The organism is Micromonospora sp. CNZ296, assembly GCF_007827635.1.
This window is the reverse complement of record NZ_VISW01000010.1, coordinates 1-56,772: the sequence shown is the minus strand read 5'-3', so window position 1 is coordinate 56,772 and position 56,772 is coordinate 1. Positions and strand designations below refer to the sequence as shown.

Here is a 56,772-nt window from a genome sequence, read left to right as displayed (position 1 = left end):
ACCGGCGGGACGCCCGGATCTTCGCCGCTCACGTCGGATTCCTCGGCCGCAAGCAGGCCAAGCTGGAATCCGAGCTGGCCCAGGTGCCGGCGAGCAGCACCGCGCTCTCCGGCGATCACGTGCCGTTCGTCGGTGACTTCGTCCGCGAGCACGGCGCGAGCCGCTGGACCGAGCGTGACTGGCTGCGCCGGCACAACGTGGACCGGATCGAGCGCTGGGAGCGGGACCGCGACGAGATCGCCGCCCGGATCACCGAGCCGGGCATCCTCGACGTGGTCGAACCGCTCGTCGACGGCCGCTTCTACTACGCCGAGGTGACCGACGTCACCGACGCCGGTGTGCAGCCGGTCTACAGCATCCGGGTGGACACCGAGGACCACTCGTTCGTCTCCGACGGTTTCGTCAGCCACAACACCGAGTGCAAGCTCGACCCGCTGGCGATGGAGATGCTGCGGGACATCGACGAGGACACCGTCGACCTCCAGGACAACTACGACGGCCGGGCCAAGGAGCCCACCATCCTGCCGTCGCGTATCCCGAACCTGCTGATCAACGGCTCCGAGGGCATCGCGGTCGGCATGGCCACCAAGATCCCGCCGCACAACCTGCGCGAGATCGGCGCGGCCGTGCAGTGGTGCCTGGAGCACCCGGAGGCCGACGAGGCCACCACGCTGGAAGCCCTCCTGGAGATCGTCAAGGGTCCGGACTTCCCGACCCACGGCCTGATCGTCGGTCAGGCGGGCATCCAGGACGCGTACCGGACCGGGCGCGGCTCGATCCGCATGCGCGCCGTGGTCGAGGTCGAGGAGGACAAGCGGGGCCGGCCGGCGCTCGTGGTCAGCGAGCTGCCGTACCAGGTCAACCCGGACAACCTCGCCGAGCGCATCGCCGAGCTGATCAAGGAGGGCAAGCTCGCCGGCATCGCCGACATCCGCGACGAGTCCTCCGGGCGTACCGGCATGCGGATCGTGCTCGTGCTCAAGCGCGACGCGGTCGCCAAGGTGGTGCTGAACAACCTCTACAAGCACACCCAGCTCCAGGAGACGTTCGGCGCCAACATGCTGGCGCTCGTCGACGGCGTGCCGCGCACGCTGAACCTGGCCCAGTTCATCCGCTACTACGTCGAGCACCAGATCGAGGTGATCCGGCGGCGGACCGCGTTCCGGCTGCGCAAGGCCGAGGAGCGGGCGCACATCCTGCGCGGCCTGTCCAAGGCGCTGGACGCGCTGGACGAGGTGATCGCCCTGATCCGGCGCTCGCCCACTGTGGAGGACGCACGGCAGGGCCTGATCCGGCTGCTGGACATCGACGAGGTCCAGGCGACCGCGATCCTGGACATGCAGCTGCGCCGGCTGGCCGCCCTGGAGCGGCAGCGGATCCTGGACGACCTGGCGAAGCTCGAAGTGGAGATCGCCGACCTCAAGGACATCCTGGCCAAGCCGGAGCGGCAGCGGCGGATCGTCTCGGAGGAACTGGGCGAGATCGTCGCGAAGTGGGGCGACGACCGGCGTACGAAGATCGTCCCGTTCGACGGCGAGGTCTCGATGGAGGACCTCATCGCCCGCGAGGACGTGGTGGTGACGATCACCCGCACCGGATACGCGAAGCGGACCAAGGTCGATCTCTACCGGTCGCAGCGGCGTGGCGGGAAGGGCGTCAGCGGGGCGACGCTCCGCCAGGACGACATCGTCAGCCACTTCTTCGTATGCTCTACCCACGACTGGATCCTGTTCTTCACGAACAAGGGTCGGGTCTACCGGGCGAAGGCGTACGAGCTTCCCGAGGCCAGTAGGGTGGCCAAGGGCCAGCACGTGGCCAACCTGCTCGCGTTCCAGCCCGACGAGCAGATCGCGCAGATCATTGAAATCCCGAACTACCAGGTGGCCCCCTACCTGGTACTGGCCACGAAGAACGGCCTGGTGAAGAAGACGCGGCTCGAGGAGTTCGACTCCAACCGTTCCGGCGGCATCATCGCGATCAACCTGCGCGATGAGGACGAGCTGGTCGGTGCGGTACTGGTCGCTCCGGAGGACGACCTGCTGCTCGTGTCGAAGAACGCCCAGGCGATCCGCTTCAACGCCACCGACGAGGCGCTGCGTCCGATGGGCCGGGCCACCTCCGGTGTGATCGGCATGCGCTTCAGCGGCGAGGACGAGTTGCTCGCCGTCGAGGTGGTGCGAGAGGGTCTGGACGTTCTGGTCGCGACGAACGGGGGTTACGCGAAACGTACCCCGATCGAGGAATACCCGGTCCAGGGCCGGGGAGGTAAGGGCGTGCTGACCGCGAAGATCACCGAGCGACGCGGTGGCCTGGTCGGCGCGGTCGTGATCGATCCGGAGGACGAGCTGTTCGCCATCACGAGCAACGGCGGCGTCATCCGGACTCCGGTGAAGCCTGTACGCCGTACGCGTGACCGGAACACAATGGGGGTCAAGCTGATGGACCTCCCGGACGGCGTGACTATCGTGGCGATTGCTCGCAATGCCGACGAGCCTGACGAACAGGACTAGTTGATGACGGAGACACAGGCGAAGTCGGGGAACAAGGGGACCTCGGCCACTCCGGTCGAGGAGGAGGCCGCGCAGGGCGGCACACCAGCGACCGGCCGCGCGGCTGTGGGCCGGGCCACGGTTCCCGCCGACGCGCCTGCCCCGAAGTTCACCCGGGCTCCCGGCATGGCCCCGCCTCCGGACAAGCCGGCCGAGGACTCCGGTTCCCGGGACTCGGCCGAGACCAAGGTCGACGCGCCGACATCGGCCGACGGTCTGGCCGCTCCGGCCGCCAAGCCCGCGAACGCCACGAGCACCCAGCCGATCAAGACCCCGTCGGCCGCCGGCCGGGCCTCCACCGGAACGACCGGCACGCAGCCGCGGATCGGTGCCGGCCTGGGCACCGCCCCGAAGACGTCGCCCGACGGCTCGCGCCCGAGCGGCGCCGCGAGCGCCCAGGCCCGGCCCGCCAACGGCGGCGGCCTGCCGCCGGGCATCAGCGGCGCGGCAGCCGTCGGCGCCGCGCGCGTGGGTGAGGCGGTACGCGCCGCGCGTACCTCGGTCAGCTCGGCCGCGTCGCGCGGACCGCGACGGGCCCGGCTGAACCTGAAGCGGATCGACCCGTGGTCGGTGATGAAGTTCGCCTTCGCGGTGTCGGTGGTGCTCTTCATCGTGGTCGTCGTGGCGACGTCGGTGCTCTACCTGGCGCTGGACGCCATGGGTGTGTTCAAGAGCGTCAACGACAGCCTCACCGACCTGGTGAACGCCGGCGGCGGCCAGGGTGGCGGCGGCTTCCGGATCACCGCCAAGGGCGTGATCCTGACGTCGGCGCTGATCGGCCTGGTGAACGTCGTGCTGTTCACCGCGCTGGCCACGCTCAGCGCGTTCGTCTACAACGTCTGCGCCGACCTGGTCGGCGGGATCGAGCTGACGCTCGCCGAGCGGGACTGATCGACCGGCGCCGGGGCACCGCGTAAAGCGGTCGCCCCGGCGTCGTGCGTCCGGGTAGGTTCGAGGTGGCGCGGGTGCTTCCCACCACAGACCCCCGATTTGGGCGCGGTGGAGGCGATGGGTTAACCTAGCTCGTCGCTACGCGGGGCTATAGCTCAGTCGGTTAGAGCGCAGAGCTGATAACTCTGAGGTCGCTGGTTCGATTCCAGCTAGCCCCACCGCACATCGTCCGACGACAGTCGAGCGCGAGGGGTCAAGCACATGTTCAAGAAGCTCCTGATCCTGGCCGGCATCGTCGGTGTGGCCGCCGTCGTGGCCAAGAAGGTCAAGGCCTCGAACGACGAGCGCGCCCTGTGGCACGAGGCGACCACGGCGCCCGACCTGCGCTGAACGCCGTCACGGGGCCCTAGCTCAACTGGCAGAGCACTGCCTTTGCAAGGCAGGGGTTAGGGGTTCGAGTCCCCTGGGCTCCACCACATCATTTCGCCGGATCATCAGCGGCTGTCGATGCTGCTGTGTTGCGTGCCGCCTCGGCAGTCGGCTTCCATCGATCAGCGAAAGCCTCGGCGAACCGTTCATGATCTGATCGGCGTTGCACCCGGCCGACCTTCCGGCTGCGGTGTTGGAGCACGTGATGCCCTAGCTCGTGCAGCAGTACGGCAAGTTCAAGTTCATGTCGTACCTGATGGACACCGACTCGGTGCGGCGCCAGCTCGCCGGCTGATCCGTCACCCCGGACGGCGCGTCGCCACACCGCCGCCGGCCCTCGCTCGTCGAGGCCGGCGGCGGTTCCGCATGTCGGCGTCACGGTCCCTGAGCGCCGCAGTCGACGACGGCGCCGGTCCGGGTTCGCCGAGCATCAGCGTGACCACCGCGGCGAGCAGCACGATCGACCCGAGAACGGCGGTCACTGTGAGCCGTTCGTCGAGCAGGAGCACCGCGATGAGCGCCGCCGTCACCGGCTCCACGAGCGCGATGACCGACGCGGTGGTCGCCCGGACCGAGGCCAGCCCGGCGAAGAACAGGGTGTACGCCACGGCGGTGGGCCCCACGGCGAGGAAGGCGAGCAGGCCCACTGTCTGACGGATGTCACCGGCTGTGGGCAGGATCCCTTCGAGCAGGGCCAGGGGAAGCAGGCAGATCATTCCGACGGCGAATCCGCCCAGTAGCGGAGTGTGCCCGCCGCCGTCTCGGCCGAGCTTCCGGTTGAGCAGGGTGACGGCTGCGTACCCGGCCGCGGACAGCAGCGCGCAGGCCAACCCCAGCAGCGGCGCCGGGGCGCTGCCGGCGCTACCACCGCCCAGCAGCAGGACCAGGCCGACGAGTGCTGTCACGACTGTGACTCCGCCGGATCGGCCGAGTCGCTCGCCGAGGGCCAGGCGTGAACCGAGGGCGATGAGGACCGGCCCGGCGCCCAGGGTGACCATGGTGGCGACGGCCAGACCGGCGTACCCCACTGCGGCGAAGTACGCCGTCTGGTAGACGGCGAGACCTACGCCTGTCGTCACGACCTGCCGCCACCTGTGGCGCGGCCGGGTGCCGACGACCCGGATACGCGAGGATGGTCGCCGACGTGTCAGGTGTCCGGCGGCGAGCAGCAGGACGCCGCCCGCGAAGCGCCAGAAGGAGACGGCGACGGGGCCCAACCCGCTGGTGTCGTAGAGGACGGCCGCCGCGGCGCCGCCGGTGCCCCAGGCGATCGCCGCCAGGAGGATGTACAGGGTTCCTCGCCCCACGGTCGGGGGCAGATTTCTGCGCACGGGATTCTCCGTTGTCGTCGCCGCCCGGGCACCGCGAACGCACCCGGGCTCTGGATCGAAAGCCGGGTTCGGTGAACGGCGTCGTTACCGGGTGACCGGTGGCGGCGAGACAACGCGGAACGTCATGTCCGCACCCTAGCGGCGCGCAGACGATCGACCGCCTGCTTTATCGCGGCCACCCGCGTCGCGAGCGGTCCCGCGGGCACCTCGACCAGGTCGAATCCCGCGTCGCGGTACGTCAGTTCGTGGACGCGCTCGAAGACGAGCGACTCCTCGAAGCTGATCCGGCGGGCGGCGGTCGCCTCGACGAAGCCCTGATTCCGTACGAAGAAGACGGTCCGCTCGTAGTGGCGGCGTTCCGTCGTCAGGCGCTCGACCTCGTCCAGCAGGGCGGACGGCGGCGTCGACCCCAGGTGGCGGCACAGCGCGAGCGTGCAGACAGGTGAGCGGTCGTGGAAGACGATCTCCCCGGCGCGCGCTTCGGCTCGGCGCCGACGCCTGCGCTGGAGAGCCAGCACCCGCTCGGCGAAGTCCGGCTCGCGCCACGGTTCGGGCCGGCCGAGCGCCTGGTGCAGCGCGATCACGTCGGTCGCCGCCTCCTCCACGACGGGGTGGCCGTCGACCTCCAGGTGGCGCAGGATCGCGGTCTTACCGGAGCCGGGAGCGCCGGTGAGGATGAATCCGGGCATGACGTCCTCCGTTGGCAGACAGCCTCTTGATAGGCAAGCTGACACTTGCATATGGTGGGTGACGTGGGCGATCTGTACCAGGCGCTGGCCGATCCCACCCGCCGCCTGATCCTCGACGAGCTGACCGAGCGCGACGGTCAGACCCTGTTCGAGATCTGCGGCCGGCTGGCCACCAAGCACCAGGTCGGCTCGTCCCGGCAGGCGATCTCCCAGCACCTCGACGTCCTGGAGGCCGCCGGCCTGATCGTCACGCGGCGGCAGGGTCGCTACAAGTTCCACCACCTCGACACCCGGCCGCTGCGGTCCATCACCGAGCGATGGCTCAGGTCCGACGCACCCACCCAGGAGAACCCATGAGAATCAACCTCACCAGCGTGTACGTCGACGACCAGGACAAGGCACTGCGCTTCTACACCGAGGTGCTGGGCTTCGTGAAGAAGACAGACGTGCCGACCGGGGAGTACCGGTGGCTGACTGTGGTCTCGCCGGACGCCCCGGACGGCGTGGAGCTGCTGCTGGAACCCGACGCGCACCCGGCCGCCAAGGCGTTCAAGGAGGCGCTCGCGGGCGACGGGATACCGCTGACGCAGTTCGCGGTGGACGACGTGGCCGCCGAGCACGACCGGCTGCGGGGCCTCGGCGTGCTGTTCACCCAGGAGCCGGTCGACATGGGCCCGGTGACCACGGCGGTGTTCGACGACACCTGTGGCAACCTGATCCAGATCGCACAGTACCGGTAGCGGGTCGACAGTGGCCGGACCGTGGCGTAGCCCGGCGCTGGCGGCCGCGGTGGCGCGCCTGGAGGACGAGATCCGGGACGCCTGGGCGCGGCTGCGCGGTGAGCTGGACGTGGCGCCGGGCTCGCCCGAGGAGAGCGAGCTGGCCTGGCTCGTCGTCGACGACCCCGGGGCGTACGACTGGCGGACCGTGGACGGCGCGGTGGACCGGCTGACCTGTCCCGACTGCGGGGCACGGCTGACCGCCGGACCGGCGACGTGTGAAATGTGCGAGTTCCGCCACCGGATGCGGTTCGGCGCCCGGGAGCGCGACCGCCCGCACGTGCCGCCCGGCAACGAGCACGCGCTGCGCGTGGCCACGGCGGTGACCCGCAGCCGCCACCGCTACTCACCCCGGGCGCGGGTCGGCTACGAGCTGGTCCTGCCGGACCTGCTGGCCGGCGCCCTGCCCACGACTCCCCAGGCCCAGGCCGCCAAGGCACTCATCAATACGTTGACCGACGGCGAGTGCGACCGGGTCGCGAGCCTCGCCGAGGTCGTGGAGTTGGCGAGAGGTCGTTGACTCCGCGCGGAACCGCTGGACACGATCGGTCACTCTGGCGGCATGACGGTGTGGCGGCGCCCGTACTCGCTGGACCTGACCACCTCCGGCTTCATGGTCGTGGCGGTGCTGGCGGTCGGCTTCTTCGTGCTCCTCGTGTTCGAGGTCAGGAGCGGCAGGATGCCGGGACGGGATGCGGTGTTCCTCGGCGTGTGGAACGCCGTCGGCCTCGCCGTCGCGGTCCGCCGCGCGATGCTCGGCGTCTGGGTGAGCCCTGTCGGCGTACGCTCGCGCTCGCTGCTCCGCACGACCACAGTGCCGTGGGCGTCGGTTGCGGAGATACACAGCGGTACGGGTTCGATCGTGGGCCTGGACGTGGGACGCGACGCGATCGTCATCGAGCGGATCGACGGCGAGCCGGTGCAGACGCCGATCCAGTCCGGCGCCGTCGTCCGGCCGTTCCGCCTGGAGCTGACCCGGCTGGTCACCTGGCCGGAGCACTACGACGAGATCCTCGCGAACCTGCGGGAGTGCCATCGCAACGCCCGGCCCCCGGAGCAGCGCGCGGCGGCGAGCCCGGCGCCGGATCCGGTCCGCACCGACCGTCCGGACCCGCCGGGGCAGATCCGGCGGCCCGCTCCGAGTGCCGCGCAGCGGCGCGACATCCACGCGTTGACCAGGCAGTACGAGCGTGGAGTGCTGACCGACGCCGAGTACGCGGCCGCGTTGGCGCGGCTGCGCGGTGACGAGTAGGCGTCAGCCGAGCCGGTCGAGCAGCTCGCGGCTGCGGCTCACCACCAGCGCTGTGGCCTCGGCGTCGTACGAGGGCAGCGAACTGTCGGTGAACAGGTGCCGGTCGCCGGGGTAGACGTACAGCTCGCCGCGCTCGGGACCGACGATCGACACCAGCTCGCGCGCGGCGTCGACGTCCCCTTCGAGCCCGAAGAACGGGTCGCGCTCCATGCCGTGCACCTGCACCGCCACCCCGTCGGGCCACGGGCCGATCGCCCACTCGCCGGTCACCGGCAGGCAGGCCTCGTAGAGCAGGGCGGCCCGGGCGCCGGCCCGGGTCTGGGCGAGCCGCTGGGCGATGGCGGCGCCCCAGGAGACGCCCGCGTAGACGAGGCCGGCGGGCAGGTCGGCGACGAGCGCGTCGGCGCGCCGGTCGAGGACGTCGCCGCCGATCCGCTTGATCAGCGCGGCGCCGTCGGAGATGGTGGCCGGCCGTTCGCCGTCGAAGAGGTCGGGGGCGTGGACTGTGTGGCCACCGGACCGGAGGGAGTCGGCGAGCGCGCGGACGCCGTCCGTGAGCCCTTGAATGTGGTGGAAGAGCACGATCTCGGCCATCACTACACTCCTGAGTTGTCAGACCAAAGTTGTCGAACGAACCAGAATCTTAGAACGGTCGAGAAATGTCGGTCAATGAGCGAATCCCGGACTACGACCTCGACGACCTGCTCGTGGTCACCGCTCCGGAGCAGTTGCGTGCGCTCGCCGACCCGCTGCGGAGCACGCTGCTCGAACTGCTCCTGGAGCGCGCCGCCACTGTCAACGAGATGGCCCGCGCCGTCGACCGGCCGAAGAGCAGCGTGGCGTACCACGTGAACCAACTGGTCGACGCCGGTCTGCTGCGCGTGGTGCGGACCCGCCGGGTACGCGCCATCGAGGAGCGGTTCTACGGGCGGGTGGCCCGCACCTACTACGTCGGCGCGCTCAGCCGGGCCGAGGACAAGCAGGTGGTGTCCCGGATCAACGGGCTCGCCGAGGCGGCAGCCGAAGCGGCGGCCGCGCACGCCGCCGACGAGTTGCGGTGCACGCTCGTGCACGCGCGCATCCCGATCGAGGACGTCCGCGAGTTCTGGGCGGAGGTGCAGGCGCTGGCCCGGCGGTTCGCGCAGATCCCCCGCGCCGGGGACCAGGTGTACGGCTTCGCCGCCGGCCTCTACCCCACCGACGCGCCCACGCTCCCCGACACGGAACCCGCCACCGACCCACGCGACTGACGGCCCCACCACGCGACGGCAGGGTCTTGCCGGGACGGCGAACCGGGCAGGCTAGCGTCGGAAGCGTGAGCACCGGATCCCCGCGCGTCCTGCCGGCCGAGCGCGGCATCGACGAGGCAGCCGCCGTCCTGCGTGCCGGCGGGCTGGTCGCCTTTCCCACCGAGACGGTCTACGGGCTGGGCGCCAACGCGCTCGACGCCCGGGCCGCCGCGCGGATCTTCGAGGCGAAGGCGCGGCCCAGCTTCGACCCGCTGATCAGCCACCTGGCCGACGCCGCCGACCTGGCCGCGCTGGTGGGCGAGGTGCCCGCGGCGGTGGCCGAGCTGGCGAAGCGGTTCTGGCCCGGCCCGCTCACCCTGATCGTGGACCGTCCGGAGATCATCCCGCCGATCGTCACCTCCGGTCTGGACACCATGGCGGTACGCGTACCGGACGAGCCGTCGGCGCGGGCGCTGATCGCCGCCGCCGGAGTGCCGGTGGCGGCGCCGAGCGCGAACCGGTTCGGCCAGCTCAGCCCCACCCGGGCCGAGCACGTGGTGGCCGGGCTGGGCGGCGCGGTGGACGTGGTGCTCGACGGCGGGCCCACCCGGTGCGGGATCGAGTCGACGATCGTGGACGCGCGCGGTGAGCGGCCGGTGGTGCTGCGGCTGGGCGCGCTGCCGGTCGAGGCGCTCGTCGAGGCGGTCGGCCCGGTCGAGGTGCGCCAGGGCAGCTCCGGCCAGCCGGTCGCGCCCGGGACGCTCGCCGCGCACTACGCCCCGCGTACCCCGTTGCGGTTGGGCGCGGCGGCCGAGCCCGGCGGCGGCCGGCGGGGCTTCCTGGCCTTCCGGGAGCCACCGGCGGACGGCGACTGGGCGGCGGTGGAGGTCCTGTCGCCCGACGGCGACGTGACGGCGGCGGCGGCGCGCCTGTTCGACGCGCTGCACCGGCTCGACGCGGCCGGGGTTACCGAGATCGTCGCCGAGCCGGTGCCGGAGACCGGCGTGGGCCGAGCGATAAACGACCGGCTGCGCCGGGCCGCCGCCACCTGGCGCTAGGACTGGTCGGCGTCGGGTCGCCGATGCGAACCCGGCTGCGGCAGGCGGTCGACCAGCTTGGTCAGCGCACCGTTGGCGAACGTCGCGCCGAGCGCCGACCCGGTGGCGATGGTCCAGCCCACCGGGCCGAGCGGGGTGCAGCCGAAGAACTGGCTGACGCCCGGCGTCTGCACCACAGCCACGAGCACGCCGACCGACGCGGCGGTGGCGGCGAGCACGCTGGGGCTGGTGCCGCCGGCCAGCACGGTCTGGCCGAGCTGGGTGCCGATCAGCGAGGCGAGCGCGACGGTGCTGGCACGCCGCTGGGTGCCGGTCCACCTGGCGATCGTCCAGCCGGCGGTCGCGCCCAGCGTGGTCGACGCCGCACGCAGCCCGATCTCCCGGGTCATGGTGACGCCGAGCGACGAGTCCGGCCCTTCCCGCAGCAGATGGTCGGCGCTGTCGTCGGCGGGCGGGCGGACCGCGATGGCGAGTGCGGGTGCCAGGTCGGTGAGCAGGTTGACCAGCAGGAGTTGCCGGCCGGTCAGCGCGGACCGGCCGGTCGCGGCGGCGGTCAGCACGCTGAACGCGATCTCGCCGAGGTTGCCGCCGACCAGGATGCTCAGCGCGTGCCGCACCGACGACCACATGGCCCGTCCCTCGACGAGCGTGGCGATGATCGTCTCCAGCCGGTCGTCGGTGACCACCAGGTCGGCCGCCGCGCGGGCGGCGGGAGTGCCGCGCTGGCCGAGCGCGATGCCGACGTCGGCGAGCCGGATCGCGGGCGCGTCGTTGGCGCCGTCACCGGTCATCGCGACAGTCCGGTCCTGGCGCTGCAACGCCTGGATGATCCGTACCTTGTGGGCGGGCGTGCAACGTGCCACCACGTCGGTGGCCATCAGGCGCTCGGCGAGCGCCGCGTCGTCCAGCCGGTCCAGGTCGGTGGCGGTGACCACGCGCTGCCCGCCGTCGTCCGGGCTGATCTTGGCGGCGATCGCCTCGGCCGTGGCCGGGTGGTCACCGGTGATCATGACGGTGTGCACGCCCGCCGCCCGGATCCGGGCCACCGCCGGCCGGGCGCTCTCCCGCACCCCGTCGGCGAGCGTCAGGAAACCCACGAAGACCAGCCCGTCGACCTGCTCGTCGCTCACCTGCTCGATGGAGACCTGGCACTCGGCCACGGCGAGGATGCGATGCCCGGCACCGGCCCGCCCGGCCAGCATGGCCTGCACCTCCTCGCGTCCGGCCGCATCAAGCGGCCGGTCACCCTCGGCGGTGCGCCGGGACGCGCAGCGCGGCAGCACCGACTCGGGGGCGCCCTTCACGCTCAGCAGCAGCCCGCCGGTGCCGCGGCCGACGGTGGCGCTGTAGCCCCGGGACGGCTCGAACGGCAGCCCGGCCGTGGCGGTCCACTCCGCCGCACCGGTCCGCTCGGTCACGCCGGCGGCGTCCGCGCCGTGGCGTACCGCCCGGTCGGTCTGCTGCGGCAACTCGTCCGGATCCGCCGCAGCAGGGGTGGCCCGCACCGCGGCGGCCAGCGTCGACCGGAGCGGCTCGTCGAGTTCGTCCAGCACGGCGTACCGGCCGTCACCGGTACCCACCCCCGCCAGCAGCAACTTCCCCTCGGTGAGCGTGCCGGTCTTGTCGAAGCAGAGCACGTCGACCCGGCCCAGCGCCTCGATGGTCCGGGGGTTGCGGACCAGGGCGCCGTGCTCGGCCAGCCGCCGCGCCGCCGCCAGCTGCGCGGCGCTGACCAGGAACGGCAACCCCTCCGGCACCGACGCCACGGCCAGGTTCGCGGCGGTCGCCGCCGTTTCGGCAAGGGGTACGCCCCGAAGCAGCCCTGCGCCTGCGACAGCGATCGCCGAGGCGGCCGCAAGGGGTACGGCGCTGCTGGTCAGCCTGCCGAGCCGCGCCTCCACGCCACTGGCGGGCGGGGCCTGCCGGGCCATGGCGAGGCTCCGCCCGGCCTCGGTCTCCGCACCGGTGGCCACCACCACTGCGGTGCCGTGCCCGGCGGCCACAGTGGTGCCCTCGAACAGCATCGAGTGCCGTTCGGCGATGGCCGCCGCCACCACCGGTTCCGGACTCTTCGCCACCGGCAGCGACTCGCCGGTCAGTGACGACTCGTCCGCCTCCAGCCCGTCGCTCGTCAGCACCCGGCAGTCGGCCGGTACGGCGTCCCCGGAGCTGACCGTGATCACGTCGCCGCGGACCAGTTCCTCGGCGGGCACCACCCGCTCGGCGCCGTCGCGCAGCACCCGGGCGGTGACCGCCGATCGGGACAGCAGCTCGGCGAGCGATCGTTCGGTGTTGCGCTGGTGCACCGCGCCGACCAGCGCGGACCCGCCCACCACACCGCCCACCAGGGCCGCGTCGACGAGTGAGCCGAACGCGGCGGAGAGCACCGCACCGGCGGCCAGCACCGGGGTGAGCGGGTTGGACAGCTCCTCCACGAACGCGCGGAGCAGCCCGGCCGGGCCGTGCTCGTCGCCGACCTCGACGCGCCGGCGACGGGCCGCCTCGTCCTCGGCAAGCCCGGACGGGTCGGTGGCGAGCTGGTCCAAGACGGTCTGCGCCGGCATCAGGTGCCAGGCGGTGAGCGCGGGCATCGGTGCGCCGGTCCGGTCCGGCAGCCGGTGTGCCCGGAACACGCCGTGCGCGAACGCGAGCGCCGCCGCGCCGTTCACCGCGGCGAGCGTCGGGCGGGGCAGCCGCCGCCGGTCGGCGGTGAACGCGGCGAGCGCGCCGAGCCCGCTGCCGGCCATCGAGATCCGGACGTTCTGCTCGGTCATCCGGCGGGCCACCCCGGCGGCGTCGACGAGCAGGGCCGGTACCCGCAGGTCGTCACCGACCAGCAGGTGCGCGCCCCACGGCGGCAGGTCGTCCGGGCCGTACACGCCGAGGCCGCAGTCCGAGGCGGCGAGCGCCGACCGCTCACCGGAGACCACCATCACCACGGCGCCCTCGCGTTGCAGGTCGTGCACCGCGTCGGCGAGCCGGGCACCACCGGGTACGAGCAGGTCCGCGAAGTCGTACCGGCCGTCGTCCGCGCCGCCGACCACGAGCCGCAGGCCCGCCTGCCGTGCGGCCGACGCCAGCGCGTCCACGCCCGGCGCGGGCTCCGGCTCGACCCGCAGTACGGCGGCGAGCCGGCCGTTCTCCGCCAGCCCGAGCAGCCGTCCACCGTCGGCGCGCAGCCGGGCGCTGTCCGGGGTGTCGCCGGGATCGTCGGCGCCGAGGCGGTCCAGCGGGCCGATCCGCCAGCCGCCGTCGGCGCGAACCGCGTCCGGCTCGGCCGGGTCGAACAACGCGAACGCGCGGGCGGCGACCTGCCCGGTGTCGGCGTCGGCCAGCGGCGCGAGATCGGCCAGGACGCCCCGGTCCGAACCGAGCACCGCCGCGTCGAGCACCACCGTGTCGATCCGGTCCAGCTCACGCAGCACACTGCGGTCCATCGCGATCACGCCCCGCCGGGCGAGCATCCGGCCGAGCTGGGCGCCGTACCCCTCGCGGCCGGAGCCGGGCGCCTTCGGCAGCGAGGACAGCGCCAGCGCGGCTGCGCGCTTCGGCCCCAGCACCGGCAGCGCCGCCGCCCCGGCGACCGCGCCGGCCGGAAGCACCCGCTTGGCGTACCGCTCGGGCTGCCCGTCCGGCACCGGGCAGGGCCGCTCGCCGTCGGGCACCCGGGCCACAGCCCGCTCCGGGTCACCGGTCAGGTGCGGCTCGGCCCGCCGCCACGCGTTCAGTTGAGCGGCGCCCTCACCCCACTGCACGACCCGCTGCGCGCCGTCCAGCACAATGCCCGCCCAGCCGCCGGTGAGACCCTGCACCACCGCCTCGGCCAGCGGGAACAGCACCTCGGCGCGCGGGTCGGCGCGGATGCCCAGACCGGCCAGCGCGTGCAGCTTCGGGTGCAGGTCGACAGCGCCGAGCAGACCGGCCACCTCGGCGGGAATGGGAGTGAGCGGCAGGACACGGGTGGCAGCGGAGATGCTCAACCCGAGCACGTCGGACAGCAGCGCGCCGAACGTCCGCGCGGTACGCGGGCCGTCCTCGGGCGGCTGCGGCGGTTCGATCTCCGGGTCCGGCTCGTACGGGCAGGTCTGCTCCACGCGCGCCACCGTGGCGATCAGGTCGCGCAGCTTCGGCGCCGGATCCCCGGTCGCCACCACCACCCGGCCCGACGGCGCGTTCACACGCGCCCAGGCGACACCCGGCATCGACTCCAGCGCCGCTTCGACCTGACGGGCCAGCCGGTCGCCGCCGTCCTGGCAGACGCCGTGCACCTCGATGTGGTGGCGGCCGTCCTGCGACCACACGCGGCGGCTGGTCAGCCCGGTGAGGCGGGCCAGCCGGGCCGCCGCCGTACCGACGCTGCCCGCCACCTCGCTGACCCGGGCCGGCACGGCATCAGTGGGCAGGGCCGAACCGACGGTACGCGCGACGCGCGCGGCGGTCTCCGGTACGACCGTCGGCGACAGCAGGAGGCCGGCGAACCGTCCCAGCGAGGTCATCGAGTCGTACGGCCGGGCAGTCGGTTGAAGGTGTCGCAGCCGTACGCCATCTCGCCTCCCGGTCTCGTCCCGGCGGCCCGACTTCCCGGCGCGGCGTCCGTTATGCCACCCCGACGGCAGAAGTTTCCGGGCATCGCCCCGCCGTTCCCGGCCGACGAGACGCGCGCCACAGTTGACCTCAACCGGGGGTGAGGTCCGAGGCTGAACGCCATGACCAGCACCACCGCCGTTCCGGCTGATCCACCCGTCGACCTCTGGTCGCCGCGCCTGCGGGCGATGACGGTGGGCAGTGTCGCCCTGGTGTCCCTGCTCGCGTTCGAGGCGCTGGCGGTGGGCACCGCCATGCCGACCGTGGCGCGCAGCCTCGACGGGCTCGGCCTGTACGCGCTGGCGTTCGGCGGTTCCTTCGCCTCCGGCGTGGTGGCGATGGTCGCCTCCGGCATCTGGTGCGACGCGCGCGGGCCGCGCCCGGCCATGTGGCACGGTGTCGTCTGGTTCGTCGCCGGGCTCGTGGTGGCCGGCGCCGCCACGACCATGGAGGTGCTGGTCGTCGGGCGGGTGGTGCAGGGCTTCGGCTCCGGACTGGTCTCGGTGGCGCTCTACGTGGTCGTCGGGCAGGCGTACCCGGAGCAGTTGCGGCGGCGGATCTTCGCCGCGTTCGCCGCGGCCTGGGTGGTGCCGTCGCTGGTCGGACCGGCCCTGGCCGGACTGATCGTGGAACATCTGGGCTGGCGGTGGGTGTTCCTCGCGGTGCCGGCGGTGGCGATCCCGGCGGCGCTGCTGGTCCAGCCGGGGCTGCGGGCGCTGACCGCCACCGTGGCGACCCGCCCGCCGGCGGGTGCCCTGGCCCGGATCGGCTGGGCCTGCGGGGCGGGGGCGAGCGCCGCACTGCTGCACTACGGGGGGCAGCAGCGCGGCGTGCTCGCCGCCGCCCTGATCGCCGGGGCGCTGGCCGGGCTGTTCGTCTGCGTGCCGCACCTGCTGCCGGCCGGGTTCCTGCGCGCGGCGCGGGGACTGCCGACGGTGATCGGCCTGCGCGCGCTGGCGTCGGCGGCGTTCGTGGCCGCCGAGGTGGTGATCCCGCTGATGCTGTCCCGGGAGCGCGGTTTCTCGCCCACCGGTGCCGGCCTGGTGCTGACCGTCGGGGCGCTGTCCTGGTCGGTCGGCTCGTGGATCCAGGGGCGGATCGGCTCACCCCGCTCGGCGGCGACGCTGCCCCGGGCCGGGCTGGCCTGCATCACGATCGGTACGGCGGGCGTGGCGTCGGCGCTGGTGCCCGGACTGCCGGTGCTGCCGGCCGTGCTGAGCTGGTCGGTGGCCGGGCTGGGCATGGGCCTGCTCTATCCGTCGCTGTCGGTGCTCACCCTGGAGCAGTCCGCCCCGGCCGAGCAGGGCCGCAACAGCTCCGCGCTGCAACTGGGCGACTCGCTCGCCGCCGCCACAGTGCTGGCGCTCACCGGCGCGGTCCTGGCCGCCGGTGCGTCCCCCGGCCCGGCCGGCTTCGCGACCACGCTGGCCGTGGCAGCCGCCTGCGGCCTGCTGGGCCTGCTGCTGGCCGGCCGGGTGGTCCTCCGCCCCACCCCCTGACCGCCCCGCCCGCCCCCGCCCCTGCCCCACCCACCCTCTGCCGGTGATCAAGGAGTTCGGGTCGGTTTTCGAGCCTCCGTCCGACACGAACTCCTTGGTCAACAAAGGGAGGGCAGGGCCGAGGTGGCCCTCGGGGGCGCAGGATCGGGGTGAAAGGGGCGGGGGCGGGCGGCTGTCACGATCCGGGTCGGCGTTTCGTCCCATCGGGGAGCCGCGGTGTGGCGGTTGCGCGTGGGCGGGAGGAGTGGGCGATGCGGGTGCTGGTGACCGGGGCGACCGGGCGGCTCGGGCGGGTGGCGGTGCCGCGGCTGCGGGACGAGGGCTTCACGCTCCGGGCGGCCAGCCGCCGGCCGCGTACCGGGGACGGGGTCGAGTGGGTCACCGCCGACCTGGCCACCGGTGCCGGGCTGGCGGAGGCGGTCGCCGGGGTGGACGCGGTGCTGCACCTGGCCTCGTCGCCGCAGCGGCGCACCCACGACATCGACGTGCTCGGCACCCGCCGGCTCGCGGTGGCGGCTGGTCGCGCCGGGGTGCGTCACCTGGTCTTCGTGTCGATCGTCGGCGTCGACCGGGTGCCGTTGGGCTACTACCGGCACAAGCTCGCGGCCGAGCAGGTGGTGGCCGCCGGACCGGTGCCGTGGAGCGTGTTGCGGGCGACCCAGTTCCCGGAGTTCCTGGAAGGGCTGCTCAGCGGCGCGAGCCGCCTCGGCCCGGTGATCGGGGACCGGGCCGTGCTCGCCCAGCCGGTCGACCCCGGTGAGGTGGCGGACCGGCTCGCGGTCCTGCTGCTGGCCGGACCGTCGAACCGGGTGGAGGACTTCGGCGGACCGGAGGTGCTGCGCTACGACGACGCGGCCCGCGCCTGGCTCGCGGCGCGCCGGGTACGCCGTCCGCTGCTGCCGGTCCGGATCCCCGGCCGGCTCGGACGGGAGCTGCGGGCGGGTGGCCTCACCACGACCGCCACGCCGACCGGCGTCCGGATCTGGGCCGACCACCTCGCGGACACGTACGGGGGAACCGCCGGAAGATGAGAAACGGTCGGGTCCGCACCGGCCTACGGTGACCGCATGCTGGTCTTCGTCGCCACAGTGGTTCTGTACGTCTTCGGTTTCGTCTTCCTCTACGGCGTGATCCGGGTCGGCGTCCGGCACGGCATCGAGGACGCCGAGGCGAACCGTCCCGAGGTGCTGCGCCGCCGGCAGCTCACCACGACCGAGAGCCGGGACTTCGCGCAGGAGAACGCGTTCCTCACCAATCCCAACTGAAGGGCGGGGGCGGGGTCCGGCCGGTCGATCCGCCGGGCGGGTGCGAGGATCGCGGCATGATGGGGACGCTGAAGACGGAGCCGGCCCGCACCCGGCTCGACCTGCTGGCTCCGCCGGTCGCCGCGGCCCTGCAGGATTGGCCGGCCGAGGCCCCGGTGGACGTGGACGACGTACTGGTCGCTCCGATCGACGCCGACCTGGCCGACACCGCTGCCTTCTGCGAGGCGTACGGGGTGGGGCTGGAGGAGTCGGCCAACTGCGTGGTGGTCGCCGGCAAGCGCGGCGGCGAGACCCGGTACGCGGCCTGTGTCGTGCTCGCCACCACCCGCGCCGACGTCAACGGTGTGGTCCGCAAGCTGCTCGACGTGCGCAAGGCGAGCTTCGCGCCGATGGCCGAGGCGGTCGAGTCGAGCGGCATGGAGTACGGCGGCATCACGCCGATCGGCCTGCCGGCGGACTGGCCGATCCTCGTCGACTCCCGGGTGATCGCCACGCCGCACGTGATCATCGGTTCGGGCGTACGGCACAGCAAGATCGCCCTGCCCGGGCCGGCGCTCGGCGCGCTGCCCGGGGCGAGGGTGGTGGAGGACCTGGCCAGGCCGGCCTAGGTCCTCATCCGCATCGATCTTGTTCCACGTGAAACATCAGGCTGCCGCTTCGCGCTGCGCCACCTCGCGCAGCGCGGCGAGCAGCGTCTCCGGCTCCTGGGCGCCGGTGACCGCGTACTTTCCGGCCAGCACGAAGGTCGGCACGCTGGAGACGCCGAGCTGGTGGGCGGTGCTCAGGTCGGCGGCGACCTCCCGGCGGCCCAGGTTCGACTCCAGGTACTGCCGCGCCTCGGTCTCGTCCAGCCCGGCCTCGCCGGCCAGCGTGACGAGCGCGTCGATCGAGCCGACGTCGACGCCGTCGTGGAAGTGCGCCCGGTAGAGCCGCTCGACCATCTCGGCGGAGCGCCCGTGCTCGGTGGCGAAACGCACCAGCCGGTGCGCGTCGAACGTGTTCGCGGCCACCGCCCGGTCGAACCGCAGGTCCAGGCCCGCGCCCGCGGCGACGCCCGTCACGTGCGCGGCCATGCCCTCGGCCTTGTCCCGCCCGCCGAACTTGTCGCCGAGCGCCTCCAGCAGCGGCTTCGGCTCGGTGACCGGAGTCGGGTCCAGCTGGAACGGCCGGAACCGGACGTTCACCTCGCCGTCGTACGACTCCAGGGCCTGTTCCAGCCGGCGCTTGCCGATCCAGCACCAGGGGCAGACCACGTCGGCGTAGATCTCGATGTCCATGACCAGCGACAACCCGCGGGTCAGGAGATCTGTTCCCGGACCTGGCGCTTGAGCCGGGCCAGGATGGCGGTGCCGCCGCGTACGCGCAGCGGGCTGATCGCCTGCGCCAGGCCCATCCGCTGGTAGAGGTCGTCCGGTACGGCGAGCACCTCCTCGGCGCTCGCCCCGGCCAGCCCTTCGGCGAGGATGCCGGCGAACGCCCGGGTGGTGGGCGCCTCCGGCGGGCAGTCGAACACAGTGCTCACGGTCTTGTCCGCGTTCACCTCGGCGCGCAGGAAGAACGCGGTCTGGCACTCGGGGACCTGCTCCAGTTCCTCCCGGTTCACACCCTCGGGCAGGGGCGGGATCACGTCCGCGAACTCCAGCAGCATCTCCAGAACGACGTCGCGGGGCGCGGCGGCGAACTCGTCGACGATCTCGGCCAGCTTGGTCGGCATCTCGGGCATGGGTCGAGGCTATCCGCCGCCGCGCGTCGCCACCCGGCGGTGCCGAGCGGGGCCCCGCCGCACGTGCGGAGCCCGCGCTCACACGTTCGGCGCGGCCTCGCTGATGTCGCTGAGCGCCGAGTGGGGGTCGAGCTGCATGGCGAGGTCACCGAGGGAGACGATGCCGACGAGCTTGCGGTCGCTGTCGCACACCAGCACCCGGCGGATGTTGCGCTCGCGCATCAGCGCCGCCGCCTCGTTCGCCGTGCAGTGCTGTTCGATCATCACCACCTCGCGGGTGATGATCGAGCCGATCGTGGTGGTGCCGGGGTCGGCACGCTCGGCCACCGCCCGGACCACGATGTCGCGGTCGGTCAGCATGCCGGCGAGCGTGGCGCCGTCGGTCACCACCACGTCGCCGATGTCCGACTCCTTCATCACCCGGGCCGCCTCGTCCAACGGGGTCTCCGCCGAGAGGTAGACCACCTGCCTGGTCATCACGTCACTGACGCGGAACATGAGAGCCTCCGAACGCTTTGGTCGATCCGTCTGCGGTACCCGGTGGCGCGCTCGCTACACCCCGTCGCGGCGCGTCGCGCCCGCCTCGTCGCGCAGGCGCTCCACGATGGCCTCCACCGGCAGCTCGGTGCGCTCGCCGGTGGCCCGGTCGCGCAGTTCCACGTACCCCTCGGCCAGGCGGCGGCCGACCACGACGGCGCGCGGGATGCCGATCAGCTCGGCGTCGGTGAACTTCACCCCGGCGGACACGTGCGTGCGGTCGTCGACCAGCACCCGCAGGCCGGCGGCGGCGAGGCGCCCGCCGAGGTCGAGCGCCGCGTCGAGCTGCGGCCCCTTCCCGGCGGCGATCAGGTGTACGTCGCACGGCGCGACCGCCGCGGGCCAGACCAGCCCCCGGTCGTCGTGGTGCTGCTCGGCCACTGCGGCGACCGCCCGGGACACGCCGATGCCGTAGCAGCCCATCGTGGGCCGGACCGGCTTGCCCTCGGGGCCGAGGACGTCGACCGCGAACGCGTCGGTGTACCGGCGTCCGAGCTGGAAGATGTGCCCGATCTCGATGCCCCGCCGGATGGTCAGCTCGCCGTCGGCGCAGGCCGGGCAGCTGTCGCCGGGCCGCACCTCGGCGGCCTCGATCGTGCCGTCCGGTACGAAGTCGCGCCCGCACACCACGTCGGTGGCGTGCCGGCCCGGCTCGTTCGCGCCGGTCAGCCAGGAGGTGCCGGGCACCACGCGGGGGTCGACCAGGTAGCGGATGCCGTGCTTGGCCAGGATCTGCGGGCCGATGTAGCCGCGGACCAGCTCCGAATGCGCGTCCCAGTCCTCGAAGACCGCCACCGTGGCCGGGGCGAGCACCGCCTCGACCCGCTTGAGGTCGACCTCGCGGTCACCGGGCAGGCCGATCACCAGCGGTTCGCCCTGTTCGGCGCCGGGCCGTCGGACGGTGAGGACCACGTTCTTCAACGTGTCGGCGGCGGTCCAGCCGGTGCGCCCGCCCAGCTCCCGGGCCTCGGCCAGCTCGACCAGTGCAGCGATGGTCGGCGTCTCCGGGGTGTCGTGCACCTCGGCGGGCGGGTACGCGTCGGGGTCGCCGGCGGCCGGGGCGCGGGTCACCACCGCCTCGGTGTTCGCCGCGTAGTCGCAGGCGGTGCAGCCGACGAACGTGTCCTCGCCGACCGGCGTGGCGGCCAGGAACTCCTCCGAGGCGGACCCACCCATCGCGCCGGACATCGCGTGGACAGTGGTGAAGTCCAGGCCGAGCCGGGTGAAGACGCGCTCGTAGGCGGCCCGGTGCCGGTCGTACGCCGCCTGGAGCCCGGCCTCGTCCAGGTCGAACGAGTAGGCGTCCTTCATCAGGAACTCGCGCCCGCGCAGCAGACCGGCCCGGGGCCGGGCCTCGTCGCGGAACTTGGTCTGGATCTGGAACAGCGTCACCGGGAAGTCCCGGTATGAGGTGAACAGGTCCTTCACCAGCAGCGCGGCCAGCTCCTCGTGGGTCGGCGCGAGCAGGTGCTCGGCGCCCTTGCGGTCGGCGAGCGTGAAGATGTCGTCCCCGTACTCGGTCCACCGCCCGCTGGTCCGGTACGGCTCGGCCGGGAGCAGCGCCGGGAAGTGCACCTCCTGGTCGCCGATTCCGGTCATCTCGTCCCGCACGATCGCGGTGATCCGGTCCAGCACGAGTTTGCCCAGCGGCAGCCAGGTGTAGCCGCCCGGCGCGGCCCGGCGGACGTAACCGGCGCGCAGCAGCAGCCGGTGGCTCGGAACCTCCGCGTCGGCCGGGTCCTCGCGCAGGGTCCGGAGCAGCAGGGTCGACATGCGCAGCAGCATTGGCGCAGCTTATGGCGCGAGCGGACGACCGGGCGATCCCTTTCCGCGCTCGTGTCGGATCGATCGTCGCCAGCTCGGCGAGGTGGCGGCATCCGACTGGTGTCGATACCGCCACCCCGCCGAGCTGGTGCGGACGGTCCAGCAAACGTCGCGGGGGTCGGGTAGGAATGCGGCATGGCTGAGCGACCGCTGATGAAGCTGACGACCACGGTGCTGGACGCGCCGTCCGCAGAGGACCTGGCCGCGTTCTACGAGCGGCTGCTCGGCTGGTCCCGTCGCGAGGACGAGTCCGACTGGGTGGTGCTGGCTCCGCCGGACGGCGGCACCTGGCTGGCCTTCCAGGACGAGCCGGCCTACGTGCGCCCGGTATGGCCCGCCGGGCCCGGCGACCCGCCGATGATGACCCACCTGGACATCAAGGTCGACGACCTGGAGGCCGCCTCGGCGTACGCGGTGTCGGTGGGCGCGACACTGGCCGACTTCCAGCCGCAGGACGACGTCCGGGTGCACCTCGACCCGGCCGGCCACCCGTTCTGCCTCTACCTGTGACGGGTGACCGGCTCCCACGGCCGGCTAGCTGACCTTGGTGCGGTAGATCGCCGTCGCGGCGGCGTAGGCGGCCAGGAGCAGGCCGGCGCACCAGGCGAGCGCGACCCAGACGTCGTTGCCGACGGGTTGCTGAGCGAAGAGCGCGCGGAGGGTGTTCACGATCGATGTCACCGGCTGGTTGTCGGCGAACCAGGCGACCGGGCCGGGCATCGAGTCGGTGGGGACGAACGCCGAGCTGATGAAGGGCAGGAAGATCAGCGGGTAGCTGAAGGCGCTCGCGCCGTCGACGGTCTTGGCGGACAGGCCCGCGATGACGGCGACCCAGGTCAGGGCGAGGGTGAACAGGATCAGGATGCCGGCTGCGGCGAGCCAGCCGACCACCGATGCGCCCGTCCGGAATCCCATGATCAGGGCGACGCCTGTGACGATCACGAGCGAGGCCAGGTTGGCGACGAGCGAGGTCAGGACATGCGCCCAGAGCACTGAGGGCCGCGGGATCGGCATCGACTGGAAGCGCTCGAAGATGCCGCCCTGCATGTCGAGGAACAGGCGGTACGCCGTGTAGGCGATGCCGGACGCGATCGTGATGAGGAGGATGCCCGGCAGCATGTAGTTGATGTACGACTCGCCGGATCCGGTGTTGATGGCTCCACCGAGCACGTACACGAAGAGCAGCATCAGCGCGACGGGGGTGACCGCCGTGGTGATGATGGTGTCCGGGCTGCGGAGGATGTGCCGCAGGGAACGGCCGGTGAGGGTTCCGGTGTCGCTGAGGACGTGGATGGTCATCGGGATTCCTCTCCTGCGGGCACGGCTGCCTTGTCGGCGGCCCTGGCGGTGTGGCCCACGAGGGCGAGGAAGACGTCCTCAAGGGTCGGCTGCTTCTCGACGTACTCGACCTTCGCGGTCGGGAGGAGCCGCTTCAGCTCGGCGAGAGTGCCGTTCTGGATGATCGTTCCCTCGTGCAGGATCGCGATCCGGTCGGCGAGTTGCTCGGCCTCGTCGAGGTACTGGGTGGTGAGCAGGATGGTGGTGCCGTCCTCGGCGAGCTGCCGCACTGTCCGCCAGACCTCGATGCGGGCCTGCGGGTCGAGGCCGGTGGTCGGCTCGTCGAGGAACACGACCGGCGGGTTGCCGACGAGACTCATCGCGATGTCCAGCCGCCGGCGCATGCCGCCCGAGTACGTCCCCGCCCGGCGGTTCCCCGCGTCGGTGAGCGAGAAACGGGCCAGCATGTCGTCGGCGACCGCACCCGGATTCCTCAGGTGGCGGAGCTTCGCGACCAGGACCAGGTTCTCCCGGCCGGTGAGCACTTCGTCGACGGCGGCGAACTGGCCGGTCAGGCTGATCGACTCGCGTACCGCGGCGGGAGCCGAAGCGACGTCGAAGCCGTGGACGGCCGCGGTGCCGGTGTCCGCCTTGAGCAGCGTCGACAGGATCCGCACGAGCGTGGTCTTTCCGGCGCCGTTCGAACCGAGCAGAGCGAAGATGCTCCCGGCCGTCACCTCGAAGTCGACGCCCCGCAGCACGTGCAGGTCCTTGTAGGACTTGGTGATGCCCCGAACCCGGATGGCGGGTTCGCGCGTCGCGGTGGTCATGAGTGTTCCTCCCCGCTGTTGCCGGCGGCGGCGTCGATCGCCTTCCGGAGGCGCTCGCGCTCCTTGTCCATCCACTGCCTCCCGGAGTACGCGGACACGAACGTCTCGGCGAACTCGACCGGGTCGTCACCGACGATCGCGCGGACGGGCGTGTTGTCGGCGACCGCGCGCTCCCAGAGGTCCACGGAGTCGCCGAGCATCGCGACGAGTGTGTTCCCGTCGACGATCCCGCCCTGGTACATGAAGTACCGCTGGAGCGCCTTGGCCGCGCTGCGATGGGGTTCCGGCAGGGCCTCCATGCGGGCCATGTGCCGCTTGTACTGCTTCTTCTGGTCGAGCGATCCGACGAGCGTCTCGATCCACTTCGCGGCCATGCTCATGCTCCTTGGTCGTGCCGGTCGTCGTTGTCACGAAGGTGGTCGATGCGTTCCGCGAGGACGCTCCACGTCCGCCAGAACTCGGCGAGCTGATCCCGCCCCTTTGCGTTGATCGAATACACCTTCCGCGGGGGCCCCTTCTCGGAGGGAACCTTCTCCACGTCCACGAAACCGCGTTGCTCGACGCGGACGAGCAGCGCGTAGATGGTGCCTTCCGCGATGTCCGAGAATCCGCGGTCGCGCAGCCAGGCGGTGATCTCGTAGCCGTACGCGGATCGCCGGGCCAGGATCGCCAGGACGATGCCTTCGAGGGTGCCCTTCAGCATCTCCGTCATCTGGTTGGCCATGTCCTCGTTCCCTCGCTATTGAGCGTCGCTGAGTACCAGTAGAAAGTAACACTAGGTACCGGTAGCTAGCAACGCTTAATACCGGGGATCCCGGAGAACCGCTTCCTCTACGTTCGGCGGATGACCACCACTCCTTCGGCTCGCGCCGTGAGCCAGTACGCGACGACGACGGGCAACCTGACCGCCCGCATGGCGCTGCACTCGTACGGCACCAACCCGCAGGACTGGTTCGCCTGGCTCGGCGAGCGGCTGCCGCTGTCCGGCGACGTGCTGGAGGTGGGCGCCGGCACCGGCGAGCTGTGGCGCCGGGTCGGCCGTCGCGGCCGACTCACCCTCACCGACTTCTCGCCCGCCATGTGCGCGCGGCTGCGCGAGGTGCCCGGCGCGCGGGTGCTGCGCTGCGACGCCACGCACCTGCCGTTCCGCACCGGCGTCGCCGACGCGGTGATCGCCAACAGCATGCTCTACCACCTGGACGATCCGGACGCCGCGCTGCGCGAGTTCGCCCGGGTGCTGCGCCCCGGCGGGCGGCTCGCCGTCGCCGTGAACGGCCGCGACCACATGGCCGAGCTGAACACGCTCGGCGCGGTGATCGGGCGCCCCGACCTGGCTGTCCGGTTCCACGACCGGAACGACGTGACCGCCGAGACGACACCGGCCCGGGTCGCCGCCCACTTCGACGACGTGACGGTCGAGCGCTACCCGGACGAGCTGGTGGTGCCCGCCGCGGAGCCGATCCTCGCGTACGTCGCCAGCATGATCGGGCCGCTGCCCGCCGCGCAGGAGGCGGCCGCCCGCGCCGCGATCGAGGCCCGCATCGACGCCGAGGGCGCCTTCCGGGTACGCAAGCACACAGTGCTGATCAGCTCGACGCGCGGCGCCCGCTGAGCCGGACGAAGGCACGCCAGGCGTCGGGCGTGAAGGTGAGCACCCGCCCCTACCCGCCGGACCACCCGGCCCACCTGCCGATCCGGCCGCTCTGGCTCTGCCGCGCCTGCGGCGGACCGTGGCCCTGCGCGCAGGCCCGCCTGCTGCTCAAGGTCGAGTACGCGGACCACCCCGTCGACCTGGCCGTCTACCTGTCCGGGCTCTACCACGAGGCCACCCACGACCTGTTCCGCCTCAACCCGCAGGACGGGCCGACCCCGCGCGAGCTGTTCGAGCGGTTCGTCGGCTGGGGCCCGTACCGGCGCAGCATCACCGATACGATGCCCGCGACATGACAGCGCCCGGGGACTTCGACCTGACGACGGACGAGCTGCGCGAGGTGGCGCGGTACGCGGTCCGGCACGCGGAGGACGTGCTCCCGGTCTACGAGCGGGCGGTTCCCGGTGACCCGCGTCCCCGCGCGGCTGTCGACGCGGCCTGGACGTTCGCGCGCGGCGCCGCCCGGACGAGACTCCAGCGGGTCACGTCCCTCGACGCGCACCGGGCCGCCCGGTCCGCGCCCACCGAGGCCGCGCGCCTGGCCGCCCGGGCCGCGGGTGACGCCGCCGCGGCCGCGTACCTGCACCCCATCGCGAAGGCCACCCAGGTCGGTCACATCCTGCGGGCGGCCGCCAACGCCGCGCGCGTCGCCGAACTGGAGGCCGGCGGCGACGAGGCCGTCGGGGATTCGCAGGTGGACCGGTCCCGACGGCTCGCCACGCCGGTGCTCGTCGACGTGCTCCGCCGCTATCCGCCGCTGACCGGCGGCGGCAGCCGGGTCGCCCGGCTGATGAGCACTCTGGACCACGACCTGCGCCAGGGCACCGCCGGGCCGGAGGCCGCGTCGTGATCCTGCCGAAGGTCCGCGATCCCCGGTTCACGACGATCCGCCGGGGCGGCACTCTCACCGACGAGCACCACCACCTGCTGGCGCTCTGGGCCGCCATCTGCGCCGAGCACGTCCTCGGCCTGTTCGAGGCGGTCCGGCCGGAGGACAGCCGCCCACGCGAGGCGATCGAGCACGCCCGGGCCTGGGTGCGGGGCGAGGTCAGGATGATGGAGGCGCGTGCGGCGGGCGGTCACGCCATGGGTGCGGCCCGGGACCTGCGCGGGGCGGCACGCAACGCCGCGTACGCCGCCGGTCAGGCCGCCGTCGTGGCCCACGTGGCCGCCCACGAACTCGGTGCCGCCGCGTACGCGATCAAGGCGGTACGCGCGGCGGCGCCCGCCGGTCTCGCCGAGGCGGCCGGGCGCGACGAGTGCCGGTGGCAGCGCGACCAGCTCCCGGCGGAGATCCGCGACCTGGTCCTGGACGACCAGCGCCTGCGCAACGACATCTGCTGGTCGGTCTTCGACTGCTGACGCCCGGCCGAGGGCTGTCGAGAAAGAGTCACCGGCGGCGGCAACCATGGCGTGCACAGGTGGCGTCTCGGAAGGCGTCACGCTGATGTACCACCTGACCCCAAGGACCGGCTCGTGTGGACCCTCTCCTGAATGAGTTCGACCTGTTCGTCCGAACTCGTACCCCCGCGTTACTGCGATCCGCCTACCTGCTGACCGGCGACCAGCATCTGGCCGAGGATCTCGTCCAGTCCGCCCTCGCCCGTACCCACCGTGCCTGGAACCGGTTGCACGAGACCGGCAACGCGGAGGCGTACACCCGGAAGACCATGTACCACCTGCAGGTCTCCTGGTGGCGGCGCCGCCGGGTGGCCGAGTCGATGCCGGGCGACATGCCCGAGCCGCGCGGAGGCGACTCGGCCCCCGACCACGCCCAGCAGACCACGCTCCGGCTGGCTCTCCGGGCCGCGCTGGCCCGGCTGTCCGCCAAGCAACGGGCCGTGCTGGTCCTGCGGTTCTTCGAGGACCGCACCGAAGCCGAGGCCGCCGACCTGCTCGGCGTGACCGTCGGCACCGTCAAGAGCCAGACCTCCAAGGCGCTGGCGAAGCTGCGCAGCGTGGCCCCGGAGCTCGCCGAGCTGTACGTCACGGAAGGAACCGCCCGATGAACCAGGACCGACTGCGCTTCGACCTGGCCGACCTGGCCGAGGAGGTCACCCCGGTCGACCTGCGGGACCGGGCGCTGCGTACCTCGCGGCGGCTCGGCATCCAGCGGGCCGTCGCCACCTCCGCCGCCGCGCTCGTGGTGCTGGCCGCCGCGACCGGGACGGCGCTGGCGATCCGGCCGAACAGCCAGGCGCCCGCACCGGCCGGCCCGTCGGTCACAGTCACCGCCCCGCCGGTCGAGCCGTCCCGTACGCCCTCCCCCGACGCGAGCACCGCCACCGGCCAGTCGCAGTCGGCGCTCGCCGGTACCCGCTACTACCTGGAGCAGACGTCCACCCGATCGCGGATCCACGAGGTCCGCGGCACGCGGGACCGGGTGGTCCACGAGGTCGTCCACGAGGCCGCCTCTCGCTGCGAGTCCAACACCGTCAGCGTCTCGCCGGACGGCAAGCGGGTGGTCTGGGTGCAGGACAGCACCGACAACGCGAGCGGGGTGCTGCTGATCGCCACCGTCGGAGACAAGGGGGCGACGACCCTCGCGGAGGGGATCAGTTGTTTCGGCGCCCGCCCGATGCGGTGGAAGGGCGACGACCGGCTGATGGTGCAGCGGAAGAACGGCCAGTCCGTGCTCTACGACGTGGTGGCCAACAAGCAGGTCGTCGGCGACCCGGGCCAGGAGACCAAACGCTGCTGGTCCGCCGACGGCACCTGGCTGGCCGCCGAGTCGGACGGCAAACCCTACGTCTCGGACACCACCGACCTGCGGCAGTACACCTACACCCCTCCCCAGCAGGAGGCCGCGAAGTGGGACGGCTGGGAGGCCCGCAGCGTGTCCACCGACGGCCGCTACGTGGCAGTGGGCTGGATCGGCACCGACCCGTCCCGCCGGGACGGCAGCTTCGCGGTCGTCGACACCAGGACCAGCAAGGTGGTCGACCTGCCCGGCACGGGCGAGGTACGGAGCATCCTGTTCAGCGCCGACGGCACGGTGCTGCTGCGGCGCGGCACCGGCATCACGGTCCTCGACCGTGAGTTCAAGCCACTCGGCACGGTGACCGAGCCGGCACCGACCCGGAACCGGGCACTGCTGGCGTACGTGCCCTGAGCCGCCTCAGACAACCCCTACAGGCCCCTGGCGCTTCGTGCGCCGGGGGCCTGTCCGCGTCCGCCGACCCGGGGCCGAAGTTCTTTCGATCAGGCGGCAACCATGCAGATCGAAACCGACGTCTGGGAGTGCATCAGAGACGCGCACCAACCAACCCCCGAGGATCGAATCGTGAACGTCATCGTCACCAGCGCCCGCGGACTACGTACCGTCGCCGCCCTCGCCGCCGCCGCGTTCGTCGCCGTGGGCGTGAGCGCCTGCGGCGACGGCGGGTCCACGCCGACCGCCCCCGCAGCCGGGCAGTCGTCCGCCGCCGCACCGTCGTCCGCCGCCCCGAGCCCGTCGGACGCCTCCTCCGCCGCACTGCCCGGCACCCGGTACTACCTGTCGTTCGGCGAGCAGGCCGCGGAGGTGCACGTCGTCAAGGGCGGCACCGACCGGGTGAGCGCCAGCGTCCCGTACGGCGGCGGCGACTGCGTCCGGAACACCATCACCATCTCGCCGTACGGCGAGCGGCTGGCCTGGGTGGAGGGAGCGGCCGGAGCGGAGGCCGGCAAGCTCGTGACCACCCGGATCGACGGCAGCGACCGGGCCACCATCGCGACGGAGCCGCCCTTCTCCGGCAAGGCGCCCTGCGACGGCGGCGACCCGCTCGTGTGGAACACCAACGACCGGGTGCTGGTGCAGCAGGACGGCCACATGGCGCTCATCGACCTGAGCAGCCGCAAGCCCGCCGACGGCGACGCCGGCAACGAGACTCTGAAGTGGTGGACGCCGGACGGCCGCAACTGGGCCGCCGTCTCCGAGGGGCGGCCGTACGCGACGACCGACCCGAAGGTGACGTTCTACCGCTACACGCCGCCGACGGCCCAGGCGGCCCGCTACGACGGCTGGCGGGTCCGCAGCGTCTCGGCGGACGGCCGGTACGTGGCCGTCGGCTGGATCAACAAGGACGAGACCCGCAACGACGGGAGCTTCGCGGTGGTCGACACCAGGACCAGCAAGGTGGTCGACCTGCCCGGCACGGGCGAGGTGCGGAGCATCCTGTTCAGCACCGACGGCACGGTGCTGGTCCGGCGCGACAACGGCATCAGCGTTCTGGACAAGCGTTTCCAGCCGGTCGGGACGGTGACCGAGCCGGCCGGGCTGAGCGGGGCGCTGCTGCTGGCTTACGTGCCTGCCTGACGAAAGGCGACGCGGGGCGGGTCACCGACGGGTGGCCCGCCCCGTGTCTTTTCAGCGCAGCACGGTGATCGCCGCATCCGCTGTGACGTGCTTCCACGGCACCAGCACCACTGTGCCGTCTCGCTCCAGCACCTTCGCGTCGCTGCCCTCGGTGCCGGCCGACAGCGGCGCCTCGGCCACGACGCTCACCTCCCCGGTGGCCGGGTCGATCCGGACCAGCCGCGGGGCGAGGTCCCGCCGGTCGCCCACCTCCCACGCCAGCACGCCCTGCTCGTCGAGGCGGACGAGTTCCACCTCGCTGTCGGTGTGCCCGGCCGACACCCAGCGCCGATTCCCGGTGGCCAGGTCGATCGCCACCACCTGGTTGGCTTGGCGCATCTTGCCGCCGACGTTCGTCGCCTCGGTGGGCAGGTAGAGCGTGTCCGCGTCGGCCAGGTACGGCCGGATCCCCGGCCCGCTCACCGTGTTGGAACGGTTGACCGGCAGGTCGCTGAACCGCGTACCGTCGACGGGGTTGCCGAACGTGGCCCGCGCCTTGCCGGCGGCGTCGCGCGCGACGAACGTCTCGGTGCTCAGACCGGGCAGGCTGACCAGCGGGTCGACGCTCAGCACCCCGGCGCTCTGCTGCGCTGCGGGCAGTTTCTGCTGCCAGCGCGGCTTGCCGGTGGCCGGGTCCAGACCGAGCAGCGCGCCCCGGTCGCCGTCGCAGAGCGCGGTCACAACGGCCTGGTCCCCGGCGGCCTGCGCGTCGGTCAGGCGGCAGTCGCGGCCCGGCAGCAGCCGGTCGGCGTCGGTCTGCCACAGCCGCTTGCCGTCGGCCAGCGAGTAGCCGAGGACGTTCTCGCCGCTGCGGACGACCACCTGCCCGGCGGTCACCGACAGGTCCGGGTCCGGGGCGACGATCTCGGACCGGCCCGTCCGGCGTTCGACGGGGAACGTCGCCCGCCACGTCTGCGTGCCGGCGGCAGCGTCGAAGCCGACGATCGTGTCGCACGAGTCGGCGGAACCGAGCGCCACCACACCCCGCCCCTCGGCGAGCGTCTGCGCGGCCGCGCACAGCGAGGTCGCCTGGGGCGCGGGCACGCCCCACGCCTGGGCGCCGTCGTCGAGCCGGTAGGCGATGACGCCGTCCGGCTGGGCCCGGACCACCGCGTCGCCGACCAGCCAGGCGCCGAACATGTCCTGCCCGTCGTACGTCTTCAGCCCGTTGCGCTGCCGCTCCGGGAAGTCGAGCACCCAGGCGGTACGCAGCTTCCTCCCGTCGTCGTCATCGCCGCCGACCAGCCGGGACACGCCGTAGGCGGTGCCGGCCGCGACCGCGAGCACGGCCACCAGGCCACCGGCGACGAGCAACGCCACGCGTCCGCGCCGCTTCGGCGCCGCCGGCGGCGCACCGGCCGGACCCGGCCATCCCGCCGGCGGGTACGCGGGCGGCGGCTGCTGGTGCTGGTACGTCATTCGTCGTCTCCGTTCCCGGTCAGCGCGCCTGCGCGCGGACGTAGGCGGCCCAGCCGGCCTGGAACTCGTCGAGCGACACGCCCAGCACGTCCCGGGCGGCGCGGTCGGTCGGGGTGCCGCCGTAGACGGCCTCGACGAAGCGAAACAGCTTCACCTCGCCGTGCTTCTCGGCGAGGTGGTTCATCGCGGCGTGCCCGAGCCAGTAGTGGAAGCTCAGCCGGTCGGGGTCGTCCCACTCGCCGTTGCCGGGCAGCGTGCCGTTCCACCCGCCGCGGACCAGCTGCCGGGCCTGCGCGGTGCGCTCGCTGGCACCGAGCGGGCGGCCGTGGAACGCGATGTACTCGGCGAAGCCCTCGACCACCCACTCGTCGAGCTTGCTGAACGCGTCCACAGCGGTCAGGTCGGTGCGGGGCGTCATCAGGGAGTGCGCCACCTCGTGCCGCAACACCATGCGGGCGTCGTTGTCGCCGCTGGTACGGCTGAAGTAACGGTCGCGGGTGTCCACCACGATGCGGGTGCCGCCGATCGTGGCCTTGCCGTCCTTGCGCTCGGCCGCGACCAGGCCCAGCGAGAAGCCCGCCTCGGTGGCCTTCTCGGTGCCGATCCGGTAGAGCGAGGTCATCTCGTCCTTGCCGTCGGCGAGCGTGATGACGAAGCCGCTCGGCACCGGGCCGGGCGGCCCGCTGGCCCGCCACACGGCCAGGCCGTTCGTGACCGCCACATCGGCGGCCGGGGCGTACCGCTTCGCCACGCCGGCCCGGGCGGCGTCGGCGATGAGCAGGGCGTGCGGGGTCCGCTCGACGTGGATCTCCCGCCACTTGTCCCACGGACCGGGGTAGTGGACGGTCTTCGAGCCACCGTTCCCGGCGGCCGGAGCGCCGGTCACAGCGGTGACCCGGATCGGCGCGTCCTTGCCGGTGCGGACGATCGTCCAGCGGTACCACTCGGTGACCGGGGCCAGGTCGAAGCCGTCGAGCTGGTGCACGAACGAGACGTCGAGCTGGAACGTGACGCCCTGCCCGAAGGCGTCGCCGGCGCGGCCCTGCCGCTCGATGGTCTCGTAGCGGGCCACCGACAGCGGCAGCTTCCCCAGGTTGCGGAACAGCTGGGTCTGCCCGGCGATCAGCTCCTTACGGGCCGGGTCGAACGCGGCCAGGTAGCCGTCCAGGTCCTTCGCCGCCAGCGCCTTGCTGTGCCGGTCGAGCAGGGCGGTCAGCTCGGCGTTCGTGACGGTGACGCCGTTCGCGCCGGCTGCCGCCTTCGGCGCCGGGCCCTCCTCGTCGTCGCCGCGCAGGCCCAGCCCGACGCCGACCGCCGTGCCGGCGCAGAGCGCAAGCGCGAGCGCACCCGCCGCGAGCCCGATCCAGAGCCCTCGGCGGGACTTCGGCGTCGCAGGCGGCGGCCCCCACGGTCCCGGCTGCGCGGGCGGCGGTGCTGCGGCGTACCGGGGGTCGGCGTTGCCGGGCGGTGGCCAGCCCGCCGGTGGGTGCCCCTGCGTCATGTGGTTCCTCGCTCGTGCCGTGTGCGGGACCGGCCGGACGGTTTCGCCCGGCCGGATGACGGCAGACATCATCCCCGGTCCGGACGACGGATTCTGCCCCGCCGGACGTGTCGGACGGATTTGTCCCCTCGGGTGGCTGTCGTGAACAGGACGTCGAGACATCCGCCACGTCCGGCGTCCAGGGTCAGCGGGACCGGTCCGCGCGGTGACAGACTGTGCGACGCACTTCTGCCGGGACGTCTGAGGGAGGCGCCGTGCGCTGGCGCAGCTACGTGGCGGTGGGCGACAGCTTCACCGAGGGCATGGACGACGCGTATCCGGACGGCAGCTACCGGGGCTGGGCCGATCTGGTCGCCACCCGCCTCGCCGCCGAGGCCGGGCCCGACTTCGGGTACGCCAACCTGGCCATCCGCGGCCGGCTGTTCCCCAACGTGGTGGCCGAGCAGGTGCCGTCCGCGCTGGCCATGAAGCCCGACCTGATCAGCTTCGCGGCCGGCGGCAACGACGTGCTGCGCCGCAGCTTCGACCCGGACTCGTTCGTCCCCCGCTTCGACTCGGTCGTGCAGCGGCTGCGGTCCGGCGGCAGCGACGTGGTGCTGTTCCGGTTCGCCGACGTGATGGCCCGGCTGCCCGGCCAGCGGCTGGTGGCCCCCCGGGTCGCGCTGCTCAACCGTGCGGTCGGCGAGGTGGCCGAGCGGCACGGCGCGATCCTGGTCGACCTGTACGCCGACGACACCTACCTCAACCCGCTGCTCTGGAGCACCGACCGGCTGCACCTGTCGGCCGCCGGCCACCGCCGGGTCGCCGCCCAGGTGCTCACCGCGCTCGGCATCGGCTGCGAGGAGGAGTGGTTGATGGTGCCGCCGCATCCGGCGCCCAGCCCGTGGCTCGCCGCGCGCGCCGCCGACCTGCGCTGGGCCGGCCGGCACCTGGCGCCGTGGATCAAGCGCCGGCTGACCGGGCGGTCCTCCGGCGACTTCGTCACCGCCAAGCGGCCGGTGCTCGGGCCGGTCGAGCGCGACTGAGCGTGCGTACCGTCCACGCCGCCGACCTGCTGCGGCTGACACCCGACGACCCACCCCGCACCGGGCTCGCCGTCGTGGTCGCCGGTGACCGGGTCGAGGCGATAGTGCCCACGGCCGAGCTGTCCGGCGCGTACCCCGGGGTGCGGGTGCGGCGGTGGGCCGGCACGCTCGGGCCGGCGCTCGTGCACGACGGCCCGCTGCCGCCGGCGCCCACGCCCCGCGAGCGGGTGCACGCGCTGTTCCGGCTCGGCGTGGCCGCCGTGCTCGACGAACACGTCACCGACCCGGCGCTGCGTTCCGCCGCGGCCCGCAACGAGGTGGCGGTGCTGCCCGCCGCCCGGCCGCCCGCGCTGGTGACCGGCGGGCGCGCCGACCTCGCCGTGTTCGACGCGGACGGCTCCTGCCTGGCGACAGTGGTCGCCGGCCGCCTGGTGCACCGCCGCGCCTGACCGGCACCGCACCGCGCTGATCCGGCGTACCTTGGGGATCATGCCTGTGCCGAGCGATCCGCATCCCCACCTCCAGTCGTACGCCGACCCGCAGCGCCTGGTCACCACCGAGTGGCTGGCCGAGCACCTGGGCGACGAAGGGCTCGTGGTGGTCGAGTCCGACGAGGACGTGCTCCTCTACGACACCGGCCACATCCCCGGCGCCGTCAAGGTCGACTGGCACACCGAACTCAACGACCAGGTCACCCGCGACTACCTGGACGCCGCGAGCTTCGCCGAGCTGTGCGCGGCCAAGGGCATCGGGCGGGACGACACAGTCGTCTTCTACGGCGACAACTTCAACTGGTGGGCCGCGTACGCCCTCTGGGTCTTCTCCCTCTTCGGTCACCAGGACGTACGGCTGCTCGACGGCGGCCGGCAGAAGTGGATCGCCGAGGGGCGGGAGCTGACCCGGGACAAGGTGAGCCGGCCCCGCGCCTCGTACCCGGTGCCGGAGCGCAACGACGCGCCGATCCGCGCGTACCGGGAGCAGGTCATGGCGCACGTGGCGGCCGGGCGGCCGCTGGTGGACGTGCGTTCGCCCGGCGAGTACACCGGCGAGATGCTGCACATGCCGGACTACCCGCAGGAGGGCGCGCTGCGTGGCGGGCACATCCCGGGCGCGGTGAGCAAGCCGTGGAAGTCCGCCGCGAACGACGACGGCACGTTCAAGTCCGCCGACGAGCTGCGCGCCATCTACGGCGACCAGCTCGGGCTGAGCCCGTCCGACGACGTGGTCGCGTACTGCCGGATCGGCGAGCGGTCCAGCCACACCTGGTTCGTGCTGCACCACCTGCTCGGGTTCCCGCAGGTGCGCAACTACGACGGCTCGTGGACCGAGTGGGGCAACCTGGTCCGGGCCCCCGTCGTGAAGGGCGACCAGCCCGGCGGCCTGACCCGCTGAGCGTCCCGGCCGGTCCCGCCGTCACCGCGGCGGGACCGGCCGGTTCCGCTGTTACGCCGGTCCGGCCGCCTTCCGGACCGGTCAGCGGGCGGTTATCGACAGCCGGCCGGGGACGTTGCTCGCCACCCAGTCGACGGCGCCGGTCTCCGGCCGCCACCGGGCCAGCCCGGCGTCGTAGCGGAGCAGCACCGCGCCGTCGGCGGTCCAGCCGTACACCTCGCAGCACCCCTTGGTCCGGCCCTCGCGCCCGAGGTCGAGCAGGCGGGTCACCGCGCCGGTGCGGGCGTCCAGCACCGCCACGCCCTCGGCGCCGCTCATCGTGCCGGCGGCGCCCGCGGTGGTGGTCCACCCGGCCTGGGCGATCCGGTCGCCGCGCTGCCAGCCCCGCCCGTAGACCTCGTTCAGCTGGTAGCCGGGGGGAAGCTCCCCGGCGGTCACCGGCCGCCGCTCCGGCGCGCCACCGGAGGCGGGGAACCGGCGTACGGCCAGGCCGCCGTCCCCGGACCAGCCGCCGACTGTGAACAGGTCACCGGACCGGGCCGGCTCGGGCACGACGAGCGTCCACGGGTCGACCGCGAGCTTCCGCGCCGCCCCGGTGCGCCGGTCCAGCTCGTACGTGGTGTCGTTGTCCCCGACCAGCAGCCGGTCCCCGGCCCAGAGCACGTGTTCCAGGTAGCCGGTGAGCGGATACCGGCGGACCGCGCCGTCGGTCAGGCCGACCACGACCACCTCACCGGTCTGCGCGAACGCGGCGGTCCGGCCGTCCGGCGACAGGCTGCCCGGCTTCAGTGGAGTGGCCTCGTTGCCCTCGGCGTCGCGGGTGGGCGCGAGCGTCACCACGTCGAGTCCCCGGACCATGCCGTCGTCACCCAGCACCCGGACCGGACCGGCGTCGCCGGTCTCCGGGTCGACCGGCTGGTACAGCGCCAGCGCCCGGCTCACCGGGCGGTCGGAGAGGGCGAAGGCGACCCGGTCGCCGAGCCGGCCCAGCGGGTCGCCCGCCTCGCCGAGCCGGTCCGGGGGCCGCTGCACCACAGGCGCGCTCGGTGCCGCCGTCACAGGCGGGCGGGGCGGTGCGGCCGGTGGCGGGCCGGAGCGGTGCAGGAGCGCGGTCGTACCGCCGCCGAGCAGGACCACGGCGACGGCCGCGACGCCGGCGGCCCGGCGGGCGCGGCGGACCCGTCCGGCCCGCTCCCATCCTGCCTCGGCCGGCCGGGTCGGCCGGATCTCCTCGGCGGCCCGGGTCAGCAGCCGGGTCAGCTCGGGTTCGCTCACGGGTTCGCCTCCATCCCGGTCACCAGGCCGTCTCCGGACGTGCCGGGGGCGGGTACGACGTCGCGCAGCTTGCGCAGCGCGTCGTGGCACTGGCTCTTGACGGTGCCGACGGTGACGCCGAGCGCCTCGGCGGTGGCGACCTCGGTCAGGTCCTCGAAGTAGCGCAGCACCACGACGGCCCGCTGACGTGGCGGCAGCCGGTCCAGCGCGGCGCGCACGGTGAGCCGCAGCGCCGCGTCGGCGTCGGCACCCGGCCGGTCCGGTGGGTACGCGCTGAGCCACTCCCGGCGTCGGCGCCGCCACCAGGAGACGGCGTCGCGGTAGAGGATGGCGCGCACGTACGCGGCCGGGTCGCCGTCGCGCACCGACGGCCAGCGCAGCGCCAGCTTGAGCAGCGCGTCCTGGAGCAGATCCTCGGCCTGGTGGCGGTTCCCGCAGATCAGGTACGCGGCGCGCAGCAGCCGGTGCTGGTGCGACTCGACGAAGGCGAGGTAGTCCGCCCGCCCGTCGTCCGCGTCACGCCCCATCCGGCTCCTCCCTCCGTCACCCGCCAGACGCGCGGGACGGGGGCAAAGGTTGGGTCAGGTAGCGCTGAATCGTCGGGCCGACCCAGTCGGCCAGTTCCTCGGGGTCGAGGTCCACCACGGGTGGCAGCCGGACGACGTACCGGGTGAGCGCGAGACCGAGGATCTGACTGGCCACCAGACCGGCCCGGCGGTCGGCGGTCGCCGGGTCGGCACCGGATCGGGCCACCGCGGTGGCGAGCTGGCCGGCGAAGATCCCGCGCATGCGTTCGGCCGCGCCGGGGTTGGTGGCGGCGGCCCGGAGCAGGGCGACGAGTGCCCCGTCCGCCTCCCAGCGGCGTACGAAGTGCCGGGTCAGTGTCTCGCCGAGCCGGTCCGGCGGCACCTCGGCCAGGTCGGGCAGGCGCAGGTCGAACTCGGCCGCCGCGGCGAACAGCCCCTCCTTGCTGCCGTAGTAGCGCATCACCATCGACGGGTCGATGCGGGCGTCGGCGGCGATGGCCCGGATGGTGGCCCGGTCGTAGCCGTCGGCGGCGAAGCGTTCCCGGGCGGCACGCAGGATGGCCGCCCGGGTGGCGTCCGAGCGGCGGGTGCGGGTGGCGGGTTCGGTCACGTCCACGACTGTATGCCAACGCGTGTTGACATCGGCTCTACAGTGAAGTCAACAAGCGTTGGCAAACAGTTGTTGACCGAGCCCGGAGGTGGAAGCGATGCTGCCCGAACGCACCGACGTCCTCGTGGTGGGAGCCGGGCCGACCGGCCTGGCCGTGGCGGTCACGCTCGCCCGGCACGGGGTGACCGCTACTGTCGTCGACCGGCTCGCCGAGCCGCCGGTCACCTCGCGCGCCGCGGTCGTGCACGCCGGCACCCTGGAGGTGCTGGACCGGATCGGGGTCGCCGCGCCGCTGGCCGCGCGAGGGCTGCACTCGGCCCGGTTCAGCGTCCGCGACCGGGACCGGGTGCTGGTCACCGTCCCCTTCGACAGGTTGCCGTCGCGCTACCCGTACGCCCTGCTGATCTCCCAGGCCGAGACCGAGGCGGTGCTCACCGACCAGCTCACCGCGCTCGGCGGGCGCGTGCTGCGGCCGTACGAGATGACCGGCCTGGACCTCGACGGCGACGGCGCCGTCGCCCGCTTCGACGGCGGCCGCGCGGTCCGGGCACGCTGGGTCGTCGGCGCGGACGGGATGCACAGCCGGGTCCGCGAGCTGGCCGGCATCGGCTTCGGCGGCCCGGCCGACCCCCGGGAGTCGTTCCTGCTCGCCGACGTCCACGTGGACAGCGCGCTCCCGCGCGACCAGGTGAGCCTCTTCCTGTCCCGCCGGGGCCCGCTGGTCTGGGCGCCGCTGCCCGACGGCACGGTCCGGCTGGTCGCCACTGTGGACGACGCGCCGCGCGACCCGCAGGCGCACCACTTCCAGGCGCTGCTGGACGAGCGCGGTCCGGCGCGCCGGCCGGACCGGGTCACCGGCATGGCGTGGGCGTCCCGGTTCCGGATCCACCACCGGATCGCGAGCACCTACCGGTCCGGGCCGGTGCTGCTCGCCGGGGACTCCGCGCACGTGCACAGCCCGGCCGGTGGGCAGGGGATGAACCTCGGCCTGCGCGACGCGGTCGCCCTCGGCGACGCGCTCGCCGCCGGCCCGCAGGCCCTCGACGGGTACGCCGCCGACCGTCGCCCCCGCGCCGAGGAGGTGCTCGGTTTCGCCGCCGGGCTGACCCGGCTCGCCGCCGCACCGCCGGCCGTGCGACCGCTGCGGAATCTGCTGCTCCGGACGGTCTCCACGCTCCCGCCGGTCCGTCACCGGATCGCCGTTCGCCTGGCCGGCTTCGAGCCCGCGCGGCCCGGTGGCTGACCCGCGGGGCGGGTGATCAGTGCGGTGGCGCGGCGGGCGGGCCGGTGCGCGCTCGGAAGGTCACCCAGACGGCGGCCGTGACCAGGGCGAAGACCGCGGCGGCCGCCCAGGGGACAGGCGTCAGGCCGAACGCCTGGGCGGCGAGACCGGCCAGCACCGCGCCGGCCGGTGCGGCGGCCAACCCGGCCACCCGCTGTGCCGCGCCCACCCGGCCGAGCAGATCCGGGGGTACGTGCCGCTGCCCGTACGCCGCCCGCAGGCTGTTCCAGATCGTGGAGCCGGCGGTGAACCCGGCCATCGCGAGGCCGCCGGTCAGCGGGTGCCGGGCCAGCGCGAACCCGGCCAGCGCCAGCGTCTGACCGAGCAGCACGACACGCAGCGTGGGCAGCGTGCCGAAGCGGGCGGCCAGCCGTCCGGCGAACAGCGCGCCGCCCAGCCCGCCCGCGATCGCGCCGGCCGCGAACAGCCCGTACGCCGCCTCCGGCACCCGAAGCACGGCCAGCGCATAGAGCACGAGCACCGAGGCCAGCCCTCCGATGGCCAGATTCGACCCGGCCGTCCCGACTGTCAGCGCCCAGAGAACCCGATCCCGTCGAAGAAACCGAATCCCCTCCCAAACCCCGCCCTTGTCCTCGTTGATCTTGCGGTTGTGGCCCCTCGACCGTCCTTTTTGCGCGGCTTTGCCGGGGCGGAAAGTGCAAGATCGGCGGGGAGTCGGGGCGGGGATAGCGAGGATGAGGACGGCGGCCAGGGCGAAGGTCAGGGCGTCGGCGGTGAACGGGAGTGCGGGGGAGACGGCGAAGAGGACACCGGCCAAGGGGGCGCCGACGAATCCCCCCGCGACCGCGGTTCCGGCCTGGAGGCGGGCGTTGGCGCCCGCCAGCCCTTCGGGCGGCACCACAGTGGGCAGCAGCGCGTACGCGGACGCGTCGAAGAGCGTGCCCAGCAGGGCGAGCAGCGAGGCGACGACGACCAGCGTGGCGATCCCGGCGTGCCCGGTCGCCACGGACCAGGCCAGCGCCGCCACCACCACGGCCCGCCCCCCGTCCACCACCGCCATCGTCCGCCGCCGGTCCCACCGGTCCGCGTACACGCCGCTGAGCAGGCCGAACAGCAGCGGCGGAAGGAGCCCGGCCACTGTCACCGCGGCTACCGCGCGAGGGTCGCGGGTGAGCGTGGCGGCCAGCAGGGCCAGAGCCGGCGTACGCAGGGAGTCCCCCACCTGCGAGCAGACGGCGGCGGACCAGAGCAGCCGGTAGTCGCGGCCCGGGACGGCGGTGATCGTCATGCCGGGAGACGGTGTGCCCTGCACCCGGTGGAAGGTCAAGCCGCCGGGGTGAAACGGGACGGACACTGTCGGCGCTGACCGGTACGGTGAGCGCCGAAAATCCGAACCGGGAGCGCGATTGGACCGCACCTTCCAGGTGGACCTCCGTGGCGTGGTCGACCTGCTCAGTCATCACCTCTACGGCAGTCCGCGGGTCTACGTGCGCGAGCTGCTCCAGAACGCCGTCGACGCGATCACCGCGCGCCGGTCCACCGAGCCGAAAGCCCCGGCCCGGGTCCGCATCGAGCCGCCGGAGCTGACCGGCGACGGGACGCTGCGCGTGCACGACACCGGCATCGGCCTGACCGAGGCGCAGGTGCATGAACTGCTCGCCACCATCGGCCGCAGCTCCAAGCGCGACGAGCTGGGCTTCTCCCGGCACGAGTTCCTCGGCCAGTTCGGCATCGGCCTGCTCTCCTGCTTCCTGGTGGCGGACGAGATCCGGGTGGTCACCCGGCACGCCGACGAGCCCACAGTGCTCTGGACGGGCTGGTCCGACGGGCGGTACGCGGTACGGCTCGCCGAGCCGGACCAGGCCCGGGACGAGCCCGGCACCACAGTCACGCTGGTGCCCCGGCGCGACGCCGACCAGTGGCTCGGCGTACCCACTGTCACCGAGCTGGCCCGCCTCTACGGCGGCCTGCTGCCGGTCGACGTGCGGGTCGGTGACACGCCGACCACCGCCGGCCCGCCGCCGTGGCCGACCACGCCCGGTGCGCCGGTGGACCGGGCCGCCCTCCAGCGGTACGCGCAGGAGCTGCTCGGGTTCGTCCCGTTCGACGTGGTGCCGCTGTCGGTGCCCGAGGCCGGCCTGACCGGCGTGGCGTTCATCCTGCCCGCCGCGGTGAACCCGGCCGCCCGGGCCGGGCACCGGGTCTACCTCAAGCGGATGCTGCTCAGCGAGCACGCCGACGGGCTGCTGCCCGAGTGGGCCTTCTTCGCCCACTGCGTGGTCGACGCCAGTGAGCTGCGGCCCACCGCCAGCCGCGAGGCGCTCTACGAGGACGCGCTTCTCACCTCCGTCCGGGAGGCGCTCGGCGACCAGATCCGCGGCTGGCTGGTCCGCCTCGCCAAGCACGACCCGCGCCGGCTCGGCGAGTTCCTCCAGGTGCACCACCTCGGCGTCAAGGCGCTCGCGATGCACGACGACGAGATGCTGCGGCTGGTCGACCAGTGGTGGCCGATGGACACCAACGTCGGCACGATGACGCTCGCCGAGTTCCGGCAGCGGCACGGCGTGCTCCGGTACGCCGCCAGCCTGGACGAGTTCCGCCAGCTCGCCGCCGTGGCCGCCGCGCAGGACGTGGCAGTGGTCAACGGCGGCTACACGTACGACACCGAGCTGATCGAGCGGCTGCCCACAGTGGACCGGTCGGTGCTGATCGAGCGGCTGGAGCCGAGCGACCTGACCACCCGGTTCGAGATCCTCGACCCGGCGACCGAACTGGCCCTGCGGCCGTTCCTCACCGCCGCGCAGCGGGCCCTGGAACGGCTCGGCTGTGAGGTCGTGATCCGGGCGTACGACCCGGTCTCGCTGCCGGCGCTCTACCTGGTGTCCCGGTCGGCCGCGTTCCACGACCAGCTCGCCGCCAGCCGGGACAGGGCCGACGAGCTGTGGGGCGGCGTGCTCGACGCGCTCGCCGCCTCAGCGCCGCCGGACCGCCCGCAACTGGTGCTCAACCACCGCAACCCGCTGGTCCGCCGGGTCACCACGCTCGCCGACCCGGAGCTGGTCGGGCTGGCCGTCGAGGCGCTCTACGGGCAGGCCCTGCTGCTCGGGCACCACCCGATCCGGGCGGCCGACGCCGCACTGCTGAACAGTTCCTTCCTCGGCCTGCTCGGCCGGGCCGTACCGGGAGAGACCCGTGACTGACGACGACCTCTGGCGGATGCACCACGAGATCGAATCCATGCCGTACGGGCCGGGGCAGATCGCCGCGCTGGAGCAGTTGCTGCGCCGCGCCGACGCGGGCGACGACAGGCACCTCGCCTTCGCCGCCCGGGTCACCGGCACCACCGCGTACGTCTACGGCGGCGAACCGGCGAAGTCCTTCGTCACGTTCTCCTGGTGCCTGGCCGAGTACGACAAGGATCCGCAGCCCTACCACCAGCGCTACACGCACCAGCTGCTCTGGTTCTTCAAGTACATGGTCAACGCCATGGTGAAGTTCCCGGAGCTGCCGCTGGACCGGACGTACGCGGTGCTCGACGACATGGAACGGCGCTACCGCGACTCCGGGCACTCGCTCCAGGCGGTCTACAAGCACCGCTACCTGGTGGCCGCGCACCTGGGCGACGACGAGGCGGCGGAGCAGTGGTACCGCAAGTGGATGACCACCCCGCGCGACACGCTCTCCGACTGCGCCGGCTGCGACCCGACCACGCAGGTCGCGCACCTGGTGCGGCACGGCCGCCACGAGGAGGCGGTGGCGCTGGCCGAGCCGGTGCTCGCCGGGCGGCTCACCTGTAGCGAGCAGCCGCAGGGGATCCTCACCGCGCTGCTCACGCCCTACCGCGAGACCGGCCGCACCGACGCGGCGCGGGACGCGCACCGGGAGGCGTACCGGCGGGTGCGCGGGCACCTCGCCGACCTGTGGGACATCGCCGACCACGTCGAGTTCTGCACCGTGACCGGCAACGAGGCCCGCGCCCTGGAACTGGTCGAGCGCCACCTGGACTGGCTGGACCGCGCGCCCACCCCTGCCGCCGCGATGCACTTCGCGGCCGCCGCCTCGGCCGCGCTGCGTCAGGTGCCGGCCGAGCTGACTGTGCACCGCCGCGCCTCCGGCGAGCGGCCGGCCGCCGATGTGCCGGCGGGTGCGCTCGCCGACGAGCTGGCCGGTACGGCGACCGCGCTGGCCGAGCGGTTCGACGCGCGCAACGGCACCACGCACCAGTCCGGCCTGATCGCCCGCAAGCTGGCGGCCGGGCCGGTCGGCGAGCACCTGCCGCTCTCCGCGAGCCTGCGCCGCCCGGCGGTGCCCGCCCCGCGTACCGGCTCGGACGCGCCGGTGGCCTCTCCGCAGCCGGTGACGGTGCCCGCCGACGCCGGTGCCGACGAGCTGCTCGCGCTGGCCGAGGAGTGCTGGCGCACCAACCGCCGGGACGGCCTGGTCGCCGCGTTGCACGCGTACGACGAGCGGTTCGGTGACGCCGACGTGCCCGCGACCACCCGCGCCTGGCGGCTGGAGCTGCGGGCCGGTGAGCTGTCCCAGGACGACGACGGCGTGCCGGTGGCGATCGAGGTCAACCGCGAGGCGCTCGCCGCGTGGCGGGAGGTGCCGGACCCGCTGCGCGCCCAGGTGGTGGCCGGGCGGCTCGGTGTGCTGCTCAGCATGGTCGAGGAGAGCGCGGACGAGGGGATGGCCCTGGCCCGGGAGTCGGCCGGCTACCTGACCGAGCACGGCGAGCCGCGTGACCGGGCCGCCGGCTGGGACCGGCTGGCCTTGGCCCACGTGCACCGCGAGCAGTGGGCGGAGGCGCTCGACGCGCTCGACCGGGCCGAGGCGGAGGCGGACGCCGATCCGTGGCTGGCCGGTCGGGTCGCGCTGCACCGTACGCACGTGCTGGAGCAGTTGGAGCGGGCCGAGGAGTTCCGGGACGCGGCGGCGCGGTCCCGCCGGCTGGCGAGTGAGCTGGGCGACGCCGAGATGCTCACCGGCGCCTGCCTGGCGTACGCCCGCGCCACCGACGACCCGGCCGACGCGGTGGCCGCGTGCGAGGAGGCGCTGTCGGTCGCCCCGGCCGGCGCCCACCTGCCGCTGCGGGTCACCCGGGGACGGGCGCTGATGGCCGCCGACCGGGCCGGCGAGGCGGTGGAGGATCTGGCCGAGGCGGTCACTCTCTGCGTCGAGCAGGGGCTGGAGGGCGACGCGCTGCTGCGCTGGGAGCTGGCCGAGGCGTACCGGGTGGCCGGTCGGCTGGCCGAGGCCGCCGAGGTGGCCGAGGAGGCGGTGCTCGGGCTCGACCGGGCCGGCGCGCAGGCCGAGGCGGACCGGTGCCGGCACATGCTGGCGGGCATCTACGCCGGCCTCGGCGAGACGGATCTGGCGCTCACGGTGCTCGACACGCTGGCCGAGAACCTGGACGGGCCGGACAATCTCCCCCACCGGGCGCAGGTGCTGGAGGAGTCCGGTGGCCTGCTCTACGACGCCGACCGGGACGCCCTGGCCGCGCAGCGGTTCGCGGCGGCAGCGACCGCCTGGCGGCTGGCCGGCTTCCAGGTGGACGAGCTGCGGGCCCGGCGGCGGGAACTGCTCGCCCTGCACTGGTCCGGCGACCTGCCGGCCGCGGTCGCAGCGATCGAGCGGGTGGACGAGGCAGCGGCCGCGCTCCCGGCCGAGGCCGACGAGGCGCCGGTGGTCACGTACGAGCGGGCGATGGCCGCCGACGCGGTGGCCCGGGTGCTGATCGGCGAGGACCGCCTCACCGCCGCGCTGGACCGGGTGGACGGGGTGCCGGAGCGCCTCCGGTCGATCGAGGCGTTCGGCGAGGCGGCGCAGGTCGAGGTGCTGACCGGCGAGCTGCTGCTGCGCGACGGGCGGCCGGAGCAGGCCGAAGGGCTGCTGCGCCCGGTCCTGGGCGGGCTGCCCAGCGGTTCCCGTCCCGCCACGCAGGCCGCCTGGCTGCTCGCCCGCGCGCTCGACGAGCAGGGCCGGGAGGCCGAGGCGTCGAAGGTCCGCGCCGACCACGGCATCGAGGAGGACTGACACGACGGGCTGGGGCAACCGTTGGGTAACCGCGGCTGCCCCAGTTCGAACGCGAGGTCTAGGCTGGTCCGGTGGCGGTGGAACAGCAGGCACGGGGTGCGGCGGGTGCGGCCCGGCGCCGGTCCCGGCGGGACGAGATCCTGGAGATCGCGGTCGGCCTCTTCGCGGCGCGCGGCTACCACGGTGTGTCGATGGACGACATCGGCGCGGCGGCCGGGGTCACCGGTCCCGCGCTCTACCACCACTTCGCCGGCAAGGAGGCGATGCTCGTCGCCGCCCTGATCCCGGTGAGTGAGGGGTTGCTCGCGGGCGGGCGGGAACGGGCCGCCGGTCACCCGGGCGACCCGCGTGCGGCGCTGGAGTCGCTGATCGACTTCCACGTCGACTTCGCGCTGGCGAACCCGGCGGTGATCGCGTTGCACCTGCACGAGCTGGACCGCCTCCCGGACGAGCCGCGCCGCCGGATCCGCCGGCTCCAGCGGATGTACGTCGAGGAATGGGTCACCGTGCTGACCGCGCTGCACCCCGGCCTGCCCGACGGCGCGGCCCGGGTGCTCGCCCACGCGGCGTTCGGCCTGATGAACTCGACGCCGTTCCTCGGCGGCGAGGTGGACCGCCGGCGCCGGGCCGAACTGCTGCGCGGCGCGACCCTCGCGGCCCTGCTCGCGCCCACCGACCCGACCTGACACGCCGCGCGTACCTTAACGCGTGTTAAGAAGAGACCCCGGCTTTGCGTCGAGAAGGGGTCACGTCCGTGCAGAAGATGATCGAATCGTTGTTGGTCGCGAATCGGGGGGAGATCGCGCGGCGGATCATCCGCACCGGTAGGCGGCTCGGGATCCGGACGATCGCGGTGCACTCGGAGGCCGACGGCGCGCTGCCGTTCGTGACCGAGGCCGACGAGGCGGTCTGCGTCGGCCCGGCGAACCCGGCCCAGAGCTACCGGAACGTCGAGGCGATCCTCGACGCCGCCCGGAGCACCGGCGCGCAGGCGATCCACCCCGGCTACGGCTTCCTGTCCGAGAACGCGGACTTCGCCCGTACCGTCGAAGGGGCCGGCCTGATCTGGGTCGGGCCCGGCGCCGACGCGATCAGCGCGATGGGCGACAAGATCAACGCCCGGAACCTGATGGCGGCCGCGGGCGTGCCGGTCGCGCCCGGCACCACCGAACCGGCGAGCGACCTGGACGCGGCGGTCACGGCAGCCGCGGAGATCGGTTACCCGGTGATGGTCAAGGCCGCCGCCGGTGGCGGCGGCATGGGCATGGGCGTGGCCGCCGACGAGGCGGCGCTGCGCACCGAGTACGACAAGGTCCGCGCGTTCGCCGAGCGGATGTTCGGCGACGGGTCGGTGCTGATCGAGCGGTACTTCCCCCGGGTGCGCCACGTCGAGGTGCAGATCCTCGGCCTGGCGGACGGCCGGGTGGTGGCGCTCGGCGAGCGCGAGTGCTCCGTGCAGCGGCGCAACCAGAAGCTGGTCGAGGAGTCGCCGTCCCCGGCGGTGTCGCCCGAGTTGCGCGAGCGGTTCCTGGCCGCCGCAGTGCGGGCCGGCGAGGCGGTCAACTACCGCAACGCGGGCACTGTGGAATGCCTGCTCGATCCCTCGACGCAGGAGTTCTTCTTCCTGGAGATGAACACGCGGCTCCAGGTCGAGCACCCGGTGACCGAGTACGTCTACGGCGTCGACCTGGTCGAGGAGCAGTTGCGGGTGGCGTCCGGCCTGGCGCCGACGTTCGACCCGGACGCGCTCACCCCGCGCGGTCACGCCATCGAGCTGCGGATCAACGCCGAGGACCCGAAGCGCTTCCTGCCCGGCCCGGGCGCGATCACCACCTGGAACGAGCCGTCCGGCACCGGCGTCCGGGTCGACTCCGGCTACGTCGCCGGCAACACCGTGACGCCGTTCTACGACAGCCTGATGGCCAAGCTGATCCTCACCGGGGCGACCCGCGAGGAGGCGGTCGAGCGGGCGCGGGCGGCTGTCGCCCAGTTCGAGATCGCCGGCCCGAAGTGCAACCTGCCGTTCTTCGCCGAGCTGCTGGAGAACCCGGAGTTCCTCTCCGGCGACTACGACACCGGCATCGTCTCCCGGATGCGCTGACCTTCGACCCAGTGAGGTGAATCTGATGGCGGAACTTCCAGGCTCCGTGAGCATCCGTGAGGTCGGTCCCCGCGACGGCCTCCAGAACGAGGAGCCCATCCCCACCGACGCGAAGGTGCGGCTGCTCGACGCGCTGTCCCGCACCGGGGTACGGCGCATCGAGGCCGTCTCCTTCGTCCACCCGAAGGCGATCCCGCAGATGGCCGACGCCGACGAGGTGTGGCAGCGGGCCGAGAAGGTCGACGGCGTGCGCTACTCCGCCCTGGTGCCGAACACCCGTGGCGCACAGCGGGCGCTGGCGGCGGGCTTCACCGAGATCGAGGTGGTGGTCTCGGCCAGCGACACGCACAACCGCCGCAACGTCAACCGGTCCACCGACGAGTCGCTGGACGACATCGCCGAGCTGATCGACCTGCTGCACGGCGCGGGCGCCACCGCCGAGGTGATCGTGGCGACCAGCTTCGGCTGCCCCTACGAGGGCGACGTGGACCCCCGCCGGGTCGCCGCGATCGTCGACCGCGTCGCCCGCGACGGCGCGGACCGCGTCGCCTTCGGCGACACCACCGGCATGGGTACGCCCCGGCGCGTCCGCGAACTGGTCACGGCGGTCCGGGACCGCAACGCCCACCTGCCGGTGCTGCTGCACTTCCACAACACCCGTGGCACCGCGCTGGCGAACATGCTCACCGCGATGGAACTGGGGATCACCGAGTTCGACGCCAGCGTCGGCGGCCTCGGTGGCTGCCCGTACGCGCCGGGTGCCAGCGGCAACCTGGCCACCGAGGAGGCGGTGCACATGCTGCACGACATGGGCATCGACACCGGCATCGACCTGGACGCCCTGATCGAGGCCGCCGAACTGGCCGAGACTCTGGTGGGCAAGCAACTCCCGTCCGGAGTCCTCCGGGCCGGCCCCCGAACCCGCCTGACCCCCCGCCCCGCCTGACCGGCCCCCTCCCACCCCGTCTCCCCGCTCTGTTGATCAAGGAGTTCGTGTCCTCCGGGGGCCCGAACGAGGACGCGAACTCCTTGATCAACGAAGTGAGCGGGGGTGGGTGGGGTGCGGGGGCGTGGTGGGGTGCCGGGGATGGTGCGGGTGGGGTAGCCTAACGATCGTTCAGGTCGGTGGGCGCCCTGTGCGGGGGCCGTGGCAACGGGAGTCGGCGTGACGCTCGACGGTGAAGCTCTGGAGCAGCTACGCAAGCGCGCCCGCGCCGGCGGTGCGGACAAGTACCACGCGGCAAACGCCGCGAAGGGGAAGCTGTTCGCCCGCGAGCGTGTGGCGTACCTGGTCGACGAGGGCTCCTTCGTCGAGGACGGGCTCTACGCCAACGCGATGGCCGACGGGCTGCCCGCCGACGGCGTGGTCACCGGCACCGCCACGATCGACGGCCGCCAGGTCTGCCTGATGGCCAACGACTCCACGGTCAAGGCCGGCAGCTGGGGTGCGCGTACCGTCGAGAAGATCATCCGGATCATCGAGCGGGCCTACGCGACCGGCGTCCCGATGGTCTACCTGGTCGACTCGGCCGGCGCCCGGATCACCGACCAGGTCGACCTGTTCCCGGGCCGCCGCGGCGCCGGCAAGATCTTCTGGAACCAGGTCCGCGCCTCCGGCTCGATCCCGCAGGTCTGCGCGCTGTTCGGGCCGAGCGCGGCGGGCGGGGCGTACATCCCGGCGTTCTGCGACGTGGTCGCCATGGTGGACGGCAACGCCAGCATGTACCTCGGCTCCGACCGGATGGTCGAGATGGTCACCGGCGAGAAGACCACGCTGGAGGCGATGGGCGGCGCGAAGGTGCACTGCGCCGAGTCCGGCGTGGGTCACTTCCTCTGCAAGACCGAGAACGACGCGCTCGACGTGGTGCGGACGTACCTGTCCTACCTGCCGTCGAACTGGAAGCAGGACCCGCCGGCGGCCGAGGCGGTGGCCGCGCCGGAGAAGGCCGACCTGGCCGCGCTGGTCCCGGCCAGCGAGCGGCAGGCGTTCGACATGCGCCGGTACGTCAAGGGCCTGCTCGACTCCGGCAGCTTCTTCGAGATCCAGGCGCTGTGGGCCAAGGAGCTGACCATCGGGTTCGGCCGGCTCAACGGCGAGGTCGTCGGCGTGGTCGGCAACAACTCGATGTTCAAGGGCGGCGTGCTCTTCGTCGACTCGGCCGACAAGGCGACCCGGTTCGTGCAGCTCTGCGACGCGTTCAACGTGCCGCTGCTGTTCCTCAGCGACGTGCCGGGGTTCATGGTCGGCAGCGTGGTGGAGAAGCAGGGCATCATCCGGCACGGCGCGAAGATGATCACGGCGATCTCCGAGGCGACCGTACCCAAGATCTGTGTGGTGGTCCGCAAGGCGTACGGCGCGGGTCTCTACGCGATGGCCGGTCCCGGCTTCGAGCCGGACGCCACGATCGCGCTGCCCACCGCGAAGATCGCGGTGATGGGCGCGGAGGCCGCCGTCAACGCGGTCTACGCCAACAAGATCGCCGCCATCTCCGACGAGGCCGAGCGGGCCGCGTTCGTGGCCGCGAAGCGCGAGGAGTACGAGCGCGACATCGACGTGGTGCGCCTCGCCAGCGAGCTGGTGGTGGACGCGATCGTCGAGCCGCACGAGCTGCGCGCCGAGCTGGTACGCCGGTTCACCGCCGCGCGCGGCAAGGAGCGGCACTTCTCCCGGCGCCGGCACGGCGTCACTCCCGTCTGACCCGGTAAGGAAGGGCCCCCTCTTAACGCCTGGTGCATGTAAAGGGCCCCCTCCTAACGCTTCAGCCGCTCCCGGCGTCACGAGCGCCCGGCGGCCCGCCCTTTCCAGGAGGATCGACATGGACTTCCGGCTCGACGAGGAGCAGCAGGCGCTGCGGGAGAGCGTCCGGGAATTCGCCCGCGAGGTGGTGGCGCCCACCATCGCCGAGCACTACGAGCAGCACACCTTCCCGTACGAGATCGTCCGTCAGATGGGCAAGATGGGCCTGTTCGGGCTGCCCTTCGCGGAGGAGCAAGGCGGCATGGGCGGCGACTACTTCGCGCTCTGCCTGGCGCTGGAGGAGCTGGCCCGGGTCGACTCCAGCGTGGCCATCACGCTGGAGGCGGCGGTGTCGCTCGGCGCGATGCCGATCTACCGCTTCGGCACCGAGGAGCAGAAGGCGCAGTGGCTGCCGAAGCTGCTCAGCGGTGAGGCGCTGGCCGGGTTCGGGCTCACCGAGCCGGGCACCGGGTCGGACGCGGGCGGCACCCGGACGCGCGCGGTCCTGGACGGCGACGAGTGGGTCATCAACGGCTCGAAGGCGTTCATCACCAACTCCGGCACCGACATCACCGCGCTGGTCACAGTCACCGCCGTCACCGGTACGCGGCCGGACGGCGGCAAGGAGCTGTCCACGATCATCGTGCCGTCCGGTACGCCCGGCTTCACCGTCGCGCCCGGCTACTCGAAGGTCGGCTGGAACGCGTCGGACACCCACGAGCTGACGTTCGACGACTGCCGGGTGCCGGCGGCCAACCTGCTCGGGGAGCGCGGCCGGGGCTTCGCCCAGTTCCTGCGCATCCTGGACGAGGGCCGGATCGCCATCGCGGCGCTCGCCGTCGGCCTGGCCCAGGGCTGCGTGGACGAGTCGATCAAGTACGCGAAGGAGCGCCAGGCGTTCGGCCAGCCGATCGGCAACTACCAGGCCATCCAGTTCAAGATCGCGGACATGGAGATGAAGGCGCACACGGCCCGGCTGGCCTACTACGACGCGGCCGCCCGGATGCTCGCCGGCGAGCCGTTCAAGCGCCAGGCGGCCATCGCCAAGCTGCACGCCTCCACAGTCGCTGTGGACAACGCCCGCGAGGCGACGCAGATCCACGGCGGGTACGGCTTCATGAACGAGTACCCGGTGGCCCGCTTCTGGCGCGACTCCAAGATCCTGGAGATCGGCGAGGGCACCAGCGAGGTGCAGCGCATGATCATCGCCCGCGATCTCGGCATGTGAGGACGCCCGGAACCGCGCCCTGTCGGATATCGGCAGTGGACGGTCGGGTGGTTGACGATGGGCTGTGGAGCGTCGGAGTCCATCCGTAATCTTCGTGCCCATGACTCCGGATCATGACCGTGCGCGGGGCCCAGGCGGTCGTACCGGTCTGTCCGACCTGCTGCGCGGGCACCGGCTCGCCGTCGGCCTGACCCAGGCCGAGCTGGCGGGCCGGGCCGGCGTGGGCGTACGGACGGTCCGCGATCTGGAACGGGGGCGGGCCACCCGGCCCCAGCGCACCACAGTCGACCTGCTGGCCGACGCGCTCGGCCTGAGCGGTGACGAGCGGCGGGAGTTCGTCGACACCGCCCGGCCCGCGGCATCCCGCCTCCCCGCAGCCGGTGCCGCCGCCGACGATCCGCCGGTGGCGCTGCCCCAGCCCGTACCGCTGCTCGGCCGGGAACGGGACGTGGCGGAGGTGTCCGGGCTGCTCGACGCGTACCCGGTGGTGAGCCTCGTGGGGCTCGCCGGGGTGGGCAAGACGGCGCTGGCCGTCACCGTCGCGCACGCGGTGGCGGCCCGCCACCCGGCGGGCGTGGCCGGGGTGCTCGTGGGCGAGGGCTCGGACGCCGCCGACGTACTCGCCGCGTCGGCGTCGATGTTCGGCGTGAACCGGCTGGCCGACCTGTCCTGCCGGATCGGCGGCCGGCGGGCGCTGCTGCTCGTCGACGCCGTCGACCGGGCGCCGGAGCCGGTGGCCGAGGCGCTCCGCGTCCTGACCGCCGCCGTGCCGACGCTGCGGGTGCTGGTGACCGGCCGCCGCCCGGTCGGCCTGGCCGGCGAGATGGTCCGGCCGGTCGCGCCGCTTGACGTACCGCCGGCCGGCACCGAACCCGCCGACCGGGCCGACCTGGACCGCTGGCCGGCGGCGGCGCTGTTCGCCGCCCGCTTCGCCCAGGCCCGCCGGGAACCACCGACCCCGGCCGAGTTGCCGGCGCTCGCCGCGCTCGTGCGCCGGCTCGGCGGACTGCCGCTCGCCATCGAGCTGATGGCGGCACGGGGACGCATCCTCGACGTCACCGAGCTGCTCGACCGCTACGGCGACCGCGTCCTGGACCTGACCGGCGTACGCCCCGGCTGGGAGCCCGCCGACCCGTCCGCCGGTACTGTGACGCTGCGCGACGCCGTGGCGACCAGCTATCACCTGCTCGCCAACGCCGACCGGGCGGCGCTGCGGCGGCTGTCCGCGTTCCGTAACCGCTGGTCGGTCGAGCTGGCCGAGGACCTGCTCGCCGACGGCGGCCGGCGGTGGGACGCCGCGCCGATGCTGGACCGGCTGCGCGAGCTGGGCCTGCTGAGTGTCAGGGGCACCGGCCCGTTCCGGTTCCGTCTGCTGGACGCGGTCCGTGACTTCGCCGCGGAACAGGCCGACCTGGAGGGCGAGACCGCCCGGATCCGGATGCGGCACGCCGCGGTGATCGCCGGTCTGGTCCACCGCACCGCGCCGGGGCTGGTGGGCGCACAGATGTCCGGCGCGGTGCACGTGCTCGACGAGGCGACGAGCGACATCACCGCCGCGCTGGCGTACGCCGCCGAGCACGCGCCGGAGACCGCGCTCCTGCTCGCCGCCTCACTGCCCCGGTGGTGGCGGCTGCGCGGGCGGGACGTGTCCGGCCGGCGCCGGCTGCGGCGGCTGCTCGCCGATCCGCGTACCGCTGCTGCCCGGCCCACGCTGCGGGCCTGGGCCATGCTCGGCGCGGCCCGGCTCGCCGCCGAGCACGGCGCGGGCGCGGAGGAACTCCCGGCGGCCCGGGCCGCCCTGGTCGTCTTCGCCGAGGCGGGCGACGTGACCGGCGAACTGTCCGCCCGGTCCGTGCTCTGCGCGCTGCTGCTCGGGCTCGGCGCGCACGACGAGGCCCGCGAGCAGGCCGAGGCCGCACTGGCCTCGGCCACCCGGCACCACCGGGTACGCGAGATGGCCGTCGCCCAGGCGCACCTGACCTGGCACGACGTACGCGAAGGTCGGCTGGCCGGTGCCCGGCGGCGGCTGGCGACTGTCGACCGCCTGGCGGCACAGTGCGGTGACCAGCGCCTGCGTGTGCTGGCGCGTGCCGATCAGGCCGAGCTGACCCGCCTGGAGGGCCGATACGCCGAGGCGGTCGAGCAGGGTCGCCGGGTGGCGGCCGCGCTCGCGGAGCTGGGTGATCCCGGGCGGCGGCGCCGGACGGTCGGCGCGGTCGGGCTGGCGCTCGCCCACGCCGGGCGCACCGACGAGGCGCTGGCCACGATCGCCGAGCTGTGGCCGTCGGGAGTGGTGCCGGGCCGGCGCCGTCCACCGGCCGTGGAGATGCTCGATCCGCCGGGCCCGGGTGGGGACGCGCGCACCGAGGACGCGCTGCGCGGGTTGATCGAGGGGCACGTGGCGCTGCACCGGGGAGACCGGGAGCTGGCGGCGGAGTGGTTCGCCGCGGCTGCCGACGCGGCCGAGGGTGTCGCCGACCGGCGGGATCTGGTCGAGGCGCTGGTGGGGCTGGCGGTCAGCACCGCTGATCCGGCCGTGCTGGATCGGCTGGACGCGGCGCGACAGGTCACCGGCGTCAGCCTGCTGCCGCAGGAGGAGGAGTTGCTGTTCTCCCTGACGGCCCGACGGGGGCGATGAGCGTCTTGTCGTCACCCCGGTGGGTCGCGGTGGCCGCACTGCGCGTCGGCCGGCACGGGAGGGGCGGAGGGCGCGGGGGTGGCGCGAGCGAAGTAGCCCCCTGGTACTGCCCCTCGCTCCACGCTCGCGCCAGCACCCCCCGGTGCCCCCCGCTGCCGGAAGACTACCGAGGTCGGACGACCGATTCGCGAATATGTGGACCGCTTTGTCCGGCCGTTCGGGCGGTTCTGCCGGTCATTCTGCCGGTGACCGGCAGGTAGTGCCCGGCAGGTCGCGGACCGTCAGGCGGCGTCCTCGACCGGCTCGGTGCTGCCGGCGGTGGCGCCCGGATGGACCGCGTCGCGTACCCGGCGCAGCCCGTCCAGCAGCCCGTCGAGCTGCGCCGGGTCGAGCTGGCTGGTGAACCACTGCTCGATGATCCGCAGATGGCCGGGAAGGACGTCGTCCAGCCGGCTGAGCCCGGCGGTGGTCACCACCGCGAAGGAGCTGCGCCGATCGGACGGGCAGGCACGCCGGCAGATCAGCCCGTCCCGCTCCATCCGGTCGACCACGCGGGTCACGCCGCTGGTGGAGAGCGAGGTCTGCGCGGCCAGGTCGGTCATCCGCAGCTGGTTGTTGGGTGAGCGGGCGAGCCGGGTCAGCACCTCGAACTCGACCGGGGAGAGGCCGTGCTCCTCGAACTGGGCGGCGAACCGGGCGGCGAGCCCGGCGTGCGCCTCGACGAGCAGGCCGACGGCGGTGATCCGGGGGTCGTCGAACACGTTCTGGTCCACGCCACCATCCTAGCAACACTTGACACGGGGAATATTGTCTCAACTATAGTTGCTCAGTCAGTCGTTGGGCTCCTAAACATTCTTCTCCGGAGGAGAGCATCATGACCAGCAGCACCGAGGCGACTACCCGCGACTGGGAGGGTCTCACCATCCCCACCCCCGGCACCTACGTGCTGGATGCCGCGCACAAGCGTGTCGGCTTCGTCGCGCGGCACATGATGGTCAGCAAGGTACGCGGTGAGTTCGCGGACGCCACCGCCACCATCACCGTCACCGACGACCCGATGCAGTCCTCGGTCACCGCCAGCATCCAGGCGGCCAGCATCAACACCGCCCAGGCGGACCGCGACGCGCACCTGCGCAGCCCGGAGTTCCTCGACGCGGAGCAGTTCCCGACGCTGGAGTTCCGCAGCACCGAGGTGAAGTCCCGCGAGGGCAACGAGTTCGTGCTCGTCGGCGAGCTGACCATCAAGGGCGTGACCCGCCAGGTCGAGCTCGAGGTGGAGTTCGAGGGCGTCGGCCGCAGTCCGTTCGGGCAGGACATCTTCGGCTTCTCCGCCTCCACCGAGATCGACCGGGAGGACTTCGGTCTGACCTGGAACGTGGCGCTGGAGACCGGTGGCGTCCTGGTCGGCCGCAAGGTCAAGATCGAGATCGAGGGTGAGGCCATCCGCCAGGGCTGAGCCCGGCACAGGCCCGCAGGGCCCGCACCGTCCCCGACGGTGCGGGCCCTGCTCGCGTACGCCCCGGCGGTGCGAATCGTCACGTGAAGTTCTCCGCACTGACGCGCTGGTGACGGCGGTGACGGGGTACAGGTGCAGACCTGTCGCCCGTCCAGCCGGGTGGCGGGGCGGGCGCACTTACGCCCACCACGTGAATGGTTCACAATGCGTTGCGGAACGGTACGGTTCCGTCGCACCGGCGCCGGGAGGACACATGGGCAGAGACGTCGAGCAGGGCGCCTTCTCCCGCGAGGATCGGGTCCGCTACCGGCAGAAGGTCCGGCGGTGCCTGGACGTGTTCGCGCTGATGCTCGACGACTTCGGCTTCGACGCCGACCGCCCGATGACCGGGCTGGAGATCGAGCTGAACCTGATCGACGCGGCCGCCGAACCGGCCATGCGCAACGACCAGATCCTCGCCGACATCGCCGACCCGCTGTTCCAGACCGAGCTGGGGCAGTTCAACCTCGAACTGAACGCCTCGCCCCGGCTCATCGAGGGCAGCGGCTTCGCCGACTACGAGCAGGACCTGCGCAGCAGCCTCAGCCGCGCCGACGAGCGGGCCGCCAAGTCCGATGCGACGATCATGATGGTCGGCATCCTGCCCACGCTCACCGAACGCCACCTGGTCGCCGACAACCTCTCCACCAACGAGCGGTACCGCGTCCTCAACGACCAGATCGTCGGCGCCCGCGGCGAGGACATCGAGCTGGACATCAACGGCGTCGAGCGGCTGCGTACGCACACCGACTCGATCGCGCCGGAGGCCGCCTGCACCAGCCTCCAGTTCCACCTCCAGGTCGCGCCGGACAGCTTCGCCGACTACTGGAACGCCTCCCAGGCCATCGCGGGCGTGCAGGTCGCCGTCGGTGCCAACTCGCCGTTCCTCTACGGCCGGCAGCTCTGGGCGGAGACCCGGATCGCGCTGTTCCAGCAGGCCACCGACACCCGCCCGGACGAGCTGAAGGCCCAGGGCGTACGGCCCCGGGTGTGGTTCGGCGAACGCTGGATCACCTCGATCTTCGACCTGTTCGAGGAGAACGTCCGCTACTTCCCGCCGCTGCTGCCCATCTGCGAGGAGGAGGACCCGGTCGAGGTGCTGCACGCCGGTGGCGTGCCCACGCTCGGTGAGCTGCGGCTGCACAACGGCACCGTCTACCGCTGGAACCGGCCGGTCTACGACATCATGAACGACCGCCCGCACCTGCGGGTGGAGAACCGGGTGCTGCCCGCCGGCCCGACAGTGGTGGACATGCTCGCCAACGCGGCGTTCTACTTCGGGCTGGCCCGCGGCCTCGCCGAGTCGGACCGTCCGATCTGGAGCCAGTTGACGTTCAGCTCGGCGGAGGAGAACTTCCACGCCGCCGCCCGGCGCGGCATCGAGGCGGTCCTGCACTGGCCCCGGCTCGGGGACGTGCCGGTCACCACGCTCGTACTCGACACGCTGCTGCCGGTGGCCGCGCAGGGGCTGAACCGGTTCGGTGTCGCCCCGGCCGAACGGGACCGCCTGCTCGGCGTGATCGAGGGCCGCTGCCGTACCGGCCGCAACGGTGCGGTCTGGCAGACCGAGACGGTGTGGGCGGCCGAGCGGAGCCGGGGCCTGGACCGGGAGGCCGCGCTGCACCACATGGTCCAGCGGTACGCCGAGCTCCAGCGCGGCAACGAACCCGTCCACACCTGGCCCGTCGACTGAGCCACACGCCGCCCCGCCGCCTCGCCCCGTCGATCTGTGAGTGGGGTTGTCAAGGGGTTTGGTGGTGGGTGGTGATGGTGCGGTAGAGCTGTCGGGCGATGTAGCGCTTGAGGCAGCG

Annotated in this window: 54 protein-coding genes and 2 tRNA genes (1 of these 56 only partly in view); 37 read left to right on the top strand and 19 right to left on the bottom strand. The window is 73.2% G+C overall.

What is annotated here, in order from left to right; genetic code table 11:
• The 5 genes from gyrA to FB455_RS17790 all read left to right on the top strand — a co-directional run.
• A protein-coding gene (gyrA, locus tag FB455_RS17805) for an intein-containing DNA gyrase subunit A (RefSeq protein ID WP_145754155.1) crosses the window boundary here: on the top strand, positions 1-2,510 show its 3' portion. It extends 1,270 nt beyond the left edge of the window; the window shows 2,510 of its 3,780 coding nt (coding positions 1,271-3,780); the start codon falls outside the window, past its left edge; the stop codon is at positions 2,508-2,510.
• Between the two features lie 3 nt (positions 2,511-2,513).
• On the top strand, positions 2,514-3,440 hold the full coding sequence (locus FB455_RS17800) for a DUF3566 domain-containing protein (RefSeq protein ID WP_013283221.1): 927 nt from the start codon (positions 2,514-2,516) through the stop codon (positions 3,438-3,440).
• Positions 3,441-3,584: 144 nt separating this feature from the next.
• Positions 3,585-3,658: transfer RNA gene (locus FB455_RS17795), tRNA-Ile, on the top strand.
• A gap of 43 nt (positions 3,659-3,701) precedes the next feature.
• Positions 3,702-3,830 (top strand): DLW-39 family protein, encoded by a 129-nt coding sequence (locus FB455_RS34560; protein WP_013283222.1) that lies wholly within the window; start codon positions 3,702-3,704, stop codon positions 3,828-3,830.
• Positions 3,831-3,840: 10 nt separating this feature from the next.
• Positions 3,841-3,916, top strand: a tRNA-Ala gene (locus FB455_RS17790).
• Between the two features lie 252 nt (positions 3,917-4,168).
• On the opposite strand, the gene FB455_RS17785 is transcribed toward FB455_RS17790, so the two are convergent.
• Positions 4,169-5,200 (bottom strand): DMT family transporter, encoded by a 1,032-nt coding sequence (locus FB455_RS17785; RefSeq protein ID WP_145754152.1) that lies wholly within the window; start codon positions 5,198-5,200, stop codon positions 4,169-4,171.
• A 122-nt stretch (positions 5,201-5,322) separates the two neighbouring features.
• Positions 5,323-5,889 (bottom strand): AAA family ATPase, encoded by a 567-nt coding sequence (locus FB455_RS17780; protein ID WP_145754149.1) that lies wholly within the window; start codon positions 5,887-5,889, stop codon positions 5,323-5,325.
• Positions 5,890-5,940: 51 nt separating this feature from the next.
• Here FB455_RS17780 and FB455_RS17775 point away from each other — a divergent pair, with 51 nt between their 5' ends.
• From FB455_RS17775 to FB455_RS17760, 4 genes are read left to right on the top strand one after another with little or no spacing between them, the layout of a single operon-like run.
• Positions 5,941-6,246, top strand: a complete 306-nt coding sequence (locus FB455_RS17775) for an ArsR/SmtB family transcription factor (protein ID WP_013283242.1) — start codon at positions 5,941-5,943, stop codon at positions 6,244-6,246.
• Positions 6,243-6,629: a VOC family protein gene (locus FB455_RS17770; RefSeq protein ID WP_013283243.1), complete on the top strand. Its 387-nt coding sequence runs from the start codon at positions 6,243-6,245 to the stop codon at positions 6,627-6,629. Before FB455_RS17775 ends, FB455_RS17770 begins: the two co-directional genes overlap by 4 nt.
• 10 nt (positions 6,630-6,639) lie before the next feature.
• Positions 6,640-7,188 (top strand): hypothetical protein, encoded by a 549-nt coding sequence (locus FB455_RS17765; RefSeq protein ID WP_145754146.1) that lies wholly within the window; start codon positions 6,640-6,642, stop codon positions 7,186-7,188.
• A gap of 42 nt (positions 7,189-7,230) precedes the next feature.
• A complete protein-coding gene (locus FB455_RS17760; protein ID WP_047893152.1) occupies positions 7,231-7,920 on the top strand; it encodes a PH domain-containing protein in 690 nt (229 codons plus the stop codon).
• Between the two features lie 3 nt (positions 7,921-7,923).
• Here the strand turns inward: FB455_RS17760 and FB455_RS17755 are convergent, their stop codons facing one another.
• Entirely contained in the window at positions 7,924-8,514 is a 591-nt protein-coding gene (locus tag FB455_RS17755; protein ID WP_145754145.1) for a dienelactone hydrolase family protein, read from the bottom strand.
• Between the two features lie 65 nt (positions 8,515-8,579).
• On the opposite strand from FB455_RS17755, the gene FB455_RS17750 reads away from it, so the two are divergent.
• Both FB455_RS17750 and FB455_RS17745 read left to right on the top strand, forming a co-directional pair.
• Complete coding sequence (locus FB455_RS17750) at positions 8,580-9,170, top strand: winged helix-turn-helix domain-containing protein (protein WP_013283247.1); 591 nt, start codon at positions 8,580-8,582, stop codon at positions 9,168-9,170.
• Positions 9,171-9,259: 89 nt separating this feature from the next.
• The gene (locus FB455_RS17745) at positions 9,260-10,207 is read left to right on the top strand and encodes an L-threonylcarbamoyladenylate synthase (RefSeq protein WP_030269579.1); all 948 of its coding nucleotides are present in this window, start codon (positions 9,260-9,262) and stop codon (positions 10,205-10,207) included.
• Here FB455_RS17745 and FB455_RS17740 read toward each other — a convergent pair.
• Positions 10,204-14,703 (bottom strand): cation-translocating P-type ATPase, encoded by a 4,500-nt coding sequence (locus FB455_RS17740; RefSeq protein ID WP_145754142.1) that lies wholly within the window; start codon positions 14,701-14,703, stop codon positions 10,204-10,206. The genes FB455_RS17745 and FB455_RS17740 overlap by 4 nt on opposite strands.
• Before the next feature lie 210 nt (positions 14,704-14,913).
• Here FB455_RS17740 and FB455_RS17735 point away from each other — a divergent pair, with 210 nt between their 5' ends.
• The 4 genes from FB455_RS17735 to FB455_RS17720 all read left to right on the top strand — a co-directional run bounded on the left by FB455_RS17735 (position 14,914) and on the right by FB455_RS17720 (position 18,163).
• The gene (locus tag FB455_RS17735) at positions 14,914-16,290 is read left to right on the top strand and encodes an MFS transporter (protein WP_030269581.1); all 1,377 of its coding nucleotides are present in this window, start codon (positions 14,914-14,916) and stop codon (positions 16,288-16,290) included.
• 218 nt (positions 16,291-16,508) lie between these two features.
• The gene (locus FB455_RS17730; protein ID WP_486481543.1) at positions 16,509-17,321 is read left to right on the top strand and encodes an SDR family oxidoreductase; all 813 of its coding nucleotides are present in this window, start codon (positions 16,509-16,511) and stop codon (positions 17,319-17,321) included.
• A gap of 36 nt (positions 17,322-17,357) precedes the next feature.
• Entirely contained in the window at positions 17,358-17,555 is a 198-nt protein-coding gene (locus tag FB455_RS17725; protein WP_013283252.1) for a hypothetical protein, read from the top strand.
• 59 nt (positions 17,556-17,614) lie between these two features.
• A complete protein-coding gene (locus FB455_RS17720) occupies positions 17,615-18,163 on the top strand; it encodes a YbaK/EbsC family protein (protein ID WP_013473323.1) in 549 nt (182 codons plus the stop codon).
• 36 nt (positions 18,164-18,199) lie between these two features.
• On the opposite strand, the gene FB455_RS17715 is transcribed toward FB455_RS17720, so the two are convergent.
• From FB455_RS17715 to FB455_RS17700, 4 genes are all read right to left on the bottom strand, one after another.
• Positions 18,200-18,832 (bottom strand): DsbA family oxidoreductase, encoded by a 633-nt coding sequence (locus tag FB455_RS17715; protein ID WP_013283254.1) that lies wholly within the window; start codon positions 18,830-18,832, stop codon positions 18,200-18,202.
• Positions 18,833-18,852: 20 nt separating this feature from the next.
• Positions 18,853-19,278, bottom strand: a complete 426-nt coding sequence (locus FB455_RS17710) for a SufE family protein (protein WP_013283255.1) — start codon at positions 19,276-19,278, stop codon at positions 18,853-18,855.
• Positions 19,279-19,356: 78 nt separating this feature from the next.
• Positions 19,357-19,776 (bottom strand): CBS domain-containing protein, encoded by a 420-nt coding sequence (locus tag FB455_RS17705; RefSeq protein WP_013283256.1) that lies wholly within the window; start codon positions 19,774-19,776, stop codon positions 19,357-19,359.
• A 54-nt stretch (positions 19,777-19,830) separates the two neighbouring features.
• The gene (locus FB455_RS17700; RefSeq protein WP_145754140.1) at positions 19,831-21,600 is read right to left on the bottom strand and encodes a proline--tRNA ligase; all 1,770 of its coding nucleotides are present in this window, start codon (positions 21,598-21,600) and stop codon (positions 19,831-19,833) included.
• A 174-nt stretch (positions 21,601-21,774) separates the two neighbouring features.
• Between FB455_RS17700 and FB455_RS17695 the strand changes: the two genes are divergently transcribed.
• A complete protein-coding gene (locus FB455_RS17695) occupies positions 21,775-22,149 on the top strand; it encodes a VOC family protein (RefSeq protein WP_013283258.1) in 375 nt (124 codons plus the stop codon).
• A gap of 24 nt (positions 22,150-22,173) precedes the next feature.
• On the opposite strand, the gene FB455_RS17690 is transcribed toward FB455_RS17695, so the two are convergent.
• From FB455_RS17690 to FB455_RS17675, 4 genes are read right to left on the bottom strand one after another with little or no spacing between them, the layout of a single operon-like run.
• Positions 22,174-22,938: an ABC transporter permease gene (locus FB455_RS17690; RefSeq protein ID WP_145754138.1), complete on the bottom strand. Its 765-nt coding sequence runs from the start codon at positions 22,936-22,938 to the stop codon at positions 22,174-22,176.
• Positions 22,935-23,747, bottom strand: a complete 813-nt coding sequence (locus tag FB455_RS17685) for an ATP-binding cassette domain-containing protein (RefSeq protein ID WP_145754135.1) — start codon at positions 23,745-23,747, stop codon at positions 22,935-22,937. The genes FB455_RS17690 and FB455_RS17685 overlap by 4 nt, the downstream gene beginning before the upstream one ends.
• Entirely contained in the window at positions 23,744-24,121 is a 378-nt protein-coding gene (locus tag FB455_RS17680; RefSeq protein WP_013283261.1) for a DUF1048 domain-containing protein, read from the bottom strand. The genes FB455_RS17685 and FB455_RS17680 overlap by 4 nt, the downstream gene beginning before the upstream one ends.
• Positions 24,122-24,123: 2 nt before the next feature.
• A complete protein-coding gene (locus FB455_RS17675; RefSeq protein ID WP_145754133.1) occupies positions 24,124-24,471 on the bottom strand; it encodes a PadR family transcriptional regulator in 348 nt (115 codons plus the stop codon).
• A 120-nt stretch (positions 24,472-24,591) separates the two neighbouring features.
• Here FB455_RS17675 and FB455_RS17670 point away from each other — a divergent pair, with 120 nt between their 5' ends.
• The 7 genes from FB455_RS17670 to FB455_RS17635 all read left to right on the top strand — a co-directional run bounded on the left by FB455_RS17670 (position 24,592) and on the right by FB455_RS17635 (position 29,695).
• Positions 24,592-25,359: a class I SAM-dependent methyltransferase gene (locus FB455_RS17670; protein ID WP_030269597.1), complete on the top strand. Its 768-nt coding sequence runs from the start codon at positions 24,592-24,594 to the stop codon at positions 25,357-25,359.
• A 29-nt stretch (positions 25,360-25,388) separates the two neighbouring features.
• Entirely contained in the window at positions 25,389-25,694 is a 306-nt protein-coding gene (locus tag FB455_RS17660; protein ID WP_036310341.1) for a hypothetical protein, read from the top strand.
• The gene (locus tag FB455_RS17655; protein ID WP_030269600.1) at positions 25,691-26,248 is read left to right on the top strand and encodes a putative immunity protein; all 558 of its coding nucleotides are present in this window, start codon (positions 25,691-25,693) and stop codon (positions 26,246-26,248) included. Before FB455_RS17660 ends, FB455_RS17655 begins: the two co-directional genes overlap by 4 nt.
• Positions 26,245-26,760 carry a putative immunity protein gene (locus FB455_RS17650; protein WP_145754129.1) on the top strand — a complete coding sequence of 172 codons (516 nt, stop codon included), beginning with the start codon at positions 26,245-26,247 and terminating at the stop codon, positions 26,758-26,760. The genes FB455_RS17655 and FB455_RS17650 overlap by 4 nt, the downstream gene beginning before the upstream one ends.
• A gap of 116 nt (positions 26,761-26,876) precedes the next feature.
• On the top strand, positions 26,877-27,407 hold the full coding sequence (locus FB455_RS17645) for a SigE family RNA polymerase sigma factor (protein WP_071097305.1): 531 nt from the start codon (positions 26,877-26,879) through the stop codon (positions 27,405-27,407).
• Complete coding sequence (locus FB455_RS17640) at positions 27,404-28,510, top strand: TolB-like translocation protein (RefSeq protein WP_013283270.1); 1,107 nt, start codon at positions 27,404-27,406, stop codon at positions 28,508-28,510. Before FB455_RS17645 ends, FB455_RS17640 begins: the two co-directional genes overlap by 4 nt.
• A 171-nt stretch (positions 28,511-28,681) precedes the next feature.
• Entirely contained in the window at positions 28,682-29,695 is a 1,014-nt protein-coding gene (locus FB455_RS17635) for a hypothetical protein (protein WP_255368169.1), read from the top strand.
• Between the two features lie 51 nt (positions 29,696-29,746).
• On the opposite strand, the gene FB455_RS17630 is transcribed toward FB455_RS17635, so the two are convergent.
• A complete protein-coding gene (locus tag FB455_RS17630) occupies positions 29,747-31,153 on the bottom strand; it encodes an outer membrane protein assembly factor BamB family protein (RefSeq protein ID WP_145754126.1) in 1,407 nt (468 codons plus the stop codon).
• Between the two features lie 19 nt (positions 31,154-31,172).
• A complete protein-coding gene (locus FB455_RS17625) occupies positions 31,173-32,654 on the bottom strand; it encodes a hypothetical protein (RefSeq protein ID WP_071097298.1) in 1,482 nt (493 codons plus the stop codon).
• Positions 32,655-32,908: 254 nt separating this feature from the next.
• Here FB455_RS17625 and FB455_RS17620 point away from each other — a divergent pair, with 254 nt between their 5' ends.
• From FB455_RS17620 to FB455_RS17610, 3 genes are read left to right on the top strand one after another with little or no spacing between them, the layout of a single operon-like run.
• Positions 32,909-33,679 (top strand): SGNH/GDSL hydrolase family protein, encoded by a 771-nt coding sequence (locus FB455_RS17620; protein ID WP_013473339.1) that lies wholly within the window; start codon positions 32,909-32,911, stop codon positions 33,677-33,679.
• A 2-nt stretch (positions 33,680-33,681) separates the two neighbouring features.
• Entirely contained in the window at positions 33,682-34,128 is a 447-nt protein-coding gene (locus FB455_RS17615; protein ID WP_013283275.1) for a hypothetical protein, read from the top strand.
• 40 nt (positions 34,129-34,168) lie between these two features.
• Positions 34,169-35,071 (top strand): sulfurtransferase, encoded by a 903-nt coding sequence (locus FB455_RS17610; RefSeq protein WP_013283276.1) that lies wholly within the window; start codon positions 34,169-34,171, stop codon positions 35,069-35,071.
• 81 nt (positions 35,072-35,152) lie between these two features.
• On the opposite strand, the gene FB455_RS17605 is transcribed toward FB455_RS17610, so the two are convergent.
• Genes FB455_RS17605 through FB455_RS17595 form a run of 3 tightly spaced genes read right to left on the bottom strand, consistent with a single transcriptional unit; the run spans position 35,153 to position 37,489 of the window.
• Positions 35,153-36,346 (bottom strand): hypothetical protein, encoded by a 1,194-nt coding sequence (locus tag FB455_RS17605; protein WP_145754124.1) that lies wholly within the window; start codon positions 36,344-36,346, stop codon positions 35,153-35,155.
• Positions 36,343-36,873, bottom strand: coding sequence for a SigE family RNA polymerase sigma factor (locus FB455_RS17600; protein ID WP_013283278.1), 531 nt, complete (start codon positions 36,871-36,873; stop codon positions 36,343-36,345). The genes FB455_RS17605 and FB455_RS17600 overlap by 4 nt, the downstream gene beginning before the upstream one ends.
• 16 nt (positions 36,874-36,889) lie before the next feature.
• The gene (locus FB455_RS17595; RefSeq protein WP_145754121.1) at positions 36,890-37,489 is read right to left on the bottom strand and encodes a TetR/AcrR family transcriptional regulator; all 600 of its coding nucleotides are present in this window, start codon (positions 37,487-37,489) and stop codon (positions 36,890-36,892) included.
• A 91-nt stretch (positions 37,490-37,580) separates the two neighbouring features.
• On the opposite strand from FB455_RS17595, the gene FB455_RS17590 reads away from it, so the two are divergent.
• Entirely contained in the window at positions 37,581-38,726 is a 1,146-nt protein-coding gene (locus FB455_RS17590; RefSeq protein WP_145754118.1) for an FAD-dependent monooxygenase, read from the top strand.
• 16 nt (positions 38,727-38,742) lie between these two features.
• Here the strand turns inward: FB455_RS17590 and FB455_RS17585 are convergent, their stop codons facing one another.
• Positions 38,743-40,014 (bottom strand): MFS transporter, encoded by a 1,272-nt coding sequence (locus FB455_RS17585; RefSeq protein ID WP_145754116.1) that lies wholly within the window; start codon positions 40,012-40,014, stop codon positions 38,743-38,745.
• Between the two features lie 118 nt (positions 40,015-40,132).
• Between FB455_RS17585 and FB455_RS17580 the strand changes: the two genes are divergently transcribed.
• The 8 genes from FB455_RS17580 to FB455_RS17545 all read left to right on the top strand — a co-directional run bounded on the left by FB455_RS17580 (position 40,133) and on the right by FB455_RS17545 (position 53,466).
• The gene (locus FB455_RS17580) at positions 40,133-41,926 is read left to right on the top strand and encodes an HSP90 family protein (RefSeq protein ID WP_013473347.1); all 1,794 of its coding nucleotides are present in this window, start codon (positions 40,133-40,135) and stop codon (positions 41,924-41,926) included.
• Positions 41,919-44,762, top strand: coding sequence for a hypothetical protein (locus tag FB455_RS17575; protein WP_145754114.1), 2,844 nt, complete (start codon positions 41,919-41,921; stop codon positions 44,760-44,762). Before FB455_RS17580 ends, FB455_RS17575 begins: the two co-directional genes overlap by 8 nt.
• Positions 44,763-44,833: 71 nt before the next feature.
• The gene (locus tag FB455_RS17570) at positions 44,834-45,448 is read left to right on the top strand and encodes a TetR/AcrR family transcriptional regulator (protein WP_013283284.1); all 615 of its coding nucleotides are present in this window, start codon (positions 44,834-44,836) and stop codon (positions 45,446-45,448) included.
• A 77-nt stretch (positions 45,449-45,525) separates the two neighbouring features.
• Entirely contained in the window at positions 45,526-46,863 is a 1,338-nt protein-coding gene (locus tag FB455_RS17565; protein WP_041799157.1) for an acetyl-CoA carboxylase biotin carboxylase subunit, read from the top strand.
• Between the two features lie 25 nt (positions 46,864-46,888).
• Entirely contained in the window at positions 46,889-47,809 is a 921-nt protein-coding gene (locus FB455_RS17560) for a hydroxymethylglutaryl-CoA lyase (RefSeq protein WP_013283286.1), read from the top strand.
• Between the two features lie 219 nt (positions 47,810-48,028).
• A complete protein-coding gene (locus tag FB455_RS17555; protein WP_145754112.1) occupies positions 48,029-49,561 on the top strand; it encodes an acyl-CoA carboxylase subunit beta in 1,533 nt (510 codons plus the stop codon).
• Between the two features lie 118 nt (positions 49,562-49,679).
• A complete protein-coding gene (locus tag FB455_RS17550) occupies positions 49,680-50,828 on the top strand; it encodes an acyl-CoA dehydrogenase family protein (protein WP_145754109.1) in 1,149 nt (382 codons plus the stop codon).
• 100 nt (positions 50,829-50,928) lie between these two features.
• Positions 50,929-53,466 carry a helix-turn-helix domain-containing protein gene (locus FB455_RS17545; RefSeq protein ID WP_145754106.1) on the top strand — a complete coding sequence of 846 codons (2,538 nt, stop codon included), beginning with the start codon at positions 50,929-50,931 and terminating at the stop codon, positions 53,464-53,466.
• Positions 53,467-53,747: 281 nt separating this feature from the next.
• Here FB455_RS17545 and FB455_RS17540 read toward each other — a convergent pair whose 3' ends face one another.
• Positions 53,748-54,239 (bottom strand): MarR family winged helix-turn-helix transcriptional regulator, encoded by a 492-nt coding sequence (locus FB455_RS17540; protein ID WP_013283290.1) that lies wholly within the window; start codon positions 54,237-54,239, stop codon positions 53,748-53,750.
• 101 nt (positions 54,240-54,340) lie between these two features.
• Here FB455_RS17540 and FB455_RS17535 point away from each other — a divergent pair, with 101 nt between their 5' ends.
• Positions 54,341-54,922 (top strand): YceI family protein, encoded by a 582-nt coding sequence (locus tag FB455_RS17535; protein WP_013283291.1) that lies wholly within the window; start codon positions 54,341-54,343, stop codon positions 54,920-54,922.
• A gap of 253 nt (positions 54,923-55,175) precedes the next feature.
• Entirely contained in the window at positions 55,176-56,654 is a 1,479-nt protein-coding gene (locus tag FB455_RS17530) for a glutamate-cysteine ligase family protein (protein ID WP_145754104.1), read from the top strand.
• Positions 56,655-56,772 lie beyond the last annotated feature (118 nt).

Coding starts and splice junctions, on each gene's coding strand:
- FB455_RS17800 (WP_013283221.1), top strand. CDS start 2,514: ATGACGGAGACACAGGCGAAGTCGGGGAACAAGGGGACCTCGGCCACT.
- FB455_RS34560 (WP_013283222.1), top strand. CDS start 3,702: ATGTTCAAGAAGCTCCTGATCCTGGCCGGCATCGTCGGTGTGGCCGCC.
- FB455_RS17780 (WP_145754149.1), bottom strand. CDS start 5,889: ATGCCCGGATTCATCCTCACCGGCGCTCCCGGCTCCGGTAAGACCGCG.
- FB455_RS17775 (WP_013283242.1), top strand. CDS start 5,941: ATGGTGGGTGACGTGGGCGATCTGTACCAGGCGCTGGCCGATCCCACC.
- FB455_RS17770 (WP_013283243.1), top strand. CDS start 6,243: ATGAGAATCAACCTCACCAGCGTGTACGTCGACGACCAGGACAAGGCA.
- FB455_RS17760 (WP_047893152.1), top strand. CDS start 7,231: ATGACGGTGTGGCGGCGCCCGTACTCGCTGGACCTGACCACCTCCGGC.
- FB455_RS17755 (WP_145754145.1), bottom strand. CDS start 8,514: ATGGCCGAGATCGTGCTCTTCCACCACATTCAAGGGCTCACGGACGGC.
- FB455_RS17750 (WP_013283247.1), top strand. CDS start 8,580: ATGTCGGTCAATGAGCGAATCCCGGACTACGACCTCGACGACCTGCTC.
- FB455_RS17740 (WP_145754142.1), bottom strand. CDS start 14,703: ATGACCTCGCTGGGACGGTTCGCCGGCCTCCTGCTGTCGCCGACGGTC.
- FB455_RS17735 (WP_030269581.1), top strand. CDS start 14,914: ATGACCAGCACCACCGCCGTTCCGGCTGATCCACCCGTCGACCTCTGG.
- FB455_RS17725 (WP_013283252.1), top strand. CDS start 17,358: ATGCTGGTCTTCGTCGCCACAGTGGTTCTGTACGTCTTCGGTTTCGTC.
- FB455_RS17720 (WP_013473323.1), top strand. CDS start 17,615: ATGGGGACGCTGAAGACGGAGCCGGCCCGCACCCGGCTCGACCTGCTG.
- FB455_RS17715 (WP_013283254.1), bottom strand. CDS start 18,832: ATGGACATCGAGATCTACGCCGACGTGGTCTGCCCCTGGTGCTGGATC.
- FB455_RS17710 (WP_013283255.1), bottom strand. CDS start 19,278: ATGCCCGAGATGCCGACCAAGCTGGCCGAGATCGTCGACGAGTTCGCC.
- FB455_RS17705 (WP_013283256.1), bottom strand. CDS start 19,776: ATGTTCCGCGTCAGTGACGTGATGACCAGGCAGGTGGTCTACCTCTCG.
- FB455_RS17700 (WP_145754140.1), bottom strand. CDS start 21,600: ATGCTGCTGCGCATGTCGACCCTGCTGCTCCGGACCCTGCGCGAGGAC.
- FB455_RS17695 (WP_013283258.1), top strand. CDS start 21,775: ATGGCTGAGCGACCGCTGATGAAGCTGACGACCACGGTGCTGGACGCG.
- FB455_RS17690 (WP_145754138.1), bottom strand. CDS start 22,938: ATGACCATCCACGTCCTCAGCGACACCGGAACCCTCACCGGCCGTTCC.
- FB455_RS17685 (WP_145754135.1), bottom strand. CDS start 23,747: ATGACCACCGCGACGCGCGAACCCGCCATCCGGGTTCGGGGCATCACC.
- FB455_RS17680 (WP_013283261.1), bottom strand. CDS start 24,121: ATGGCCGCGAAGTGGATCGAGACGCTCGTCGGATCGCTCGACCAGAAG.
- FB455_RS17675 (WP_145754133.1), bottom strand. CDS start 24,471: ATGGCCAACCAGATGACGGAGATGCTGAAGGGCACCCTCGAAGGCATC.
- FB455_RS17670 (WP_030269597.1), top strand. CDS start 24,592: ATGACCACCACTCCTTCGGCTCGCGCCGTGAGCCAGTACGCGACGACG.
- FB455_RS17655 (WP_030269600.1), top strand. CDS start 25,691: ATGACAGCGCCCGGGGACTTCGACCTGACGACGGACGAGCTGCGCGAG.
- FB455_RS17640 (WP_013283270.1), top strand. CDS start 27,404: ATGAACCAGGACCGACTGCGCTTCGACCTGGCCGACCTGGCCGAGGAG.
- FB455_RS17630 (WP_145754126.1), bottom strand. CDS start 31,153: ATGACGTACCAGCACCAGCAGCCGCCGCCCGCGTACCCGCCGGCGGGA.
- FB455_RS17625 (WP_071097298.1), bottom strand. CDS start 32,654: ATGACGCAGGGGCACCCACCGGCGGGCTGGCCACCGCCCGGCAACGCC.
- FB455_RS17610 (WP_013283276.1), top strand. CDS start 34,169: ATGCCTGTGCCGAGCGATCCGCATCCCCACCTCCAGTCGTACGCCGAC.
- FB455_RS17600 (WP_013283278.1), bottom strand. CDS start 36,873: ATGGGGCGTGACGCGGACGACGGGCGGGCGGACTACCTCGCCTTCGTC.
- FB455_RS17590 (WP_145754118.1), top strand. CDS start 37,581: ATGCTGCCCGAACGCACCGACGTCCTCGTGGTGGGAGCCGGGCCGACC.
- FB455_RS17585 (WP_145754116.1), bottom strand. CDS start 40,014: ATGACGATCACCGCCGTCCCGGGCCGCGACTACCGGCTGCTCTGGTCC.
- FB455_RS17565 (WP_041799157.1), top strand. CDS start 45,526: ATGATCGAATCGTTGTTGGTCGCGAATCGGGGGGAGATCGCGCGGCGG.
- FB455_RS17560 (WP_013283286.1), top strand. CDS start 46,889: ATGGCGGAACTTCCAGGCTCCGTGAGCATCCGTGAGGTCGGTCCCCGC.
- FB455_RS17550 (WP_145754109.1), top strand. CDS start 49,680: ATGGACTTCCGGCTCGACGAGGAGCAGCAGGCGCTGCGGGAGAGCGTC.
- FB455_RS17545 (WP_145754106.1), top strand. CDS start 50,929: ATGACTCCGGATCATGACCGTGCGCGGGGCCCAGGCGGTCGTACCGGT.
- FB455_RS17535 (WP_013283291.1), top strand. CDS start 54,341: ATGACCAGCAGCACCGAGGCGACTACCCGCGACTGGGAGGGTCTCACC.
- FB455_RS17530 (WP_145754104.1), top strand. CDS start 55,176: ATGGGCAGAGACGTCGAGCAGGGCGCCTTCTCCCGCGAGGATCGGGTC.